Genomic DNA, 56,646 nt, shown 5'->3' with positions numbered 1-56,646 from the left:
AACATCTCGCCCTCGTTCAACTCGACCCGCCAGACGGGCGCCGACGGCGCCGACCTGGTCGACTCGGCCGCCCTGCGCGGCCTGGGCTCCGACCAGACCCTGGTGCTGGTGAACGGCAAGCGCCGTCACACCACGGCCCTGGTGAACCTGTTCGGCGCGCGCAACCGCGGCAACACCGGCACCGACATGAACGCGTTGCCGCTGCTGGCCATCAAGGACGTGCAGGTGCTGCGCGACGGCGCCGCCGCGCAATACGGCTCCGACGCCATCGCCGGCGTGATCAACGTCGAACTGAAGAAGAGCCTGGGCTGCGAATCGATCGCCGGCTTCGGCGAGTACTCGAAACACGACGGCAAGAACTGGCTGGCCTCGGCCTACTGCGGTGTCGCAATGGCGGACGGCGTGCTCGGCATCACCGGCGAATACCAGGACCGCGGCCGCTCGAACCGCGCCGAACCCGACAACCCGCGCACGATCGGCGATACCAAGGTCAAGAACCAGACCGTCTACGTGAACGGCGAATTCCCGGCCGGTCCGGGCAAGCTCTACCTGACGGCCGGCGCGCAGTCCCGCGACGCCTCCTCGGCCGCCTGGGCGCGCGGTGGCGTCGGCTCCGACGACATCCCCTCGCGTAACTCGGCCGCCATGTACCCGGAGGGCTTCGTCCCCTACATCAACGGCGACATCGACGACCGCTACGGCATCATCGGCTACCGCACCCGCCTCGGCGAGTGGGCCGGCGACTTCTCGCAGACCTACGGCTACAACCGCATGCGCTACACCATCGCGCACACGCTGAACGCCTCGATCGCGAACCTCGACCCGAAAGGCATCAGCCCCTCGCAATTCGACGCCGGCGGCTTCTCCTTCCGCCAGCTGACCACCAACGCCGACTTCAGCCGCTACTACCCCGAGGTCCTGGGCGGCCTGAATGCGGCCTTCGGCTTCGAATACCGCGCCGAGAACTACAAGATCTTCGCCGGCGAGCCGGGTTCGTACAACGACGTCGACGGCGTGGGCGTTGGCGGCAATGCCGGCAGCCAGGGCTTCCCGGGCTTCCAGCCGGGCGACGCCGCCGACCGCAACCGCCACAGCAGCGCGGCCTACCTCGACTTCGAAGCCGACCTGACCGAGCGCACCAAGCTGCAGGCCGCCCTGCGCCACGAACGCTACTCGGACTTCGGCTCGACCACCACCGGCAAGCTGGCCGGCTCCTTCAAGGCCAGCAACGAGGTCCTGCTGCGCGGCTCCGCCAGCACCGGCTTCCGCGCGCCGTCGCTGCAGCAGGTCTTCTTCTCCTCCACTTTCACCGACTTCATCAGCGGCGTACCGATGGACGTGGTGCTGGCGCCGAACGGCGGCAAGGTCGCCAACGCGGCCGGCATTCCGCAACTGAAGGAAGAGAAGTCGAAGAGCTACACCCTGGGCCTGACCTGGACCCCGAGCAAAGCCGTCTCGGTGACGGCCGACCTGTACCGCATCGACATCGACGGCCGTATCGTGCTGTCGGGCCGCTTCGACGCCGACAACTACCCGGCCCTCGGCAGCACCCTGGCGGCGCTGGGCGTGGGCCAGGCGCAGTTCTTCGTCAACTCGATCGACACCCGCACCCAGGGCCTGGACCTGACCGCTTCGCACCGCATGGACATCGGCGGCGGCAAGCTGGCCACCTACCTGGCCATGAACTTCGGCCGCACCGAAGTCACCGGCGTGCATGCCCCGGCCGCGCTGGCCGGCTTCGAAGACGTGCTGCTGTCCGAGCGCGAGCGCCTGTTCATCGAACAGGGCGGCCCGCGCCGCAAGGCCACGCTGGACTTCGACTACACCCTGGGCAAGCTGGAAACCGACTTCCGCATCGTGCATTACGGTCCGCAGACCCTGGGCACCTTCTCGGGTTCGCCGGTGCCGAACCAGCACTACGAAGCCAAGACCTCGGCCGACCTCTCCGTCACCTGGTCCTTCACGGATAAAACCAAGCTGACCGTGGGCGGCACGAACATCTTCAACGTGCATCCGACGGCGCAGAATCCGGACGAGACGGACAACGGCTTCAAGTACGAGAGCGTGCAGTTCGGCCTGAATGGCGCGGCGTATTTTGCGCGCGTGTCGCACAAGTTCTAAGCGATGACACCGTCGTCCCCGCGCAGGCGGGGACCCAAGTTCACACCCGCGCAGGCGGGATAGTGTTGACTGCGCTATCCCGCCTTCCCCTTTCAGGTGGCCTTCCCCCACCACGACGGACACTTTCGATAGGTATGATGTCCCTATCGGAGGTATTACATGGTACGTGAAAGACGGGTATTTTCAGAAGAGTTCAAGCGCGAAGCAGTCAAGCTGGTAGGCCAGCCTGGCGCAAGCAAGGCGGCGATAGCTCGCGACCTTGGGATCGGCGCCAATTTGCTGGGGCGGTGGTGCAGGGATGCCAACGTCGATGCAGACGGCGCAGTCGGACACGAGAAGGTATCGCCCCAGGAGTATGAGCGTATGCGACGCGAACTGGCGAAGGTCAAGACGGAGCGCGACATATTAAAAAAGGCGCTCGGCTACTTCGCAGCCGACCTCAAGTGAAGTACGGCTTCATCGCCAAATATCGAAACATCTGGCCAACGCGAACGATGTGCCGTCTACTCGGCGTCTCGAGCAGTGGTTTTTACGATTGGCTTGGTCGGCCCGTAAGTGCCCATGAACGTGAGAATGCCCAGCTTCTCAACGCAATCAAGCACAGCCACGAAGCCAGCGATGGCACATATGGTTCGCCGCGCGTAGTGCGAGACCTTATCGACGCTGGTTTTTCCTGCAGCGAGAACCGCGTGGCGCGACTTATGAAGGTAGCCGGCATCAAGGCCCGTCATAAGCGACGCCGAGCACCAGGACAGCTTGACTCCCCTGTCCACGCCATCGCGCCGAATCTACTGGGCCGGCAGTTTGAAGCGACAGGACCGAATCAGAAGTGGGCAGCGGACTTTACCTACGTTTGGACCGGCGAAGGCTGGCTATTCGTTGCTGTCGTCCTCGACCTGTACTCACGGCGTGTGGTGGGCTGGTCGATGCAGCCAACGATGACGGCGCAGCTGGTGATGGATGCCTTATTGATGGCCATTTTCCGTCGTGGCCGTCCTCGTGCCGTGCTGCATCATTCAGACCAGGGAGCGCAATACACGAGCGAAAACTTTCAGCGGCTACTCGAATCCCACGGCATCGTTTGCAGCATGAGCCGTCGCGGTAACTGCTGGGACAACGCTGCAATGGAAAGCTTCTTCTCTACGCTGAAGACCGAGCGCCTGAGCAAAAAGCACTACCGGACCAGGGATGACTTACGGGCGGATGTGTTCGACTACATCGAAAGGTTCTACAATCCACGCCGGCGTCATTCCACTATCGGCTATATCAGCCCGGTACAGTTTGAAAATTTAAAATACGCCTAACGGAAGTGTCCGTGACGATGGGGGAAGGCCAAGGCTCCGCTACGCAAACGCTATGCTTTCGTTCTTCGTCCCTGGAATCATCATTGCTGCAGTTGGATTCAGTGCAGTCTATCTGTTCACCAAACCCGGCGGCCGCCTGCGCGCCTGGATCACCGGGACGCCGAACCGGATCGCCGGTTTGGGTATCGCTATCCTGCTGCTTCTACTGGTTGGGATAGCGACGTATAACGAGGCTACGCGGGTCGATTACACTTCGGCCGGACAGCATCGGTAACGCACCTCCATGCAGCTAGGGAAACTCGTGCTTTGCGCTTGCCTGCTGGTTTTGCTGGGCGTTCGCCGATAACAAACCAGTTGGAATGATAGGCGGCGGAGTCAGTCAAACGGGTCGCTACAACTTGATTGGCATGTGGGTTGAGCCGGAAATGCGCGGCTCAGGCATTGCATCCAGTTTGGTCGAAGCAGTCAAATCCCGAGCTCTGCAGACAGGGCATGGCCGCATCTTTTGGACGTCTCTCCAGACAACAAAAGGGCCGCTGCCTTCTATCCCAAGCACGGCTTCGCTTTCATCGACGAGTTCGAACCATTGGCAAGCCATCCGCATATCACCGTTCAAACAATGGTGGGCGGCATAGGAAGCCCGAATTACGATACCGGAAGTGCCACCACGCGCCGCCCGCCCGAAAGCGCTAACGCTCACAAACAAGCCTGCCAATAATGGCCGCATTTCCAACGCCGGAGATGCGCCATGCACTCACCTCACCCCTCCCCGCTCGTCAACGACATCCATTCCGCGCTGAACGCGACACGGGTCGCGGCCATCCACCAGCCGCGCAGCCTGACCGAGATCCTCGCCATCATCGCAGATGCAGCGCAGCGCGGTTTGCCGGTGGCGATCTGCGGCGGACGGCATGCGATGGGCAGCCAGCAATTCGCCAGCGATGCCGTCCTGCTCGACATGCGCCACATGCGCCGCGTGTTGGCCTTCGATGCGGCCGCCGGCCTGGTCGAGGCCGAAGCCGGCATCGAGTGGCCGGAGCTGATCGATTACCTGGAAGCCGCACCGACGCCGGAGGGCGGCCAGCGCTGGAGCATCCGCCAGAAGCAGACCGGCGCGGACCGGCTGTCCCTGGGCGGCTGCCTGTCCGCGAACATCCACGGACGCGGCCTGCAGATGCGTCCCTTCATCGACGACGTCGAAGCTTTTACTTTGGTCGACGCGCATGGCCGCGTGCAGACCTGCAGCCGCACCAGCAATCCCGAGCTCTTCTCGCTGGCGATCGGCGGCTACGGCCTGTTCGGCGTCATCGCCAGCGTGACCTTGCGCCTGGCGCCGCGCCGGACCATGCGGCGCGACGTGATGCTGCTCGAACTGGACGAACTGATGCCCGCCTTCGAAGCACGCATCGCGGCCGGCTATGCCTTCGGCGACTTCCAGTTCGCCATCGACCCGGACAGCGCCGACTTCATGCAGCGCGGCGTGTTCTCGTGCTATGTGCCGGTCGGCGACACCATCGCACCGGACGCTGCGGCGAAGGAGCTGTCCGAACAGGACTGGCGCGACCTGCTGCTGCTTGCGCACACCGACAAGACCAGGGCCTTCGAATGCTACGCGCGCCACTACCTGGCGACGAACGGCCAGCACTACCGGAGCGACCGCCTGCAGCAGAGCACCTACCTGGACGGCTACCACGGCGAGATCGACCGCGCGCTGGGCCATTGCGGCTCGGAGGTGATCGGCGAACTGTATGTGCCGCGCGAGCGCCTGGCCGGCTTCATGCGCGCGGCCGCCGCCGACTTCAGGCAGCATGGCGTCGACCTGATCTACGGGACCGTCCGCCTGATCGAACGCGACACGGAAAGCTTCCTGCCGTGGGCGCGCGAGGACTACGCCTGCGTGATCTTCAACCTGCACACGCCGCACACGGCGGACGGCATCGAGGCGACGCATCGCGCCTTCCGCCGCCTGATCGACCTGGCGATTGCGCGCGAGGGCAGCTTTTATCTCACCTATGCGCGCGCCGCCAACGCGGCCCAGGTCAAGGCCTGCTATCCACGCTTCGCGGACTTCCTCGACGCCAAGCGCCGCTACGATCCGCACGAACGCTTCCAGAGCAACTGGTACCGGCACTATGCCGCGCTGTTCGCCAATGCGCCTGCGGAGCTGGCGGCATGAAGCCGGCGAAGCCGAGCAACACGGCATTGATCGTGGCCGGCGGCTTGCAGCTGGCGGGCGCGCACTTCTCCCTGCCCGCGCATGCGCTGCCTCGTGAGGCCCTGCGCTGCGGCGCACCGCTGCTGCGTAGCGCGCATCCGCGCCTGGCCGGCCTGCTGCGCAAGGCCTGGTTCCGGCGCCTGTGCCTTCTGCTCGAAGGCGCCACGCTGCCTGGCATCTGCCTGCACTTCGCACTGCGCAAGCAGATCCTGCGCCGGCATGCAGAGGCCGCGCTGGCCGCGGGCTGCACGCAGGTGATCGTGCTCGGCGCCGGCTTCGACACCTTGTGCATGGAGTTGAAGGCGGCCCGGCCGGACCTGTGCTGCATCGAGATCGATCACCCGGCCACGCAGGCTGCAAAGCGCGCAGCGGCCGGCGACGGTGGCATCGGCTTCATCGCCGCCGACCTGGCGCAGCAGGCGCTGGGGACGATGCTGAAGGCGCATCCGGACTTCCGGGCAGAGGCGCCTACCCTGTTCGTGGCGGAAGGACTGCTGATGTACATGCCGCTGGCCGCGGTGCGCGCGCTGTTCGCGCAAATAGCCGCGGCTGCGCCGCACAGCCAGGTGGCCTTTACCTGGTTCGAGCCGCTCGCGGATGGCCGGCCCGGCTTCCGCCAACGCAGCCGCCTGATCGACTGGTGGCTGCGCTGGCGCGGCGAGCCCTTCATGTCGGGGATGGCGCGCGCCGGGCTGGCGGGCTTCCTGGCCGGCGCCGGCTTCGTGCTGGAGAAGCTGAATGCGAGCGGCGATCTGGTGAACGGCTCGCAGCTTGCAACCAGGCCGATCGAAGGCGAGTACATTGCGCTGGCGTCAAAGGCACAGCCAAGGCCGACTTGATTCAAACCGGCCGTGTCGCCGACAGCGCGCGCGCCAGCGCCTGGCGATTCAGGCGCTTGTCGCTCGCGGCGACCACGACGCAGGCGACGCCGTGTCCGATCACGTTCGTCAGCAGGCGGCACTTCATTGTCCTGTCGATGGCAAACAGGATGGCCATCGTCTCCGGCGGCACGACATGCAGCAGCGCGACGGTGGCCGCCAGCGTCGCCACACCCGATCCCGCCACGCCGACGGCGCCCTTGCTGCTGATGAGCGCCACGCCAAGCATCCACGCCAGTTCGTGCCAGCCCAGCCGCACCTGCGCAGCCTGGGTAAGGAACACCAGGCCCATCGCGATGTAGAGATAGGTGCCGGCCAGGTTCAGTGAATACGAGAACGGCAGCACCACGTCCGTGACCGCGCGCGGGCAGCCCAGGCCTTCGAGTTTTTCGCTCAGGGGCACGAGGCCGGCCAGGGATGAACTCGTGAAAAAGACGAGATAGAGTTCGGCCCTGATGTAGGCGATGAAGCGCAGCAGGGACATGCCCGCAAACCAGGCCGCCCCGCCCAGGACGACAAGCACGAACAGGGCGCTTGCCAGGTTGATGGCGGCAATGAACTTCAGCAGCGGCAGCAGCGGCGCCAGGCCGTGGCGCCCCACCGCGGCCGCCATGGCGCCGAAGGCGGCCAGCGGCGCCAGCATCAGCAGGAGCTTGATGGCGCCGAACAGGCGGAGGCGGCAACGTTCGGCCAGCGCCAGCACGCGTGCGTCCGGAAAACGGCCGAGCAGCAGGCCAATGGGCAAGGCCGCCGCCAGCAGGAGCAGGTTGTTCGCCTTGAGTGAGGGCAGCCTGTCCAGCCAGCCCAGCATGGAGGCCGGGGCCGCCGGCGGCGGTGCCGTGGCCGGCAGGGGTCCGGCGGCGAGCACCGCCCCCACGCCAGGTTCGAGCGCCCAGCCGGCAGCGAGGCCGGACAGCATCGACAACAGGGACAGCAGCGCAAAGTACGCAAAGGCCAGCGCGCCGATGCGTCCCAGTTCGCGATGGCGGCCGAGCGTGGAGGCGCTGGACACCAGCATGCAAAAAATCAGCGGATAGGTGAGCCAGCCCAGCAGGTGGATGAAGGCCTGGGCCAGGGGCTGCATCTGCACCGCGAGCGCGGGCGCAAACAAGCCCAAACCCAGGCCCGCGGCGACCGGTATTGCCAGCGGCAGGAAGCCCTTCACCTATGCCTGCCCTTTGCGTGCAAGCTCGATGAAATGGCGCAGCGTGGGCCGTTGCCCTTCCTCGCGCCAGGCCAGCGTCAGGGGTGCGGAGAGCGCCGGCGGCGCATCCTTGATCGTGCAATACACGACGTTCTCGGCATGGAAGCCCTGCATGGACGCAGGCACCGCGGAAACGCCGGCGCCGGCGGCGACCAGGCTGATATTCGTGAGCATGCGCTCTACCTCGATCGCCACGTTCGGCACGAAGCCGGCCTGCACGCAGGCTTCGACCAGGTTCGCGTACATGCCGGGCGCCCCGCTGCGCCGCACCAGGATGAAGCGCTCGTCGCGCAAGGCCGACAAGGGCACCGCCGGCAGACCGCGGCCAGGCTTGCGGGGCAGCGCTGGATGGCCGACCGGCAGCACCAGCAGCAGTTCTTCTTCGAGCAGGGATTCGAAGGTCAAGCCCTCGGGCTGGCTGACGGGCCGCCGCAGGAAGGCCACGTCCAGCTGGTTCTGCACCAGCGCATCGGTCAGCTCGGCCGCATTCCCCTCGCGGAATTCCAGCTCGACCTGCGGCCACGCATCGCGATAGGCGCGCATCACTTGCGGAATGAAGCGGTGGGCGGCCGCACTACTGGTGAGTCCGACCGACAGGCGCCCCACCGTGCCGCTGCTGGCGCGCGCCGCGCGCACCACGGCCGCGTCCACATTGTCGAGGATGGCGCGCGCCTCCAGCAGGAAGGCCTCGCCGCCCGCGGTGAGCGTCGCGCCTTTCGGGTGGCGGCGGAACAGCTCGAAGCCCAGCTCCTGCTCGAGCGCCCGGATCTGCTGGCTCAAGGGCGGCTGCTGCATGCCCAGGCGTTCGGCCGCCCGCGTGAAATGGCCTTCTTCGGCGACGACGACGAAATAGCGCAGGTGTCTCAGTTCCATGCGGTCTCTATATTTTTTAAGTATTGAAACGACTGTTTCGAGATATTTTACATTGAAGAAGCTTCTCGGTAGCATCTTCGTACGCAAATAACAACGAGCTTCGAGACGACGATGCCCCTCCTTCAACGTGCCGCCGCCCTTGCATTGAGCCTGGCCGCCCTGCCCGCCGGCGCCCAAACCCTCGGCAACTGTCCCGCGGGGCTGGACGAGATCGCGCGCTGCTACCGCGGCAGCGACGCCAACGGCGCCAACTACCTGATCGCCGTTCCGCTGCAATGGAACAGGACGCTGGTGGTGCACGCGCATGGCGGACCGCGCCTGTCGCATGCGACCAACGACGACAATACGGAAGACCTGGAACGCTTCGCCGTCACGGTGCGACAGGGCTTTGCCTGGGCCGGCTCGGCCTACCGCCGCCCCGGCTACGGCGTGCTGCTGGCGGCCGAAGATACCGACAATCTGCGCAAGCTGTTCAACGCACGCTTCGGCCAGCCCGCGCATACCATCCTGCATGGCCAGTCCTGGGGCGGCAATGTCGCCGCCAAGGCCATCGAGCTGTATCAGCGCGCGCCGGACGGCAAGCGCAATTACGACGGCGTGGTCCTCACCAGCGGCATGCTCGCCGGCGGCACGCTCAACTACCTGCACCGCGCCGACCTGCGCGCCGTCTACCAGTACTACTGCAAGAACCATCCGCGTCCCGATGAAACCCAGTATCCGCTGTGGATGGGACTACCGCCTGGTTCAAAGATGAGCGCCAGGGAACTGGAACGACGCGCCGACGAATGCCTGGGCCTCAAAAGCCCGCCGGCGCAGCGCAGCCCGGAACAGCAGCGGCGGCTGGCCAACATCCTCGCCGTGATTCCGGTGCCGGAACGCGCCCTGCAATCCCACCTGAACTGGGCCACCTTCACCTTCCGCGACCTGGTCCGGCAGGTCGGCGGCAATCCCTTCGATAACCGCCACGTGCGCTACAAGAGTGCCGACGACGACGCCGCCCTGAACGGCAACGTGCAGCGCTTCGACGCCGATCCCGCCGCGGTGGCGCGCCTGGCGGAAGAATCCGACCTCACCGGCAAGGTCGAGGTGCCGGTCATGACCATGCACGCGATCGACGACCCTACCGCGCTGGTCGAATACGAAGCGGAATACCGCGCCAGGGTGGCCGCCGCCGGGCACGAAGACAAGCTGCTGCAGACCTTCACCCGCGAGCACACGCACGCCAAACTGGCGGACGCCGAATATGCCGGGCTGTTCGACAGCATGATGGCGTGGATCGCATCCGGCGCAAAGCCGCAGGCCGACGATGTCGCCAAGGCCTGCGCCGCCGAAGCTGCGCGCTTCGGCGGCGGCTGCCACTTCGATACCGATTACCAGCCCAAACCGCTGTTCACGCGCGTCGCCCCACGCGCACCTTAAAACTTATAACCACAACCCGGAGACATCCATGAAACACACTTTGCTGGCGGCCGCCCTGGCCGCCCTGTCCCTGCACGCCCATGCGCAGTCTGAAAAAGGCGCCGGCAGCAGCGCCGTCACCATCTACGGTTCGATCGATGGCGGCCTGCGCCACGAAACCAACGTCGACCCCGAGGGCAACAGCGACACGACCATGAGCTCGAACGGCACCTTCCGCTCGAATCGCCTGGGCTTCCGCGGCAGCGAGGAAATCGGCGGCGGCAACAAGGTCAACTACGTGCTGGAGATGGGCTTCAATTCCGGCACCGGCGCCCTGAACAACACCAACAACGTGATCTTCCAGCGCGAAGCGCACGTCGGCATGTCGGGCGCATGGGGCGCCCTCGACGCCGGCCGCAACTACACGGTGGCCTACCGCACCATTCTCGCCTTCGACCCGTTCAAGTTCCGCTACCCGAGCATCACTTACGTCCTGTCCTCCACCAACGGCGTCCGCAAGGACAACGACGTGCAATACACCGGCCGCTTCGGCGACTGGACCGCGCGCGCCGAATGGGCGCTTGGCGAAGTCGCCGGCGACGCCGACTACGGCACCACCAAGGCCGTGGGCGCCAACTATGCGCACGGCGGCCTGAAGGCAGGCGCCAGCTATTCGGTCGCCAAGCAGAACGCCGGCACCGGCAGCGCGCCGAACTACCGCGACTACACGCATGTGGCCTTCGGCGCCGCCTACGATTTCGGCGCCCTGGCGCTGGCGATCGGACATGTCAAGCAAACCCAGGAAACGGGCGGCGCCCGCGACACCACCTCGGCCTGGGACTGGTTCGGCGGCAGCTACCAGTTCACCCAGCGCTTCGACCTGACCGCCGCCTGGTACCGCAACAAGGCCTACAACACCAAGGCAAGTGCGGCGGCGGCGATCGGCGATGCGCGCAAGGACATGCTCATCACCGGCATCACCTACATGCTGTCGAAGCGGACCACCCTCTACGCCGAAGTCGACCGCACGAAACTGAAAGGCGGCTTCGCCACCGGCGGATCGGCCAAGCTGAACCAGACCCGCCAGCGCGGCATGGCGGCCGGCATCATGCACACCTTCTGAGACAACGACCATGTTCAAACTGAGACTTCTTCCCATTGCCGTCCTGTTCCTTGCCCATGCGGCGCAGGCGCAGCAGCAGAACGAGCGCGACGAGTTTTACTGGCTCGGCGAGATCAACAAGGCTTCGGCGGTCATCAATTCGCAGGAAGGCCTGCTGGACCAGTCGAAGGTCGCCAGCATCGCCGCCGGCCTGGCCCAGGTGATCGAGGCCGGCAAGCAGCCGGGCGCCAAACGTCCGTCGACCGTGATCACCTTCGAGCCGCTGATGATCAAGGCGGCGGGACCGGACGTGACACTGCTGCATGCCGGCCGCTCGAGCCAGGACATGCATGCCACCTACCGCGCCGCGATCATGCGCGACAACATGCTGAAGCTGGCGGAGCAGTTGAACCGGACCGCCGGCACGATCGTGCAACTGGCCGGACAACATGAGAAGACCATCGTCCCCAACTACACCAACGGCGTGGCGGCGCAGCCGAACAGCTACGGCCACTACCTGCTCGGCTATGCCGCCGGCCTCGATCGCGACGCCCAGCGCATTCGCGAAGCGTATGCGCGCATCGACCAGTCGCCGATGGGCACGACCGTACTGAATGGCAGCAGCTGGCCGCTGAACCGGGGCCGGATGGCCGATTACCTCGGCTTCGGGGCGATCGTCGACAACGCCTACGATGCGCACCAGATTGCGGCGGTCGATTATCCGGTGGAGGTGGGCTCGATCGTCACCGGCATCGCCCTGCATGCCGGCAGCTTCGTCGAGGACGTGATGGCGCAATACGGGCAGGCGCGGCCCTGGATCCTGCTGCGCGAAGGCGGCGGCAATACCTATGTGTCGAGCGCGATGCCGCAGAAGCGCAATCCCGGCCTGCTGAATTCGACCCGCCGCGAGGCATCGATGGCGATCACGCTGGCCATGGGCCCGGTCCTCGAAGCACACAACATCCCGCCCGGCATGAGCGATGCCAAGGAGGTGAAGCCGAACGCGGAAATGGTGGACAGCGCGATCAAGGTTTTATCCAACTGGGACAGGATCATGAAGTCGCTCGTCATCGACAAGGACCGCGCGCTGGAGGAGTTGAACAGCGACTGGACGGCGTCGCAGGAACTCGCCGATCAGCTGATGCGCAATTACAAGCTGCCCTTCCGCGAGGGCCATCATTTTGCATCGGAGGTCGTCGATTACGCCAGGGCGCATGACATCCGGCCGAGCGACTTTCCGTATGCCGAGGCGCGCCGCATCTACAAGGAAGCGACGAAGGATTACGCCGCCGGCGAACTGCCGATGAGCGAAAAGGAATTCCGTGCGGCGCTGGATCCCGTCGCCATCGTCAGCCACCGCGCCACCGCCGGCGGGCCGCAGCCCGCCGAGATGGAACGCATGCGGAAGGCGGCGCAGCAAAGGCTGGCGCAACAGGATGCCTGGATCAGGGAAAAGCGCAGCCGGATCGACGCGTCCCTGACCAGACTGGACCGCGATTTCGACAAGCTTGTACCGCAGGAGCGCAAGGGGGCCCCGCAAGGAAAATAGCAGCCGCCTCAGGCCGCGACGGTCTCCACCCGCCGCATCCCCATCGCCTCATACAGGGCAATCGCGGCCTGGTTCCCCGCCTCCACCTTCAAGTCCACCGCATGGGCGCCCTGGCGCTCGAAGGTGCGGCAAATGTGCGCCATCAGCGCCGTGCCCAGGCCCTGGCGGCGGTAGGCCGGCGCAACGGCCAGGTCCTTGACGAAGCCGGAGTTCCAGGCGATGCCGGCGGCCGCCAGCGCGCCGGCCGGGGTCTCGGCCAGGAACACCAGGCGCACGTCGAATTCCGGGTCGGAGGACAGGATCTGCCACCACTGGTCGCAGGGGCCAAGGCTGGCGCCGCGCGCGGCGTAGCTGTCCTGCAGCAGCGCGTGCAGGGCCGGCACGTCGGCGCGCGAGCGGAAGGTCCGCAGCACGTAGGGCTGGATGGCGGTGTCGGCAAGGGGATGCGCGAGTTCGCGGCGGTAGCGGTGGATGGTCATGGCTGTGCTGATCCGGTTCGGGAAAGCGGCGATTCTACGGCCGCATTTCCCCGCGCGGACGCCGCCGCCGGCCTTTCCCCCATCCGTGGTGTGACGCCGATGCGAATCGATGCCGGCGCTCAGGCCGGGAAGCGCACAGTCGCTGCCAAACCGCCCAGCCGCTCCGACGAACCCAGCGTCAGCGTGGCGCCATGGCGCTCGGCGATCGCCTTGATGATGGCCAGGCCCAGGCCGCTGCCGGCGGCGTCGCTGCCGGGTACGCGATAGAAGCGGTCGAACACGCGTTCGCGTTCCTCGGCCGGGATGCCGGGGCCGCTGTCCTCGACCGTGACGCTCAGGGCGCCCTGCTCCGCGGCCACCGACACGTCGACGGTGCCGCCGCCCGGCGTGTACTTGATCGCGTTGTCGACCAGGTTACGCAGCAGGATCATCAGCGCTTCCGGCTGGCCTTCGACCTCGCCGCCGTCGGCGCGCTGCAGGCCGAGGTCGATGTGCCTGTTCTGGGCCACGCCGATCAGGTCGGCCACCGCGCGCCTGGCCAGGTCGGCCAGCACCACCGGCTGGTGCGGCGCCGCGCTGGCTTCCTGGCGCGCCAGCACCAGCAGCTGCTCAACCAGGCGGGTCGCGCGTTCGATGCCGGCCGACAGGCGAGAGATCGCCAGCTTGCGGGCCTCGAGACTGTCGGCGCGCTGCTCGGAACGTTCCAGGCTCTGCACCTGCAGCTTGAGCGCGGCCAGCGGCGTGCGCAGCTCGTGGGCGGCGTCGGCCACAAAAGTCTGCTGGGTGTCGAAGGCCTGGCGCACGCGCCCGAACAGCAGGTTCAGTTCCTGCACCAGCGGCCGCACCTCGTCCGGCAGGCCGGCGTCCGACACCGGCGACAAGTCATCCGCCTGGCGCGAGGCCAGTTGCTTGCGCACGCGCGCGACCGGCTCCAGCGAACCGCTGATGACCCACCACACGACCAGCATCAGGATCGGCATCATCACGGCGATCGGCCCCAGCGTGCGCAGGGCCAGGTTGCTGGCCATGCTCTTGCGCACGGCCAGGTCCTGCGCCACCTGCACGGTCTGGGCGCTGGTCTGGATCGAGAAGATGCGGTAGGTGGTGCCGTTCGCGCGCACGTTGGAAAAGCCGAGCACGGCGCGCTGCGGCAGGCGCGCATGCGAGGCGCTGCGAAACACCTGCACGCCGTCCGGCGACCATACCTGCACCACCAGGTCGTCGCTGCCGCTCAGCGGCGCCTCGACGCTGCCGGCTTCCTCGCTGTTGGCCAGCGGGACGCGCGAGCGCAGCGACAGCGCCATCTGCTGCATGTGGTAGTCGAAGATCTGGTCGGCGTCGGCCAGCGCGGTGCGGTAGGCGATCGAGGCCTGGGCGACCGCGGCGATGGTGATGGCGGCCAGCACGTACCACAGCAGGCGCCCGCGCAGCGAGTGCGTGAGCCTTCTGCGCGCCTTCTTGGGACTCATACCTTCGGCACCATGTAGCCGACGCCGCGCACGTTTTGAATCAGGTCGCTGCCCAGCTTCTTGCGCAGCCCGTGGATGTAGACTTCCACCGCATTGCTGCTGACTTCATCGCGCCAGCTGTACAGCTTCTCTTCGAGCTGGGCCCGCGACAGCACCGCGCCCGGGCGGGCGACCAGCGCTTCCAGCACCGCCCATTCGCGCGCCGACAGCACGACCGGCTGGCCGTCGACCAGGGTCTCGCGGGTGGCGGGATTGACGGAGATGTTCTTGTATTCGAAGACGGGTTCGGCACGCCCGGCGGCACGCCGCAGCAGCGCACGGATGCGCGCCAGCATTTCGTCGAGGTCGTAGGGTTTGAGGACGTAGTCGTCGGCGCCGGCATCGAGCCCGGCGATGCGCTGGGCCACGGAGTCGCGCGCGGTGGCGACCAGTACCGGGGTGCGGTCCTTGCGGGCCCGCATGGTGCGAAGGACTTCGAGCCCGTCCTTGCGCGGCAGGCCCAGGTCGAGCAGCACCAGATCGTAGTTCTGGTTCTGCATCAGGGCCGTGTCGGCCATCTCGCCATCCTTGACCCAATCAACGGCGTAGTGCTCGGCCCTCAGCAGGTCGAGCACCACTTCGCCGATCATCGTATCGTCTTCCACCAGCAATAGCCGCATCAAATCCCCCGATTCTCAGAAAACCATGCGGATAGAAGAATCTTTCGAGCTTTCAGTGTACTAAGGGGAGCTTAAACTCCCCTTAAACAAACCCTTAAGCAATCCTTAGCCTATCCGGACAGGAATGAAGATTCTCTCATCCCCACGCTGGATCAACAAGGCAACCGACTTGCTGGACTTGCCGACCACGTCGCGCACCTGCTCCACGGACGTCACCGGCTTGCCGTTCACCGACAGCAGCACGTCGCCCGGCTGCACGCCGGCCACCTGGGCAGGGCCGCCCGCATCCTCGACCAGCAGGCCGGACATGATGCCGGACTGGCGACGCTCCAGCGGGTCCAGCGCGCGCAGGGCCAGGCCCAGCTTGGCGCCCTTGTCGGCGCTGGCCAGGTTGTCGCGATCGCCCGCCGCCGGCTTGTCGTTGGCGTTCGCCAGAGTCGCGTTCAACTGGACGGCATGGCCATCGCGCCAGACATCCAGCGTCATCTTGTCGCCCGGCTTGGCCACCGAGACGATGGCGCTCAGGTCGCCGCCGGAGATGATGGGCTGGCCGTTGACCTTGCGGATCACGTCGCCCGACTTGAGGCCGGCCTTGTCGGCCGAACTGCCACGCTCGACGTTCCTGACCAGCGCGCCGTCCGGCGAGTCCAGCTTGAACGAATCGGCGAAATCCTGGCCGACGTCCTGCAGGCCGATGCCCAGCTTGGCGTGCTGCACCTTGCCGGTGCTGACGATCTGGTCCTTGATGCGCACCGCGACGTCGATCGGGATCGCGAACGACAGGCCCTGGTAGCCGCCGGTCTGGCTGTAGATCTGCGAGTTGATGCCGACCACTTCGCCGCGGGTGTTGAACAGCGGACCACCCGAGTTGCCGGGGTTGACGGCGACGTCGGTCTGGATGAACTGCACGCCGTTGGTGTCGATGTTGCGGCCTTTCGCGCTTACCACGCCGGCCGTCACGCTGCTTTCCAGGCCATAGGGCGAGCCGATCGCCAGCACCCATTCGCCCACTTGCAGGTTGCGGGTGTTACCGATCGGGACCACCGGCAGGTTTTTCGCATCGATCTTCAGCACGGCGACGTCGGTCTTCGGGTCGCTGCCCAGAACCTTGGCGCGGTATTCGCGGCGGTCCTGCAGCTTGACGGTGACTTCGTCGGCGTCGCGCACCACGTGCGCGTTCGTCAGGATGACGCCGTCCGGGCTCACGATGAAGCCCGATCCAGCGCCGAAAACGAGTTCCCGGTTGCCCCCATTGCCGCCGCGCGGCTGCTGCGGCTGGAAGCGCCGGAAGAATTCAAAGAAGGGATCGTCCTCGTCGAACTGCGGCATCTGGCGCTGCGCCACCTTGTGGCTGCCGACGACGCGCACGTTCACCACGGCCGGGCCGTTGTGCGAGACGATCTTGGTGAAGTCGGGCAGGTTGGTGCCGACTGGATTGCCCGCCACCGGGGCCGGCGCTGCTGCCACCGGTGCGGGGGGCTGCGCCGCCAGCGCAGCGGCTTCGGCGGCGGCGGTGGCGTTATTGTGATTGACTGCGACCGCGCCAACCGCTCCGCCAATGACACCGGCCGCGCACAGCGCCAGGGTGAGACGTTTTGCGGTGATGGCGGTGACTGCACCTTCGTTAGCCATTACGTACTCCTAGATTGGGAAAGGGGTTTTGAAGACTGCTTTTTTGAAGTAGCTAGTTTCTCGCAAGAGCCTTAAATCACTCTTAAGGCCGAGCTTAGAACGCGCTTAAACGGCCTAAGCCCACGCGGACAACAGACGTAAAAAGAGGCGCACGCGGCGCCTCGTTTTTGTTGGTGGACACAAAGTGCCCACCCAGATACCGAATTATGCAGCTTGCTGTTGCGGCTGCTCCAGCACTTGCACATTATCGGTGTTGCCGTTCGCATCGGCGATCGCGATCTTGCGCGGCTTCAGGGCTTCGGGCACTTCGCGCACCAGTTCGATGGTGAGGATGCCGTTGTCGAAGCCTGCGCTGACGACCTTCACGTGGTTGGCCAGCTGGAAGCGCTGCTCGAAATCGCGCTGGGCGATACCGCGGTGCAGGTAATGGCGCTGGACATCGTCCTTTTGCTTGCGGCCGGTCACGTGCAGGGTGTCGCGTTCGGCGACGATCTCGATTTCGCTGCGGCTGAAGCCGGCGAGCGCCATCACGATCCGGTATTTGTCTTCGCTGACCAGTTCGACGTTGTACGGCGGGTAGCTCGGCGCTGCTTCGGCGCGCTGCTCGAGCATATTCACCAGGCGGTCGAAGCCGATGGCGGAACGATACAGGGGAGTCAGGTCAAAAGTACGCATGATGAAATATCCTTTTAAGGTTAAGCGATAAGTTGACGGACCTCATCGTGAGCGTCCGTTGGGACCAATCTAATGCCCGCCCCATTCGTTTTCAAGGCATACGAAATATCGTTTTACAATCGATTTTGCAAATTTTATTTGCATCGATGTGGTTGAGCATTTTCGATCCACGGTGGGTGCTACACTCGCCTTTTGTTGCATTTCTGACTCACCTTAGACCGCCTCTTTCGCCATGACCGCACATCACCCGCATCGTCGCTTCAAGACCCTGGCCACCCGTTCCGCCACTGCCGCCGCACTGGCCCTCACGCTGGCCCTGCCGGCCCGCGCCGACGTCCCCGCGCCTGTCGAACCGACCTATCCCGGCACCATCGTCCTGAACGTCGATGCGACCAACCTGTCGCAGCAGATCTTCCAGATGCGCATGAGCATCCCGGTCAAGCCAGGGCCGCTGACCCTGCTGTATCCGCAGTGGCTGCCGGCCAACCACGGCCCGAACGGCCCGATCACCCAGCTGGCCGGCCTCAAGTTCACGGCCAACGGCAAGCCGGTCGAATGGACCCGCGACCCGGTGCAGGTGTTCGCCTTCCACGTCAACGTGCCCGAAGGCGCAACCATGCTCGAAGCCGAGTACCAGTACCTGTCGCCGCTCGACAGCTCGCAGGGCCGCATCACCATGACCGACGAGATCCTCGGCGTGCAATGGGTGTCGACCACGCTCTACCCGGCCGGCTACGTGGCGCGCGGCATCACCGTGCAGCCGAACCTGAAGCTGCCGAAAGGCTGGCAGTACGCGACCGCGCTGGAGACGGAAAACCGCCAGGGCGACGAAGTCCACTTCAAGCCGCACGACCTCGAGACCCTGATGGACTCGCCGCTGTTCGCCGGCCACTACTACAAACAGTTCGACCTCGACCCGGGCGCCAGGGTGCCGGTGCGCCTGAACGTCTTCGCCGACACCCCGGAAAGCCTGGAAGCGAAGCCGGAGCAGATCGAAGCCCACCGCAAGCTGGTCCAGCAAGCGTATAAACTGTTTAACTCGCACCACTACAAGCACTACGACTTCCTGTTCGCGCTGTCCGACGAATTCGGCGGCATCGGCCGCGAGCACCACCAGTCGAGCGAGAACGGCGTCAAGCCGGGCTACTTTACCGAGTGGGCCAAGGGCGAATCCGGACGCGACCTGCTGCCGCACGAGTACACCCACTCCTGGGACGGCAAGTTCCGCCGCCCGGCCGGCCAGAACGTCCCCAACTTCAACACCCCGCTGCAGAACGAACTGCTGTGGGTCTACGAAGGCCAGACCCAGTACTGGGGCAGCGTGCTGGGCGCCCGTTCGACCCTGGTGTCGATGCAGGGCGCGCGCGATGCGCTGGCCGCCACCGCCGCGCGCTACGACAGCATCGCCGGCCGCAGCTGGCGTGCGATGCAGGACACGGTCAACGATCCGATCCTGAATGCGCGCCGCCCGCTCGGCTGGGCCAACTGGCAGCGCAGCGAAGACTATTATTCGGAAGGCCAGCTGATCTGGCTGGACGTCGATACGCTGATCCGCGAAAAATCGGGCGACAAGAAATCGCTGGACGATTTCGCGAAGGCTTTCTACAGCATCAACGACGGCAGCTTCCTGCCCGCCTTCTACACCTTCGAAGACGTGGTCGCGGCCCTGAACAAGGTCCTGCCCTACGACTGGGCCACCTTCCTGCGTACGCGCGTCGACGGCCACGGCCCGGGCGCGCCGCTGGACGGCCTGGCGCGCGCCGGCTGGAAGCTGGTCTACACCGACACCCCGACCGACTACATCAAGAGCTACGACGACCGCCTCAAGGGCGCCGACCTGAGCTACTCGGTGGGCTTTACGGTGACCTCGGACGGCAACGTGCGCAACCTGATCTGGGACGGCCCGGGCTTCCGTGCCGGCCTGGCCGCCAACACCAGCATCGTCGCCGTCAACAACCGTGTCTTCAAGCCGGAGGTGCTGAAGAAGGCGATCAAGGAAGCCAAGGATTCGAAGGAACCGATCCAGCTGCTGGTCAAGAAGGGCAATGTACTGCGCACGATCGCCCTCGACTACCACGGCGGCCTGCGCTATCCGCGCCTGGAACGCATCCCGGGCACCAAGGATCGCCTGGAGAGTATCTACTCCGCATTGAAGTGACGCCCGTCGCTGACCCATGTCATCAAACTGTCATATGGAAGCCGTAAGCTGATGCTGCCGACAAAACCATAACAAGACAGGGAGGCATCAATGAACTGGATCAGCAGGAGCATCAACGAAACGCGCGCCCGCCGCTTCATGCGGGCATCGCTCTACCGCACTGCGCTCGAAGGGCTGCCGGAAGGCCTCGAGCGCAGCTGGCGGGACAGCGCACCGCAGGAATACCCAGGCATCCGCACGGATGCCTTTTTTTTCGTCCGCGCGGCCGACGGCCTGCTGCGCTTCTTCGACGCCGTCTCGCACAGCGAAGCGCCCTGCGCCCTGCCCTCGGAAGCCGCGGATTCGGTCTGGCACGCCTGGCTGCGGCATGACCCCATCGGCCTGGAACGCTACTGCCGCCGGCACTTCGGGCGCACGATCCCGCACGTGGAGCGCGCGGGCCTGGGCTCGGGCGCGCTGGCGAATACGCTGATGGGAGGCCGCAGGCTGGAAGGGATCACCCCGCTGGGACCGCGCCTGCCGCAGCTGTTCGGGCTGGACGCGCGGCTGCGCATGCCGGGTGGGCACGGCTACTGGAACCGCGGCGACGAGATCGTCTACGCGCGCCTGAACCAGCGCGGCCTGTGCCTGCAGCGGGCGCAAGCCCATCCCGAACTGCTCACCGCCGCCCTGCTCGCGGCCGGCCTGGTCGATGCCGACATGGTGCTGGCCCACATGCGACTGCAGCAAACCACCGCCACCGGCAGCAGCTGCGGTTCGTTCGCGGACGGAGGGCTGGCCTTCGCTAGTGACAGCGGCTGCGCCGATGGCGGCGGCGACGGCGGCGGCGGTGGCGGCAGCAGCTGCGGCAGCTCCTGTGGCGGCGGCTGCGGCGGAGGCGACTAAGCGCGCATGATCGCTTCGAGCTCGGCGGCGATCTGCTGCGCCAGCAGATGGATGTGGTAGCCGTCGACGAAGCCGTGGTGGGCCTGCACCGAGAAGGGCAGCTGCAGGCCGCCGTCGGGACTCTCGCGGAATTTGCCCCAGGCCAGGGACGGGATGTCCGGCGTGGCCAGCGATGCCATCGGATGCTGGATCGAGGTGAAGTCCTGCCAGGGCATGCAGGTGACGAAGACCTGGTCCTTGGCGTCGCGCGGCGACATCCGCAGGTAATGCTCGTTCAGCGCCAGCATATTGCCCGCCTCTTCGCGCGCCGCCTGTCCCCGGGCGACGAACTCGCGCACGTCGTCCGACCAGTCGAACTGGGCGAAATTCAGGTCGAAGTGCTGGTTGACCACCGTGAAGGACGGGTGCAGGCGCTCGATGCGGATCACCTCCCCCTCATGCACGCGGTAGCGGAAGTTCTCGACCTGCAGGATGGAACGCAGCACGGCGCACAGCAGCACGTGGAAAGGCGCCAGGCCCTGCTCCTTGCACCAGGGCCGGAAGTCCGGCAGGTCCATGCGGAAGCACAGGTTGACGGCCGGGCTTTCCATGCGGTCGAAAAAGTCGAAGCGGTCGCGCCGGCGATCGAAATCCGGAAGTTCAGACATAGCGCGCACTCCACGCCGCGATCACGCTGGCCACATAAGCCGCGTCTTCCTTTCCGGTGACGAGATGGTCGATCCCGTCCAGCGACACGAAACTCTTCGGATGCTGGGCGATGCCGAAGATGCGGCCGGCGTTGTCGACGTCGACGGTGCCGTCCTGCGGCGCGTGCATCACCATCAGCGCGCGTCCCAGGCTGGCGATGCGTTCGTGAAGATGGTGCTGGGTCGCATCCTCGACGAAGTGCTGGCGGATGTCGAAATCGCGTCCGGCCAGTTTCACGCGCGCCTGGCCCAGCTGCTCGATGGTGTCGATGTGCTCGGACAGCAGCTTGTCGACCACGTAGTGCGGGTCGCTCGGCGAGGCGATCGTCACCACGGCGGTCGATTCGGGAATGCGGTGGGCGGCTGCCAGCACCGCGGTGCCGCCCAGGCTATGGCCGATCAGCAGCTTGGGCGCGGCGAATTTCTGGCGCAGGAAGTCGGCCGCGGCGAGCAGGTCTTCCACGTTCGACGAAAAATTCGTGTCGGCGAATTTGCCCTGGCTGTTGCCGAGACCCGCGAAGTCGAAGCGCAGCATGGCCACGCCGAGGTCAGCCAGGCCCTGCGAGATGCGGGTCGCGGCCAGCACGTCCTTGCTACAGGTGAAGCAGTGGGCAAACAGGCCATAGGCGCGCGGCGTGCCGTCGGGCGCATCGAGCTTGGCCGAGATCTTGCCGTGCGGTCCCTGGAAATCCATACGTTGGGTAATCATGGGCGCCACTTTGCACCGGATCGGCGGCGCATGCAAGTCGGCGCCGCGCGCTATACTCATGAGCCCATCCCTTGTAAGGAAGCGCACCATGCAAATCATCGGCCTGATCGGCGGCATGAGCTGGAAAAGCTCGGCCGAATACTACCGCCTGATCAACGAAGGCGTGCGCACCCGTCTCGGCGGCCTGCATTCGGCGCGCTGCCTGATGTGGTCCTTCGACTTCGCCGACATCGAAATTCTGCAGCGCCTTGATCGCTGGGATGAAGCGGCAAGCCTGATGGTCGACGCCGCGCAGCGCCTCGAACGCGGCGGCGCCGACTTCCTCGTCATCGCCACCAACACCATGCACATCGCCGCGCCCCAGGTCCAGGCGGCGACCAGCCTGCCCCTGCTGCACATCGCCGATCCGACCGCGGAACGCATCAAGGCGGCCGGCCTGCGCCGCGTCGGGCTGCTGGGCACCGCCTTCACGATGGAACAGGATTTCTACAGGGGCCGCCTGGCGCGCGAGCACGGGCTCGAGGTGCTGGTGCCGGAGGCGCAAGACCGCGCCACGGTCCACCGCATCATCTATTCGGAACTGGTGCAGGGGCAGATCCACGAGGCTTCGCGCCAGGCCTACCGCGAGGTCATTGCCGGCCTGGTGGCGCGCGGCGCCGAAGCCATCATCCTCGGCTGCACCGAGATCATGCTGCTCATCGGGCAGGAAGACAGCCCGGTGCCGCTGTACGACACGACCGGCCTGCACGCGGAAGCGGCGGTTGCGCGTTCGCTCGGCATCCCCGCTTGACGACCAACCTACCAGTTGGTAGGATTCACCCATGAACAAATCATCGACCACTGCCGACGACATCCTGGCCTGCGCCCGCTCGCTGATCGTCACTGGCGGCTATAACGGTTTCAGTTATGCCGACATCGCGGACGTGGTCGGCATTCGCAAGGCCAGCATCCACCACCACTTCCCCAGCAAGGCGGAGCTGGTGCGCATCCTGGTCGCCCGCTACCGCGAAGCCGCCGAGGAAGGCATCGCCAACCTGGTGCACAGCGTGCCCGGTCCCCTGGAACAGCTGCGCGCCTACATCGGCTACTGGAAAGCCTGCATCGGCGACGCCAGCGCGCCCTTCTGCGTGTGTGCGATGCTGGCCAGCGAACTGCCCATCCTGCCCGAGGAAGTCGCACTCGAAATCCGCGCCTATTTCCGTTTTTTGTCCGGCTGGCTGGCCTCGGCGCTGGAACGCGGCGTGCAGCAGAAGAGCATCGCGCTGGCGAATTCGCCGCAGGTGGAAGCCGAGATCTTCATGGCGGCGGTGCACGGGGCGATGCTGTCCGCGCGCGCCTACGGCGATACGGATATTTTCGGCAGGATCATGGATCCGCAACTGGAGCGCATGGCGGCTTAGCGGTGTCCGGCACTGTTCCTGCCTGCCTGTGCTTTTTTTGCCGCCCTTGCCTACCAACTAGTAGATAGTCAAACTCACTTACAAAGGAACCGACATGAATACCTCCTCCACCGCCGTCGACCACGCCGCCCAGGAAGCCTGGCTGAAGCGCTACTACTTCACCCGCGCAGCATTCTCCATCGCCTGGATACTCGCCGCCCTGGGCGCGGGGCGGCAATCGCCGGGCATCGCCGCCTTCCTGCTGGTCACCTACCCGCTCTGGGATGCGCTGGCCAACCTGGCCGACGGCACGCGCAGCGGCGGCCTGGCACGCAACCGCTCGCAGGCCTTCAACGTCGCCGTCAGCCTGGCGGTGGCGGGCGCGGTGGCGATCGCCCTGCCCGACATGCACCGGGTGCTGGCCGTGTTCGGCGCCTGGGCCATCCTGTCCGGCCTCCTGCAACTGGGCGCGGCGCTGGGCCGCTGGAAGAGCGTGGGCGCACAATGGGCGATGGTCCTGAGCGGCGCGCAATCGGCGCTGGCGGGCGCCTTCTTCATCTACCAGGCCGGCACGCCCATGATGCCCTCGATCGCCACCGTCATCGGCTATGCCGGCTTCGGCGCCTTCTACTTCCTGGTGTCGGCGCTGTGGCTGAGCGTGGCGTCCCGGCGCGCCAGGAATGCGTAGAATGCGGCTCATGAACGAGACCTCTTCCCTGATCGCTACCCCGCTCACCCGCGACTTCATCCACGGCGCGGTCGACATCGAACAGACCCCGGCCGGCCTGCTGCCGCACCGCCTGCCCGCCTGGGCGCGCGCGCAATGCCCGGACCCGCAGCTGCTGATGGCGGCATCGCAGCCCTCCGGCGTGCGCGTGGTGTTCCAGACCGCGGCCACCGCGCTGGAACTGGATGTGCTCGCGACCAAACGCGTCTACAGCGGCCTGGGTCCGCGGCCGGACGGCATCTACGACCTGTTCATCGGCGGCCAGCTGGCGCAGCAGGGCAGCGTGCAAGGCGGCCGGGTTTTACATATCGACATGGCGAGCGGCGCGACCACCGTCGCCGAAGGAGAAGTGCAGACCCTGCGTTTCAGCGGCCTGCCGCCCGAACAGAAAACCATCGAGATCTGGCTGCCGCACGACGAAGTGACCGAGCTCGTGTCCCTGCGCTCGGATGCGCCGCTGTCGCCGGTGCCGACCGCCGGAAGGCGGCGCTGGGTGCATCACGGCAGCTCGATCAGCCAGGGTTCGAATACCACGCACCCTTCCGGCACCTGGCCGGCGGTGGCCGCCCTGCGCACCGGCTTCGAGCTGCTGAACCTGGGCTACAGCGGCAATGCGCTGCTCGATCCCTTCGCTGCGCGCACCATCCGCGCGCTGCCGGCGGACCTCATCAGCATCAAGATCGGCATCAACCTGGTCAACAAGGACCTGATGCGCCTGCGCGCCTTCGGTCCAGCCGTGCACGGCTTTCTCGACACGATACGCGAAGGCCATCCGGACACGCCGCTCATGGTGATGTCGCCGGTCTTCTGCCCGATCCACGAAACCCTGCCCGGGCCCTCGGTCTACGACATGGATGCGCTGGCCGCGGGGCGCCTGTTGTTCAAGGCGGGCGGCAGCGCGGACGAGGTCCGGCAGGGCAAGCTGACCTTGAGCGTGATCCGCGAGCAGCTGCGTGCGATCGTCGAGCAGCGGCGTGCCCACGACCTGCATCTGCATTACGTCGATGGCCTCGAGCTGTACGGCCCGAACGACAATCTGCGGCTGCCGCTGCCGGACGAACTGCATCCGGATGCGGCCAGCCACCGGCTTATCGGCGAGCGCTTTGCCGGGCTGCTGCACGACCTGCAGCACGGTGCCGCTCCCGGCGCAGCATGAGGGTCTGCACGGCGTTGACGCCGGACGATGCGGCCCAATACAGGCCCAGGCCGGCCGACAGCTTCCAGACCATGAAGGCCATGATGGCGACCTGCATCGCCACCATCAGCATGGACGGATCCGCCGAGGCCGAAGGGTAGTACCAGGCGGCGAGGCCAGTGAGCAGCAGGATGAGCGCGGTCAGCGCGGCGTCGGGCGAGGCCAGGCTCTTCATCCACAGGAAGGCGCCCTTGCCGGCGCTGGCCTGGCTGATGGTCCGGTAGAGCAATCCGAACACCGGCAGCTGGACCAGCGCGCCGAGGAGCGTGGAACGGTCGAACAGCCGCACGCCGTTTTCCTTGTACAGCGCGGCGACGGCCGCAAACGCATCCTGCGGCTTGTCCTTCAGGCGCGCCCGGATCTCTTCCACCTGCGGCTGCAGGGCCTTGATCTTCTGCTGGTTGGCGAGCGCCTTGCGCGCCATGTGCAGGGTCAGCGGCAGCAGGGCAAAACGTACCGTCAAGGCCAGGCACAGGATCGCCCAGCCCATGCTGCCGTCGAACAGCGAAGCGAGAAAGGACATCAAAGTATCAGCGTTCATATCGTTCCAGAGTTGATGAGTCTGTCCGGAATTCTAATGACGAATTGATCAGAAATTATCAGCTTTTCACTGAGCCTTACTTCGGTTTTTCCTCAAGAGCGTTTAACAAAACTTTCAGGGCAAGGCGCATCGTCGAAGACAGTACGCTAGTACGGCGAGACGATGCAACGCAGCCATGGAGGTTTTGTTAGACGCTCTTAGCCAAACAAACCATGCAGGTACCAACGCGGCTCCTCCTCATCCGCGCCGATCCGCTCCCGATAAACCCAGTACAGCGCATGGTCCTGCCCCTCGGCGATGAAGTAATCGCGCGTCTCGGGTCCATTCCACCAGCCGGCCTCGATCCGCTCCGGGTTCGAAGCCATGCGCAGCGGCGAGCCGTAGAAGGGCCGGTGGTCGCGCATCAGCAGCGCGATCGGCTTGGCCAGCAGCCAGGTCGGACGCGGCAGGCTCATCACGTCGGGCGGCATCTGCGCATTGCGCGCCCGGTCGCTGATCTTCTGCTGCACCGGCACCCACATGTTCGCCTGCTCCGGCCGGTAATCGGCCATCGGCAGGGCCTGCAGCACGTTCTCGGCGCCCAGGCGCGCCACCAGCAGTTCCAGCATGCGCATGCGGTCTTCCTCGGTGCCGCCCGGTTCCGGAAACAGCGATTCGTTCGGCGGCGCCATCGGCTGCAGCTGCTTCGCTTCCAGGCCCAGGCCGATCACGGGCGCCTCCAGCACCAGCTTGGCCAGGCGCTCCTTCAGCAGGCGCACCAGGTGCTCGTCGCGCCAGGCCGGTTCGGCCAGCGCCACCTCGACGCTGGTCGGCGCGCGCGCTTCCCTGCCCCGCTCGTGTTCGAGCCTGAGCACGATGCGCTCGACCGCCAGCTGGCGCGCGCACAGCCACCCAGTGAGCTGCAGCAGCAGGCGGCGGGCGCCGGCCAATAAAAGTTCGGCATCGTCGATACGGTCGAACAGCTCGAGGCGCGCGGCAAAGGTCTCGGGTGCGGCGATCCATTCGTGCAGCTCCGGGCTCAGGCCGTAGGCGGCGTCCACCAGGTCGAGCAGCGCGCGTCCGCAGCGCCGCTGCAGGCCGGGCCGCGGCAGGCGCCGCAGCTCGCCGAAGCTGGCGCAGCCGATGCCTTCGAACCAGGCCGCGTAGGGGCGCGCCGGCGGCGCCAGCAGCACCTCCAGCAGGTCGAGGCGGCGCACCAGGGTCGGCATCTTGACGGTGCGCCGGTAGCGCATGGTCCGGCCGTCCGTACTGCCGCTGCCGGCGCGCGCCAGCAGCCAGGCGCCGCGCGCGGTCGGGGCGCAGCCCAGCGAGGCGGAAAAGCCCAGCGCGCGCACGTTCTCGCGCACGCGCCGGCACAGCGCGCGCACGCCGCCGAACAGGCGCAGGCTGGCGCCGACGTCCATCAGCAGCGTGCCCTCCTCGGCCTCGGTCACCTGCGGCGTGTACTGCAGCATCGCCATCGCCACTGCGTACAGGGCCTCGGCCTCGCGCGGCGGCGAGCGCTCGTGGACCTGGGCCTCGGGCATCAGCATCAGCACGCCGCCGCGGCGCATGCCGGGCTGCACGCCGGCGGCGCGCGCCACCGGGGAAGCCGCCAGCACCCGCTCCTGCTCGAGCACGACGCTGCCGGCGTCAGTGCACCAGCTGGGACTGAAGACTTCCAGCGGGAGCCGGGGCAGTGACAGGCCGATCCACAGGCGCATGGCGGGGAATGTGCGTTTGAATGAGGTTGGAGGAAAGCGGCAGGAACAGCGGCGCATCGCGCTGCGGCCCCCGGCGCTTGACGAAGTCGATCTCGATGCCGCCGGCCTGGGGCCGCAGCGCCAGGCGCAGCGGCGCCGGCGAGGCATCCTGCCCCGCCGCCAGCGGACGCATCATGAAGAACAGGGTCTCGCCGCCCTGCGCGGCCAGGTGCAGGCGGCGCAGGCTGTCGCTGCGCACCTGGTTCTGCCAGAACAGGATGGCGCCGCAACTGCCGCTGCGCAGCACCTGCTCGGCCGCCCACAACGCATCCGCCGTGCGGCCAGCGCGCAGCCAGATCAGCTGCGAAGGCGGCACGCCCAGTGCGGCCAGGGCCAGCGCCTGCGGCGGATGGGGCGGCTGCAGCAGCACGATGCGGCGCGCCGCCACCTCCGCCAGCGCGGGACGCAGCAGGCGCATCTCGCCGATGCCGGGCTGCTGCAGCAGCAGGTCGACCAAGGCGCCGGTCGGCCAGCCGCCGCCCGGCAACTGCGCCGACAGGGCCGCATGGCCGGTGTCGACGCAGCGTGTTGAAGAACGCGCCAGTTGGGAGGCGCGCCAGAGCGACGGATGCAACGATTCCGGCGCTGCTGGAATGGAATCTGAGCAGTTGATCATGAGCTTTTGATGCGAGATGACGCAAAGAAATACTGTATGTTTATACAGTACTCTTCTCATCAGCTTTTGACAAGGTTTATCTTTTGTAATGGATCAAGGATGACTTGTTGGCGCTCGCTTAAACCCCCATCCGTGGGGCTGCACGGCGCCGGACTGGAGGCCTAGACTTGCGAAATCCCCTTCGTGCAACCTGGACCCATCCACCATGACTTCCCTGATCAATCTGCTGATTGCCTCCTACCTCGCCATGAACCCCGCGCCCGCGCAGGCCGCCACCGCCAGCCTGGCAGCGCCGCCAATCGCCAAAAGCGCCGACAGCCAGCAAAAGGCGGCTTTCAAGGAGATGCTGGACGAGACCCAGAAGATTAACGAGCTTTGCACGCGCGACCACTTCGGCAAGACCTGCATTGCCGCTCAGGAACAGTTCCAGCGCAAGTTCCTGAAGCAGGTGCCGAAGTACGAGCCCGCCGTCCTGGGCGTCGGCGCCACCCTGCAGGCGAAGCAGGCCAGGTAGCCGATATAGGCAGGCCGGCCGCCCTGCCGGGTTATGATGACGACATCAGTTCCGTCATCACAGGCCCATGTTCAAGACCTTAAGCAGGCAATACCAGAAATCCCCCATCCTCGAGCACCCATCCATTTCCGGGCGCCGCCTGTTCGGCATCGCCCTGTTCGCCGCTTTCCTGCTGCTGTTCTGTCTGCGGCCGCCCAACAAGACCGGCGATTTTGCCGAATATGGCGTGATGACCATCGCCCTGGCATCGCATGGCACGCCGGCGATTCGCTTATCGGATATTCAGGAAGCAAAGCGCCTGAATCCGGAGCCCTCGTTTTCCGCCTTCTACCAGGAACTGGAAGAAGGCATCCGCAAGAACGCCGACAATCCCGCGCCCGCCATCTACCGCGGCCACGATGGCGCTTATTACTCGCTCCATTTCTTCGCCTATTCGGCGCTGGCCGCCATTCCGTATGCAGTCTTCGACAAGCTCGGTATTCCGCCTTTCAAGTGCTACCAGTTCGTCAACCTGGCCTTCATTTTCATCCTCGGCCTGGCCGCTTTCGACTTTTTCAGGTCGCGCAATGGCGCCGCCATCACGATCGCGCTGTTCTTCTGCTGCGGCGGCCTGCTTTATTGGGACTGGTGCAGCCCGGAAGCAATGACGGCGGCAGCCCTTCTGGCGGGGTCGATGCTGTATGCCACGCAAGCGCTGATTGCAGCCGGCGTGCTGGTCGGACTCGCGGCCATGCAGAATCCTTCGCTGGTGCTGTTTGCAGGTTTTGCGCCCGTCTTCAAATTCTTCTACAAGCGCAGCCTGCCATCGGCGCGCGAGACCGTTTCGCTCGCCATCCTCGTCCTGCTGTTTGCCCTGCCGGTTCTCTTCAGCCTGGCCGAATTCGGCGTGCCCAGCCTGATCGCGACGGTGGCCACCGATCCGCGCCTGATCGGCGGGATCCGCCTGTTCTCTTTCTTCTTCGACCTGAACCAGGGCATGCTCATCGGCGTGCCGGCGCTGTTCGCATCGCTGGCCTTGATCGTCCTGTTCGCGAAAACAGCGTCGATGCGCATCCTGGCCTGCTGCTGCGCCCTCTTTTCGATTGCGCTGGCGCTGCCCGCGCTATCGGCCGCCAACTGGAATTCCGGCGCCTCGGGCATGATGCGCTATGCGTTCTGGGCGGCCATGCCCATCCTGTTCGGCTGCCTGCTCTACGCCAGGGAAAACGCAGTGCCGAAAGCCCTGATCCTGGCCGTGCTGCTGGCCCAGGCCGGCGCCACCTGGATGGAGCGGCAATACAGTTATGTGCAATTCAGCCGCGTCGCCAAATTCTTCCTCGCCAGGTTCCCGGCAGCCTACAACCCGGTATTCGAAATCTTTTCGGAGCGCCTGCGCAACCGCGAAGGTTCGCTGCCCAAGGACAGCGTCCTGTATTACACCGTCAATGGCAAAGTTACGAAAATCGGCTTCAACCTGGAAAACAAGGGAATCGGCCCGAAAATCTGCGGTAAAAGCAAAGAGCTGTCCCCCGATACGCGCTTCGCCACCGTCGACGATGGCTGGGCTTACCTGAATGACGCCCCGGTCTGCAATCCGATGCTGACCGAAGATGCCGTCTACGGCGCCAAAGACTTCGCGGATGCCGCAACCCTCAGATTCACCCAGGGCTGGGGCAGCGTGGAATTCGGCGGCGCCAACTGGGACGGCATCTGGACCGTGGCGCCGGTCGCGCAATTCGAGATCACGCCGCCTTCGAACCTGCCGTATAAAACACTGCGCATCCACGGCCAGTATGTTGCCCCCGGCATGGAAACGGAGGTGTCCTTGAACGGCGTCCAGCTGGGACGTTATGCGCTGGACCGCGGCCTTCCCATTTCCGTGAAAGGCGCTCTGCGAAACCATGAAGGACGATCCATCGTCGAGTTGCGCAATGTGCCAGTAAAAAATCCTGTCCCGGCAAGCGGCGATCAAAGGCAGCTGGGATTCTTCGTCACCAAAATCGTATTGAGCGGAGCCCAGCCATGACCACCACCATGCAAACCATCGGACTGGTCCTGTTCGTCCTGGCCCTGCTGCACACCTTCTCGACCCATTTGTTCGAAGTGCTGGCGCACAAGCACCCGCGCCATGCCGGCCTGTTCCACCTGCTGGGCGAGGTCGAGGTCGTGTTCGGCTTCTGGGCCTTCGTGCTGATGGTCTTCATGGCCGTGGTCGACGGCGGCGCGGCGGCGGTCGATTATGCCGAGTCGCGCCACTACGCCGAGCCGCTATTCGTGTTCGTGGTGATGGTGGTGGCCGCCTCGCGCCCCGTACTGGAAGCGGCGCGCGCCCTGCTACGCATGCTGGCCCGCTTGGCCCCGGTGCGCTCCGAAGTAGCCCAGGCCTGGCTGGCCCTGGCCCTGGTGCCGCTGGCCGGCTCCCTGATCACCGAGCCGGCCGCGATGACCCTAGCCGCGCTGATGCTGGCGCCCACCGTGTTCCGCCAGGGCATGCCCGAATGGCTGAAGTACGGCGCGCTGGGCGTGCTGTTCGTGAACGTCTCGATCGGCGGCACCCTGACCTCCTATGCCGCGCCGCCGGTGCTGATGGTGGCCGGCACCTGGGGCTGGGACAGCCTCTACATGCTGAGCCATTTCGGCTGGCGCGCGCTGCTCGCGGTGCTCGTCAACGCCACCGTCGTCACCTTCCTGCTGCGCTCCCACCTGCGCCAGCTCGATGCCTCCGTCGACGGCGAAACGGCGCCGGTGCCGCCGCTGGTGGCGCTGATCCACCTGGCCTTCCTGGCGGCCGTCGTGCTGCTGGCCCACCACCCGGTGCTGTTCATCGGCCTGTTCCTGCTGTTCCTCGGCTTTACCCAGGCCTACGACCGCTACCAGTCGCCGCTGATCCTGAAGGAAGGCCTGCTGGTCGGCTTCTTCCTGGCCGGCCTGGTGGTGCTGGGCGGCATGCAGCAATGGTGGCTGCAGCCGATCGTCTCCAGCCTCGGCCCGACCGCACTGTTCTTCGGCGCCCTCGGCCTGACGGCGGTCACCGACAACGCCGCCCTGACCTACCTCGGCTCCCTGATCACCGGCCTGTCCGAGCACGAGAAATACATGCTGGTGGCGGGCGCGGTGGGCGGCGGCGGCCTGACGGTGATCGCCAACGCCCCGAATCCGGCCGGCGCGGCCCTGCTGCGCCACGGTTTCGCCGACGAATCGATCGGGGCCGTCTGGCTCTTGCTGGGTGCGCTCGGTCCCACCTGTGTGGCAGCATTGATGTTCCTGTTGTAAGGTAGACACCGAACCAATAGGAGAGGCGATGGACAACGATCTGCTGGTCAGCAAGACGGGCACCATCGAGCGCTGCATCAAGCGTGCCCGCGACGAGTACGAGAAGGACCCGACCACCTTCGTGGGCGACATCACGCGCCAGGACGCGGCCACGCTGAACGTGATCCGCGCCTGGGAAGCGGCGGTGGAGATGGGCGATTACGTGCTGGCCCACGCCGGCCTGGGCCCGGCCCACGACGAGCGCGAGGTGATCTCGCTGCTGGAAGAAAACGGCTGGCTGGACCCTGCCCTGGGCGAGGACCTGAAGCGCACCGGCGAATTCTGCCGCGCCGACTGGGACTACCAGGCCTCGCCGCTGCCGGCCCTGGTCACCATCATCAAGCGCGGCCTCGACGATTTCGACGCCTATGCGCGGGCCTTGCTGGCGCGCGCCGCCGAAACACCGGCTGCGCCTTCCGACGATACGCCATCCCCGGGCGATCCCGCCATCTGATTGCTGCATCGCGCCATCGATGTTTGCCTAACTGGTATCATGCCCGCTTTCATGGACCGGACAACACAAGAACATGAGCCAACCGACCAACCTGCCCTCCTTCTGGAGCCGGCTTTCCCTCGCCTTCGGCGCCTTCTTCAAGACCCTGGGCGACGCCGAATTCGCCGCGCGCGTGCGCGATGACCAGATCGGCCCGATCGCCGCGCCCGTAGCGGCGCCCGCACCCGCGCCGGCGCCTGCACCGACACCTGCGCCCACCGCGGCCCCGCTGCGCGTGGCAACGCCCGACGCCGCCCTGCAGCTGCTGTCCCTGCTGCAGCGCGAAGCCCGCCTGATCGACTTCGCCAACGAGAACATCACCGTCTACAGCGACGCCGACATCGGCGCCGCCGCCCGCGTCGTGCACGAAGGCTGCGCCCGCGTGCTGCGCGAGCACTTCACCATCGAACCGGTGCGCGCCGAACTCGAAGGCGCGCGCCTCACCCTGCCGGAAGGCTTCGACGCCGCCAGCGTGCGCCTGACCGGCAACGTGGTCGGCAAGGCGCCGTTCACCGGCACCCTGAGCCACCGCGGCTGGCGCGCATCGAAGGTGAGCCTGCCGCAGCTGGCCGACAAGCACGACGCCAGCATCATCGCGCCGGCGGAGGTGGAGCTGTGAGCGCAAATATGGAAACGATGGAAACCGCGCGCTACGCGATCGGCATCGACCTCGGCACCACCCACAGCGCCCTCTCCTACGTCGACCTGCAGGCCAGCGACGGCGAGAAGGCCGACCAGGGCGTGCTGCCGATTCCGCAGCTGAGCGGCCCCGGCACCGTCGAGGCGCTGCCGCTGCTGCCCTCCTTCATGTACCTGCCACACCCGGACGAACTGGCGCAGGGCGAGCTGGCCCTGCCCTGGACCGATGGGCAAGCAGCGCCCGTGGTTGGCGAAATGGCGCGTAGCCGCGGCGCCGGCACCCCGATCCGCCTCGTCTCCTCGGCCAAGAGCTGGCTCTCGCACCCGGGCGTGGACCGCCGCGCCGCGATCCTGCCGTCGGACGCCCCGGAAGAAGTCGAGCGCGTCTCGCCGCTGGCCGCATCGACCCGCTACCTCGAGCACATCCGCAATGCCTGGAACGCCGCGCATCCGGAAGCGCCCTTCGACCAGCAGGCCGTCACCGTGACCATTCCGGCTTCCTTCGATCCGGTGGCGCGCGAGCTGACCGCCGAGGCGGCGCGCGACGCCGGCTACAACGCACCGACCCTGCTCGAAGAACCGCAGGCGGCCCTGTACAGCTGGATCCAGGGCAGCGAAGGCCGCTGGCGCAAGCAGGTCAAAGCCGGCGACATCGTGCTGGTGGTCGACGTCGGCGGCGGCACCAGCGACTTCTCGCTGATTGCCATCCTCGAACGCGAGGGCAACCTGGAACCGCACCGCGTGGCGGTCGGCGACCATATCCTGCTGGGCGGCGACAACATGGACCTCGCGCTGGCGCACCTGGTGGCGAGAAAACTGCAGGCCAACGGCACCCAGCTCGACGCCTGGCAGATGCGCGCCCTGACCTACGCCTGCCGCGGCGCCAAGGAGCACCTGCTGGCCGACGCGAATGCCACCACCTGGCCGATCGTGGTGCCGAGCCGCGGCTCGAAGCTGATCGGCGGTTCGATCCGCACCGAACTCACGCGCGACGAAGTCACCGCCTTCATCACCGACGGCTTCTTCCCGCGCGTGGAAGCGAGCGCGCGCCCGGCCGTGCGTACGCGCGCCGGCCTGACGCAACTGGGCCTGCCCTACGCGCAGGATGCCGCGGTCACCCGCCACCTGGCCGCCTTCCTGGCGCGCCAGGCCGGCGCCACCGCGGAGCTGGAAGGCTTCAGCGGCAAGGTCAATCCTGAGCACAGCTTCCTGCATCCGACCGCGGTGCTGTTCAACGGCGGCGTGTTCAAGTCCGACATCCTGGCCCAGCGCGTGATGGACACCATCAACGACTGGCTGTACATGGAAGGCGCGGAACCGGCGCGCATGCTGGAAGGCGCCGATCTCGACCTGGCGGTGGCGCGCGGCGCGGCCTATTACGGCTATGCGCGGCGCGGCGGCGGCGTGCGCATCCGCGGCGGCACGGCCCGTTCCTACTACGTCGGCGTGGAATCGTCGATGCCGGCCATCCCCGGCATGGACCCCCCGATTACCGCCCTGTGCGTGGCGCCCTTCGGCATGGAAGAAGGCAGCGAGCTGGAACTGCCGGGCCAGGAATTCGGCCTGGTGGTCGGCGAACCGGTGCACTTCCGCTTCTTCGGTTCGACCGTGCGCCGCCAGGACCGCATCGGCGAAGTGCTGGAGTTCTGGGGCCCGGACGAACTGCAGGAACTGAACGAAATCCAGGCCGAGCTGCCTGCCGAAGGCCGCACCCCGGGCGACGTGGCCCAGGTCAAGCTGCACGCGCTGGCCACCGAGGCTGGCACGCTGGAGCTGATCGCGGTCTCGCGCGAAGGCCAGCGCTGGAAGGTCGAGTTCGACGTCCGCGCCACCGAGCAGCATTAAAGCGCTCGTGGGCACATCGGCAGCAGCGCCGGCTTGGCTGGTCGGCATCGACCTCGGCACTACCAACACGGTGCTCGCCTACGCGGCGCCGGGCATGCAGCAGGTCGAGACTTTCGCCATCGAACAGCTGGTGGCGCCCGGCGAAGTGGCGCCGGCGCCGCTGCTGCCCTCCGCCCGCTACCATCCGGCGGCGGGCGAACTGCCTGCCGGCGCGCTGCAGCTGCCCTGGTCAGCCGCGCCTGTGCCCGGCGATGTGTCCGGCGATCTGGCCGGCGTATCCGATGCCGTGGTCGGCCGGCTTGCCCGCCTGCTGGGCGCCCACACTCCTGGTCGGTTAGTTGCATCTGCCAAGAGCTGGCTGTCCCATCACGGGGTCGACCGCACTGCTCCCATCCTGCCCTGGGGCGCGCCCGAGGAGGTGCCCAAGGTCTCGCCGCTGGCCGCCAGCGCCAGCTACCTCGCCTATCTGCGCGCGGCCTGGAACGCGCGCCATCCCGATCATTTACTGGAAAAGCAGGACCTGGTCCTGACCGTTCCCGCCTCCTTCGATGAAGGCGCGCGCGCTTTGACCCTGGAAGCGGCGCGCCTGGCCGGCCTGCCCTCCTTGCGCCTGCTGGAAGAGCCGCAGGCCGCGCTTTACGACTGGCTGCAGCGCCACCGCGATACCCTGGTCGAGGAACTCGCGGCCTCGCGCCTGGTGCTGGTCGCCGACGTCGGCGGCGGCACCACCGACTTCAGCCTGGTCAAGGTGGAACTCGAAGACGGCGTCCCCAAGCTGAGCCGCATCGGCGTCGGCAACCACCTGATCCTGGGCGGCGACAATATGGACCTGGCGCTGGCCCACCTGGTCGAATCGCGCCTCGCCTCGCAAGACGGTCAGCAAAGCCAGCAACGCCTGTCGGCCGCCCGCCTGGCCCAGCTCACGGAGCGCTGCCGCGCGGCCAAGGAACAGCTGCTGGCGCCGGATGCGCCGGAACGGGTCAACGTGACCCTGCTGGGCAGCGGCTCGCGTTTGATCGGCGCCAGCCGCAGCGTCCCACTTACGCGCGAAGACATCACGCGCATCGTGCTGGACGGCTTCTTCCCGCTCAACGAAGCACAGGACGGCGCCAGGCGCGCACGCGCCGGCATCGTCGAATTCGGCCTGCCCTACGCCAGCGATCCGGCCATCACGCGCCACCTGGTCGACTTCCTGCGCCAGCATGCGCAAGCCGCGCGCGAAGCGCTCGGTATCGACGACGACGACAGCCTGCCCGTCCCGGACACGCTGCTGCTGAACGGCGGCGTCTTCCGCGGCGCACCGCTGGCGCAGCGCCTGGCCGACACCTTGTCGGCGTGGCGCGGCGCATCCATTCGCGTGCTGCACAACCTCGACCCTGACGTCGCCGTGGCGCGCGGCGCGGTCGCCTACTCGCTCGCGCGCCAGGGCCTGGCCCCGGCCATCGAGAGCGGCTCGGCGCGCAGCTACTTCCTGCTGCTGGACGACGCCCTGCAGGCCGGCCGCCTGAACGCCGTCTGCCTGCTGCCGCGCGGCGAAAAGCCCGGGGTCGAAGTGCGCCTGACGGAACGCAGCTTCGGCCTGAGATTGGGACGGCCGGTGCGCTTCCACCTGGTCTCGACGACCGCCGATCCGCAGGGCGCGCCGCCGCGGCCGGGCGAGCTGCTCGCGCTGGACCCGGCGGAGGTCGTGCGCCTGCCGGCCATCGCCACCGTGCTGCGCGCGCAAACGGCGGGGACGAAGAACGAGATGCCGGTGCAGCTGGCGGCCTCGCTGTCCGAGGTCGGCACGCTGGAAGTGCATTGCGTGGCCGAGGATGGCAGCGGCCAGCGCTGGAAGCTCGAGTTTCAACTGCGCGGCGCGGAAGACCAGACGGAAGATGAAGACGCAGGCGATAGCGCCGTGCCGGCCCGCCTCATTGAGGCCCTGCAGCGCATCGACCGCATCTTCGGCAGCCGCAACCAGCAGGTCGAAAGCCGCGAAGTGCGCCAGCTGCGCGGCACGCTCGAACACCTGCTCGGCTCGCGCGAACGCTGGGAGACGCCGCTGCTGCGCCGCCTGTTCGACGCGCTGATGGAGCGCGCCAAGGGCCGGCGCAGATCAAGCGAACACGAACGCGTGTGGCTCAACCTGGCCGGCTGGTGCCTGCGCCCCGGCTTCGGCCATCCGCTCGACGAGTGGCGCATCGAGCAGCTGTGGGCCCTGTTCGACACCGGCGTCCAGTACCACAAGGACAGCCAGGTGCGCGCCGAATGGTGGACCCTGTGGCGGCGCGTGGCCGGCGGCCTCGCCCTTGAGGCGCAACTGCGCCTGCTCGACGACTTCGCCTTCAACCTGCAAGCCGAACCCGCGGACCGCGCCAAGCGTCCCATCACCCTGGTCGACGGCAGCGAGGACGACATGCTGCGCCTGGGCGCCTCGCTCGAACGCATCCCCTCCGCTTACAAGGTGGAGATCGGAGACTGGATGCTGCAGCAGATCATGGCGATTCCGCCCTCGCCCAAACCCGATCCGAAGACCGCCGCCACCTACGCCCGCTACCTGTGGGCCCTGGCGAGGGTCGGCGCGCGCCAGTCGCTGCAATCCAGCGCCCACGAAGTCGCGACCATCGCAGCGGCCGAGCGCTGGCTGGAGATCCTGATGCAGCTGGACTGGAAGCGCATCGAGCCGGCCGGCTTTGCCGCCGCCCACATCGCGCGCAAGACCGGCGACCGCTCGCGCGACATCGGCGAAGCCTTGCGCCAGCAGGTGCTGCACAAGCTGGGCGCCAGCGGCGCGCCTGCCAGCTGGGCGGCGATAGTGCGCGAGGTGGTCGAGCTGGACCAGGCCAGCGCCACGCGCATGTTCGGGGATGCGCTACCGCCGGGACTGAAGCTCTTGCGCTGAAAGCAATAACTTCTTGTCAACAGCAGTTTATAGTGCTAACTTGTGGCAAATCCGATCGCCACACACGCCCACTAAAAATTGCCAGGACCCTGTGAAACGCGCATTTCCCCATCCATCGATTCACATAAACGTCCTCACCGCAGCCGTCGCCGCCGCCTTGTCCATGACCATGGCCGCCGTCCCCGCGCATGCCCAGCAATCCGCGATCGGCAAGGATGCGAAGGACAACAAGACCCAGCAGGTCGAGGTGCGCGGCTCGCTCGAGGCCTACGATCCGCGCCGCGACGACACCGCCAGCAAGATCGTGGTCAACCGCGACGAGATCGTCAAGTACGGCGATACCAATCTGCTCGATGTGCTCAAGCGCGTGCCTGGCGTGACGGTGAGCGGCAACGGTGGGCGCGGCAGCGAAGTGCGCATGCGCGGCCTGGGCGCCGGCTACACGCAGATCCTGCTCAATGGCGATAGAACCCCGCCCGGCTTCACCCTCGATTCGCTGGCCCCGGACCTGATCGAGCGCATCGAGGTGCTGCGCGCCGCCACCGCCGAATACTCGACCCAGTCGATTGCCGGCACCATCAACATCGTGCTGAAGAAGACGGTCAAGGCCGGGCAGCGCGAGCTGAAACTCGGCTACTCCCATGCCCGCGACTTCATGGGGCCGAACGCCAACCTGCAACTGGCCGACAAGGCGGGCCGGCTGGCCTGGTCGGTCACGGCCAATGTCAGGCACGAGCATTATTCGCGCACGGTGCACAACGTCGAAGGGCATGCCGATGCATCCGGCATCGAAGACGGCCTGCGCCTGGCACGCCTGCCCGAGAGCGGGCGCATCACGATGCTCAACCTGAGCCCGCGCCTGATCTGGACCCTTGCGAACGGCGACTCGCTGGTCTTCCAGACCCTCGCCAACTTCAACCATTTCGAGAACGGCGTCCACACGCTGGTCGACACGGAACTGGGCCCGCCGCCGCCCTATCCGGACCTGGTCCAGACCACGAGCAGCATCCAGAGGCTGCTGCGCCAGGAAGTCAACTGGACGCACAAATACGACTCCGGCGCAAAGCTCGACGCCAAGCTGGTCGCCACCGCCGGCAACAACCCTCTCTCGACGTATCGCACTGCCGCGGCTACGGGTGCGAATGCGCTGCGTGAACTGGTCCAGTCGCATAACAGCGTGCACGGCCTGAGCACGACGGGCAAGTTCACCAGCGCCAGCCGGGAAGGCCATGCGCTCGCCTTCGGCTGGGACGGCGGCGAGCTGACCTCACCCGATTCGCGCCGCGTCCGCGACTACCAGCAGCCCGACGTGGTGCCGCCGGGCGGCGACGAGTCCTACACCGCCAATGTGACGCGCCTGGCCGTGTATGGCCAGGATGAGTGGAACGTGACGCCGCAGTGGTCGGTCTACCTGGGCGCGCGCTGGGAAGGCATCCGGACCCGGGTCGAGGGCAATACCTTCGCGACCGTGCACAAGCGCTCGAGCGTGCTGAGTCCCTTGTTCCAGACCCTGTACAAGCTTCCCGATACGAAGGGCGACCAGCTGCGCTTCGCGCTCACCCGCACCTACCGCGCGCTTCCTGTGCAAAGGCTGGTCCCGCACCGCTTCACCTCGGCCAACAACAGCCAGACCGATCCCGATTCGATCGGCAACCCGAACGTGAAGCCGGAGCTGGCGCTCGGCGTCGACGCCGCCTGGGAGCATTACTGGGCCGAGGGCGCGCTGGTATCGATCAGCGCCTCGGCCCGCAACATCGACAACAACCTGCGCAACCAGACCGTGTTGGAAGGCAGCCGCTGGGTGTCGCGTCTCATGAACACCGGCCGTGCGCGCACGCGCGGGCTCGAGCTCGAGGCCAAGTTCCCGCTGAAGGCCGTGATCGACACCACCACCTCCCTCGACTTGCGCGCCAGCCTGTCGCGCAACTGGTCGAACGTCGACGGGATCCCCGGACCGCACAACCGCCTGATGGACCAGACCCCGCTGTCGGCCACGCTGGGCGCCGACTACAAGCTCGGTGCATTCAGCCTAGGGGGCAGCTTCGTTTTCAAGAACGGCGGCGAGGTGCGCGTGTCGGCCAACCAGGTCAGCTACGAGAGCGTGCGCCGCGATCTCGACCTGTACGCGCTGTGGAAGCTGAACCCCAGGAACCAGCTGCGCCTGGCGGCGTCCAATCTGCTCTGCCAGGACTACATCAGCGAGAACAGCTATACCGTGGCCGGCAGCGGCACCCAGCGCAGCCGCACTGTTTATCCGGGTTCGCCGGTGCTGCGTGCGACGCTGGAGATGAAGTTCTGAGGTCTTTATGGCAGGATTACGTCGATCTCGACCAGCGCCCTGCCTTTCGCCGCATAGCCGAGCTTGGCTGCGGCCACGTACGATAGATCAATGATCCTGTCAGAAAGGAACGGGCCTCGGTCGTTCACGCGAACGATGAGCGTCCGACCGTTCTCGACGTTGGTAACCCTGACATACGACGGGATGGGAAGGACCGGATGCGCAGCCGTGAGCTTCATCACGTCGTAGAGTTCACCGCTTGCCGTCGGCAATCCGTGGTAACGGGTTCCGTACCAGCTTGCCACGCCACGCGCATGGTAGGGCATTAACTTGTTCATCGGCCGGTAGCTATTTCCCATAGCAACATATGGCTTGAGCGTACCGGAGACAAACCGCTCTACCCTGGGTACAGGCTCCTTGACTGCATCAATCTGTGCCTGCGTTACGCCTTTTGGTGGACCATCGTTGAGGTAGTACCGCCCACCAGCTTTCGTTGGCTGAACTTTTGGTGTAGAGCAGGCTACAAGAGACAGCGCCAACACAGCTATCAGCCCTGGTGTTGAACAGATAGGTAAAATGCTTCTCATCGTTGCTTTCCGTTGGCAAACACTGCAAGGCTCAGGCCGAGCTTGTGGATCATACATGCGGAACGGCAAAACAGAAAAGGCGTTCGGCAACGACCAGCTCATCACACCGGTCTTCAGGGACCTCATCCAGAACCCGGACCGCATTCTGCCGCGGCAACAGGAGTGTTGGTAGAAAGCCCTCGATTCGTGTGATCCTGCGGGCTTAAACAGCCGAGCCTTCCCGTTCCCGCGTATAGACCCCGACCGCTTTACCGTATATCTCGGTGTCCGCTTCATAAGCCAGGCCAAGGCGCCTGGCAACGCGCAGCGACGATGCATTGGCTGAAGCGATGAGAGCCCGCACTTTCGGTTCGCGCCGGATCTCGAGCGCATGGTTCACGGCTGCCGCCGCCGCTTCGTTCGCGAATCCCCGGCCCCCAAAGGCACGCCAGGTATTCCAGCCAAGCTCCATCACCGTCGATTCCTCGCGAAAGAACGCGCCAACAGTTCCGACGACTTGACCGGTCTCCTTTTCCTCGACAGTCCACCATCCGGCGCCATGCAGGAGCCACAGTCCTGCCTGTGAACAGAAGATGCGCCATGCGGCATGGCGGTCGGACGGGCCGAGGTGGGCCGAGCTGACAGGGTCGGCCAAATGCGCTGCGAATAGCTCGAAGTCCTCCCGCCGATATTCACGAAGCAGGAGTCGTTCCGTGTGAAGGTAGGGGACAGAGGTGATGAACTCGCTATTCATGCGCTGAATTCCATGTTCGGGTGCCAGCACCAAGTGTACGGGTATTATTGCTCACATAACAAGTACGATGTGTTGTCAATCCTTCCATGCGCCCGCTCAGCGCATGCCGACCTGCCGCGCCCTGAACAGCGGGCCGCATTGCTCCCTGGCTTTCCCACGTCACTCCAAATGACCAATTGCAGAAGAAATATCTAACATTAACAATTAGTTAGCTATTCGTTACGTGATGTGTCGCGTATTTGCATACACAAGTCACAAATGCTGCGATAAGTGCTTGCGCTACAGCAACACTCTCTGCAATGATCTGCCCTGTAGGATATTTCCTACGAGCAAACACTATTTGCACGCCCCCATATTGACTCACTTACGGAGCGACGCGTCATGCGCCAACGCCCCCTGCACGCCTTTTATCCCTTGTTCGTGGCAGCCGCCGCAAGCTGCGCCATCGTGCCGCTGGCCGGCTGGCACTGGCATGGCTGGCTGATCGCCGCGGCCCTTCTCGCGGCCGGCGCGGCTGCCGCGCTGTTCGCGCCGAAAGACTCGGCGCCCGCGGCAAGCGCGGATGGCTACCTGGCCAGCCGCCAGCAGTTCGGTGAACAGGTCGCCGGCGTCTGGACCTCGCACATCGACGCCTCGCGCTCGCAGATGGAGACGGCGGTGGTGGCGCTGGTCGAACGCTTCTCCAGCATCGTCATCAAGCTCGAACAGGCGCTGGCGGCGTCCGGCGCGGCGCGCCAGCATGAAGGCGGCGACCTGGTCGACGTGTTCGCCGCCAGCGAGAAGGAATTGCGCTCGCTGCTGGACATGCTGGCCAGCGCCGCCGCCAGCAAGCAGCAGATGGTCGGCAAGATCGAAGGCCTGCAGCAGATCACCGCGCAGTTGCAGGAAATGGCGGCGGACGTCGCCAGCATCGCCTGGCAGACCAATTTGCTGGCCCTGAACGCGGCCATCGAGGCGGCGCGCGCCGGCGAGGCGGGACGCGGCTTCGCCGTGGTCGCCAACGAAGTGCGCACCCTGTCCAACCGTTCCGCCGACGCCGGCAAGCACATCGCCCAGCAGGTCGGCCAGATCAGCGCCGCGATCGACGCCACCTGCAAGGCCGCCGGCGAATCGATGCGCGCCGAGACCTGCGCGGTGCAGGCATCGGAAGCGAAGATCGGCGGCGTGCTGTCCTCGCTGCGCGGCGTGACCGACGCGCTGGTGCAGTCCTCCGACCTGCTGCAGCGCGAGAGCGCCGGCATCCAGGCCGAAGTCGGCGATGCCCTGGTCCAGCTGCAGTTCCAGGACCGCGTCAGCCAGATCCTGTCGCACGTCCAGCAGAACATCGCGCGCCTGCCGTCCTACCTGGACGAGCACGCGCGCCAGTCGAGCGAGGCGATGCAGCCCATCGACGCGCGCGCGCTGCTGGCCGAACTCGAAAGCACCTACGCGATGGCCGAAGAACATTCGCTCCACCGCAGCAACCCGCAGCCTGCGCCGCAGCAGGCCGAAGAAATCACCTTTTTCTAGGAATAACAATGGCAAAAACCATCATGGTGGTGGACGACTCGATCTCGATCCGCCAGGTCGTCGGCATCGCGCTCAGGCAGGCGGGGTATGAAGTCATCGAGGCCTGCGACGGCAACGATGCCCTGGTCCGCCTTGGCGCCCTGGGCGGCCAGAAGGTCAACCTGATCATCAGCGACGTCAACATGCCGAACATGGACGGCATCGCCTTCGTGCGCGAACTGAAGACCCGCCCGGCCTACAAGTTCACGCCGGTGCTGATGCTCACCACCGAATCGCAGGAAGAGAAGAAGGAACAGGGCAAGGCCGCCGGCGCGCGCGCCTGGATGGTCAAGCCCTTCAAGCCGGAAGCCCTGCTGGCGGCGGTCCAGAAGCTGACGATGGGCTGATCATGCGGGTCGAAGGCGAGATGACGATTTACCGCGCCGCGGAGCTCAAGCCCGCGCTGCTGGACGCCGTGCGCGCGCTTGAGGCGCCGGCGCTCGACCTGTCCGCCGTGACCGAATTCGACAGCGCCGGCCTGCAGCTGCTGCTGATGGCGCGCCAGGAAGCAGCCCGCCTCGGCAAGCGCCTGGCGGTGCCTGCCGCCAGCGCCGCCGTGCACGACGTGTTCGCCCTGCTCGGCATGGACCTCGACGGAGCCGCGGCATGAATATCGACCAGGTGATGCATACCTTCATTGCCGAGAGCCGCGAGCTGCTCGAGCAGATGGAGAACGCGCTGCTGGCGGTCGCCCATGACGGCTCCGATGCCGTCAACGCGATCTTCCGCGCGGCCCACACCATCAAGGGTTCGGCCGGCATGTTCGGCCTCGACCCGGTGGTCGAGTTCACCCACGTGGCCGAGAGCGTGCTGGACAAGGTGCGCGACGGCCACGTTCCCGTCACCGATGAACTGGTGGCGCTGCTGCTGGCATGCTGCGACCATATCGGCGCGCTGGTCGACGCCGTCGAACGCGGCATGCTGGACCGGGATGCATCGCTGATCGAAACCGGCGGACCGCTGGTCGCCGCGCTGCAGGGCTACCTGGATGGCGGCGGCGCGCCCGCCGTCACGGCCGCGCTGCAAGCAGCACCGGCGCAGCTTGCCGAAGGCATGCAGGAATGGGACATCAACCTGCGCTTCGGCGCCGACGTCCTGCGCAACGGCATGGACCCGCTGTCCTTCATCCGCTACCTGTCCCAGCTGGGCAGCATCACGCGCCTCGAACTGCAAGCCGACCGCCTGCCGGCCGCCGACGAATTCGATCCCGAATCCTGCTACCTCGGCTTCGCGATCGGCTTCGCCAGCAGCGAACCGCAAGCCACCATCGATGGCGTGTTCGACTTCGTGCGCGACGACTGCGAGATCCGCATCGCGCCGGTGGCCGTGAAGGAAATGGCGCCCGCACCTGCGCCAGTCGAAGCGCCGGCCGCCGAAGCGCCGGCGCCCGTCCGCGAGCGCCAGGCCAGGGAAGGCAAGCCGCAGCAGGAAAAGCGCAGCGTGCGCGTCGACGCCGACAAGCTCGACCGCCTGATCGACCTGGTGGGTGAACTGATCATCGCCGGCGCCCGCACCAGCCTGGTGGCGCGCCGCGTGCAGAACCCGGAACTGCTGGAATGCACCTCGACCCTGTCCGGCCTGGTCGAAGAGGTGCGCGATAGCGCGCTGCAGCTGCGCATGGTGAAGATCGGCGCCACCTTCAACCGCTTCCAGCGCGTGGTGCACGACGTCTCGCGCGAGCTGGACAAGGACATCCGCCTGCAGGTGAACGGCGAGGACGCGGAACTGGACAAGACCGTGGTCGAGAAGATCGGCGACCCGCTGACCCACCTGGTGCGCAATGCGATGGACCACGGCATCGAGCCGGCCGACGTGCGCGTCGCGCGCGGCAAGCCGGCACATGGCACCGTGTCGCTGAACGCCTACCACGACTCCGGCAGCATCGTGATCGAAGTGGCCGACGACGGCGGCGGCCTGAAACGGGAGCGCATCCTGGCCAAGGGCATCGAACGCGGCCTGGCCGAGCCTGGCCGGACCTACACCGACCGCGAAATCTTCAACATGATCTTCCAACCCGGCTTCTCGACCGCCGAGCAGGTGACCAACCTGTCCGGCCGCGGGGTCGGCATGGATGTCGTCAAGCGCAACATCGTCGCCCTGCGCGGCAGCGTGGAGATTTCCAGCAGTGAAGGCGTGGGCACCACGGTCACCGTGCGCCTGCCGCTGACGCTGGCGATCATCAACGGCTTCCAGGTCGGCGTCGGCAAGTCGACCTTCGTGATCCCGATGGAGATGGTCGAGGAATGCATCGAATTCCGCGAGCAGCCCGGCTGCGACTGGGTCGACCTGCGCGGCCATCCCCTGCCCTACCTGCGCCTGCGCGAGCGCTTCGGGCTGGAAGGCGTGCCGGGGCGGCGCCAGAGCATCGTCGTGGTGCGCTACGGCAGCCGCCGCGCCGGCCTGGTCGTCGACAACCTGCTCGGCGAATTCCAGACCGTGATCAAGCCGCTCGGCAAAGTGTTCGCCGGCGCGCGTTTTTTATCCGGTTCCTCGATCCTCGGCACCGGCGAGGTGGCGCTGATCCTCGACATGGCCGCCATGTTTACTTCCTTATCTGATCTGGAGAGCCATCGTGCTTAAGAATCTGAAAATCGGTATCCGCCTGGGCCTTGGCTTCGGTCTGGTACTGTTGTTATTGCTGGCCATCTCCATGCTGGGCGTCAGCCGCATGGAGGCCATGAACAAGGCTACCGTGACCATCACAACGGATGCATATCCGAAGGTCGTGCTGATCAAGGACCTGATCCGCGACGTGACCGATGCGCCACGCCAGATGCGTGGCATGCTGCTCACCAACGACGAGAGCGAAGTGGATCGCTACCGCAAGGTGATCGATAAGCTGCGCGGCGACATGGCCGACCGTCTTGCCGACCTGAACAAGGTAGTAGCCAGCGAGACTGGCAAGAAGCTGCTCAAGCAGATCGCCGATAAGCAGGCTACGCTCGATCCGATCTACAACCAGTTCTACGGCTTGGTGCGCAGCGACCATCAGCGCGCGGCAGACATGATCACCAAGGAAGTCATTCCCCACAACCGCGAGCTGACCGACGCCGCCAACCAGCTGGCAAAGCACCAGGGCGAGAAGATGCAGTCGCTGGCCGAGGAAGCAGCTCACACCTATGCCGAAACGCGCCAGCTGGTGATCGGCATCACCGCCGGCGCCGCGCTGCTGGCGCTGCTGATTGCTACGATGATCACCCTGTCCGTGACCCGCCCGCTGCGCCAGGCCGTGGCGGCGGCCGACTGCCTGGCCGCCGGCGACCTGACCGTGGAGATCCAGGCCAACTCGCGCGACGAAGCCGGCCAGCTGCTGGCCGCGATGAAGAACATGATCGCGAAACTGACCCAGGTGGTCGGTGAAGTCAACGGCAGCGCCCACTCGCTGGCCTCGGCTTCGGAAGAAGTCAGCGCCACCGCGCAGTCGCTGTCGCAGGCGGCGTCCGAACAGGCTGCCGGCGTCGAAGAGACCAGCGCCTCGCTGGAACAGATGACGGCCTCGATTTCGCAAAACACCGAGAACGCCCGCGTCACCGACGGCATGGCCGGCCAGGCGGCGCGCGAAGCGGCCGAAGGCGGCGAAGCGGTCAAGGCCACCGTCACCGCGATGAAGCAGATCGCCAGGCAGATCGGCATCATCGACGACATCGCCTACCAGACCAACCTGCTGGCACTGAATGCCGCGATCGAAGCGGCGCGCGCCGGCGAGCACGGCAAAGGCTTCGCCGTCGTGGCGGCCGAGGTGCGCAAGCTGGCCGAGCGCAGCCAGGTGGCGGCGCAGGAGATCGGCGAAGTCGCGACCAGCAGCGTCGAACTGGCCGAGCGTGCCGGTTCGCTGCTGGACCGCATGGTGCCGAACATCCGCAAGACTTCGGACCTGGTCCAGGAAATCACGGCGGCGTCGGAAGAGCAGTCGGCCGGCGTCGGCCAGATCAACGCGGCGGTAAGCCAAATGAGCCAGACCACCCAGCAGAACGCATCCAGCTCGGAAGAACTGGCGGCAACCGCCGAAGAGATGAGCAGCCAGGCCGAGCAACTGCAGGCGGCCATGGCCTTCTTCCGCCTGAACGGCATGGGCGGCATGGCCGGCGCGCAGCCGCGCAAGCCATCCGGCCGCGCACCCGCACAACGCATGACGTCGGCGCCGAAACGCCAGGGCATCGCCATGCAGAACCCGGCTTTCGCCGCCGAAGCGGGCATCGACGAAACCGACTTCACCCGATTCTGAGAAAACCATGTTCCGTAACCTGAAAGTGAGTACCCGCCTCGCCTTGGGCTTCGGCGTCGTCAGCCTGTTGCTGGCCGCCGTCGTCCTGCTGGGCATCCGCAGCCTGGCCAACGTCAAGGACAACGTCGACGACATGGTCGGCGACAAATATCCAAAGGTCGTCTTGGCCTATGATCTGATCGGCGACCTGCATGACATCGCGATCGCCATGCGTAACATCGTCGTGTCCGGCAGCGCCGATACCACCCGCCGCGAACTGGCACGCATCGAAGAGGCGCGTAAGGAAGTCATCGGCGGCATGGACCAGCTGAAGCAGCGCATCCGCTCCGAGCAGGGCAAGCAGCTGTTCGCGGCCATCGTCGAGGAACGCCAGAAGTACCTGGGCGGCCAGGACCAGTTCGTCCGCCTCGCCAGCGAAGGCAAGACGAACGAAGCGCGCGAGCTGCTGGTGAACCAGGTCGAAGCCCAGCAGGTGGGCTACACCAGGGCGATCGAAAAGCTGATCGCCTACCAGCACTCATTGATGGAAGGCGTGGGCAAGACCACCGGCGCCGAATACAACGAGATCCGCAACGAGCTGGTGGTGCTGGGCGCAGCCGCCGTCCTGATGGGGATCGCGATGGCCTTCTGGATCACCCTGAGCCTGACCCGCACCCTGGGCGGCGAGCCGGCCTATGCGGCCGAGCTGCTCAAGCGCATCGCGGACGGCGACCTGTCCGGCGAAGTCCATACCCGCAAGGGCGACAGCGGCAGCATGCTGTTCGCCGTCGGCCAGATGGTCGGCAAGCTGCGCCAGGTGATCGCCGGCCAGCGCGCCGTGGTGGAAGCCGCCAACCGCGGCAACTTCGACGCCCGCGTCGATACCGCCGGCATGCAGGGCTTCCAGAAAGAGATGGGCGATGGCCTGAACCAGCTGGTGGAGACCACCGGCGCCAGCATCGCCGACGTGGTGCGCGTGATGTCCGCGCTGGCCGAGGGTGACCTCACCACCCGCATCGACAAGGACTACCAGGGCGCCTTCGCGCAGCTGAAGGACTATTCGAACGACACCATGGACAAGCTGTCCCAGGTGGTCGGTGAAGTCAACGGCAGCGCGCAGTCGCTGGCCTCGGCTTCGGAAGAAGTCAGCGCCACCGCGCAGTCGCTGTCGCAGGCGGCGTCCGAGCAGGCCGCCGGCGTCGAAGAGACCAGCGCCTCGCTGGAGCAGATGACCGCCTCGATTTCGCAGAACACCGAGAACGCCCGCGTCACCGACGGCATGGCCGGCCAGGCGGCGCGCGAAGCGGCCGAAGGCGGCGAAGCGGTCAAGGCCACCGTCACCGCGATGAAGCAGATCGCCAGGCAGATCGGCATCATCGACGACATCGCCTACCAGACCAACCTGCTGGCACTGAACGCCGCGATCGAAGCGGCGCGCGCCGGCGAGCACGGTAAAGGCTTTGCCGTCGTGGCAGCCGAAGTGCGCAAGCTGGCCGAGCGCAGCCAGGTGGCGGCGCAGGAGATCGGCGAAGTCGCGACCAGCAGCGTCGAACTGGCCGAGCGCGCCGGTTCGCTGCTGGACCGCATGGTGCCGAACATCCGCAAGACTTCGGACCTGGTCCAGGAAATCACGGCGGCGTCGGAAGAGCAGTCGGCCGGCGTCGGCCAGATCAACGCGGCGGTAAGCCAGATGAGCCAGACCACCCAGCAGAACGCATCCAGCTCGGAAGAACTGGCGGCAACCGCCGAAGAGATGAGCAGCCAGGCCGAGCAACTGCAGCAGGCGATGGCCTTCTTCCGCCTGGATGCGAAGGCCGCCGCGAATGTCCTGCGCAAGCCGGCCGTCGCCGTCCGCCAGACCGCCACGCGCCCGGCACGCCGCGGCGCCGCGCTGCGCCTGGCCGACAGCTTCGCCACCCAGGGCGAGCCTGACGAAAACAACTTCACCCATTTCTGAGCGGGGCGACCATGGAACAGGCTATCAAGCAGTACCTGACCTTCATGCTGGGCGGCGAATCCTTCGGCATCGGCATCATGGCCGTGAAGGAGATCATCGAGTTCGGCGGCATCACCGAAGTGCCGATGATGCCGGACTCGATCCGCGGCGTGATCAACCTTCGCGGCGCGGTGGTGCCGGTGATGGACCTCGCGGCGCGCTTCGGCCGCCCGCAATCGGTCCCGGGCAAGCGCACCTGCATCGTGATCGTCGAACTGGAGCTCGAGGGCGAGCGCCAGGTCACCGGCATCGTGGTCGACGCCGTCAGCGCGGTGCTGGACATCCCGGCATCCGAGATCGAACCGGCGCCCTCCTTCGGCACGCGTATCCGCGGCGACTTCATCGCCGGCATGGGCAAAGTGAACGGCAAGTTCGTGATCCTGCTGAACGTGGAACAGGTGCTGGCGCTGGAAGGCTTGCCGGACCTGGCTGCCGCTGCAGACTCACAGCCCTCCCTGATCGCAGCCTGAGGACAAAGTGCAGCACTGCGCCATCAACGAGAACGAGTTCGCCAGCTTCCGGCGCTTCATCTTCGACATGGCCGGCATCACGATGTCGGAGTCGAAGAAGGCGCTGGTCAGCGGCCGCCTGGCCAAGCGCCTGCAGCACCACGGGCTGCAGACCTACGACGCGTATTTCAAGCTGCTGCAAAGCGGCCAGCACGCGAACGAGGTGCAACTGGCGGTCGACCTCCTGACCACCAACGAGACCTATTTCTTCCGCGAGTCGCGCCACTTCGACCTGCTGCGCGAAGCGGCCGACAACGCGCGTTCCAAGCTGCGCGCAGGCAGCCCGTTCCGCGTGTGGAGCGCGGCCTGCTCGTCCGGCGAGGAGCCCTACAGCATCGCCATGGTGCTGGCCGACGTGCTGGGCAACGCGCCCTGGGAAGTCGTGGCTTCCGACATCAGCACCCGCGTGCTGGAGCGGGCCAGGATCGGCCACTATCCGATGGAGCGGGCCAAGCACGTGACGCAGGATTACCTGAAGCGGTTCTGCCTCAAGGGCATCCGCGAGCAGGCCGGCACGCTGCTGGTGGACAAGGCGCTGCGCCAGCGCGTGCAGTTCCGCCAGGTGAACCTGAATACCGACCTGCCCTCCGACCTCGGCAGCTATGACGTGGTCTTCCTGCGTAACGTGATGATCTACTTTAACGGCGACACCAAGCGCGAGGTGGTCGCCCGCGTGACTTCGCGCATCAAGTCCGGCGGCACCTTCTTCATCGGCCACTCGGAAAGCCTGCACGAGATCAACGACACGCTGAGCACCGTGATGCCCTCGGTCTATCGAAAGTAAAGCGCGTAAATGAAGACGATCAATGTGATGGTGGTGGACGACTCCGCGGTCGTCCGCAAGGTGGTGGGCGCGATCCTGGAAAGCGCGCCCGACATCCACCTGCTGCATGCCGTGTCCGACCCGTTGCTGGCGATCGAGCGCATGAAGCAGCAGTGGCCCGACGTGATCGTGCTGGACGTCGAGATGCCCCGCATGGATGGCATCACCTTCCTGAAGCGGATCATGGCGGAGCGTCCGACCCCGGTCGTGATCTGCTCCACGCTCACCGAAAAGGGCGCCGAGACGACCATGGCGGCGATGGCCGCGGGCGCGGTGTCCATCATCACCAAGCCCAAGCTGGGCTTGAAGGATTTTCTCAACGAGAGCGCGGTCGAACTGGTGGCCGCGGTGCGCGCCGCCAGCCAGGTCAACGTGCGGCGCCTGGCTGCGCGCGTGCCGTCCGCCTCGACGTCGCCGGTCCCCGTTACCGCCAAGCTGAGCGCGGATGCGGTCCTGCCGCCCGCCGCCGAGACACGCGCGACCTTGAAGACCACCGAGCGTGTGGTCGCCATCGGCACTTCCACCGGCGGCACCCTGGCGCTCGAGGAAGTGCTGACGGCGCTGCCGCGGGTCACGCCCGGCATCGTCATCGTCCAGCACATGCCGGAAAAATTCACCGCCGCCTTTGCCGAGCGCCTGAATAAAATCTGCCAGCTCGAGGTCAAGGAAGCGCGCCACGGCGACCGCGTGCACCCCGGCCGCGCCCTGATCGCTCCCGGCGGCCGCCACATGCTGCTGCGCCGCGACGGCGCCAACTACCACGTGGACGTGATCGACGGCCCGCTGGTCAACCGCCACCGTCCCTCGGTGGACGTGCTGTTCCGCTCCGTCGCCAAGCAGGCCGGCGCCAACGCCCTCGGCATCATCATGACCGGCATGGGCGACGACGGCGCGGCCGGCCTGCTGGAAATGCGCAAGGCCGGCGCCCGCACCGTGGCCCAGGACGAGGAAAGCTGCGTGGTCTACGGCATGCCGAAGGAAGCCGTGAAGCGCGGCGGGGTCGAGAAGAGCGTGCCCTTGCAGGCGATTCATCGCGAGATCCTGCAGCAACTGGGCCTGCGCTAGACTTAACGCAGTCGAACGGATCCTTTCAATCGTGCGGCCATGTCCGCGGTGTAGCATGCTCCGCAGGCGACGAACGAGAAAGGACCTGCCATGAACCAGCGCTATCGACCGATCACGCGCCTGGGCCTGGGCGGCACCGGGCTGGGCGACATGTACCACACCACCACCGACGCGGCAGGCCATGCCACCGTCGATGCCGCCTGGGAAGCCGGCATCCGCTACTTCGACACCGCGCCCCACTACGGCGCCGGCCTGTCCGAGCACCGCTTCGGCCAGGCCCTGCGCCGTCGTCCGCGCGAGGAATACACGCTGTCGACCAAGACCGGGCGCCTGCTGGCGCCGCACATGCCGGGCGAGATCGAAGCACCTTTCGTCGGCGCCCTGCCCTTCAGGCGCGTGATCGACTACACCGCCGACGGCGTGCGCCGCTCGGTCGAGGACAGCCTGCAGCGCCTGGCGCTCGGCCACATCGACATCGCCTACGTGCACGACCTCTCGCCCGACATGTTCGGCAGCGAGTTCGAACATCATTACCGCATCGCGGCCGGCAAGGGCGGCGCCTTCGAAGGCATGGTGAAGCTGCGTGAGGAAGGTTCAATCAAGGCCTGGGGCCTGGGCGTGAACACGGTCGAGCCCTGCCTGCGCGCGCTGCGCGATTCCGATCCCGACATCTTCCTGCTGGCGGGGCGCTACACGCTGATGGAAACCACGCCGCTGGCGGAGCTGTTCCCGCTGTGCGCACAGCGCGGCGCCCACGTGGTGCTGGGCGGTCCTTTCAATTCCGGCTTCCTGGCCGGCGGCGAGCACTACGACTACCAGCCGGCCAGGCCGGAGCAGAACGCGCACCGCGAGCGCCTGCGCCAGGTGGCGGCGCGCCACGGCGTGGACCTGCCGGCGGCGGCGCTGCAGTTCGGCGCCGCGCATCCGGTGGTAGCGGCGACCATCCCCGGCGCCAGCAGCCCCGAGCATTTGCGGCGCAATGCGACCCTGATGCACATGGAGATACCGAGCGCGTTCTGGGAAGAGTTACGGAGCGAGGGCCTGGTGCCGGCGGAGGCGCCGCTGCCGCCGCGGAAGGCTGTCGAGCGTTAGCCGGGCTGACTTCGCAATACAGCGAGGTTGTGAAGCAGCCGCTCATGCAGTACCTGTTTCCACTCATGGTCGAGCAAGTCCGCCGCGCCATCGAAGGCGGCGGCAATGCGTTCGAGCAGGGCGTCGAGGTAGGTGACTGCGTCTGCGCCTTTATCGAATCCGAAACGATGTGCGTCAGCCAACACGGCTTCCCTGGAAATGTCGAACCTTCCCATCGATAGCTGCATGTGAAGATGTCCTGGTGTTTCGACCGGATTCGGCACCACATCGAAGGCCGGCGCGAGCCGCCAGCGGCGCTCTTCGCTGCGATAGACGATGGCATGATTGCGCACGTGATCATCGTCGTTGCCGCATACCGCGTTGAACACCATGCGGCCGAACAGTTCGATGCGGTCTTCGGTCGGCGCCCCAGTCAGGCGAAGTTCTTCGGCCAGGCGTGGATAACTCCAGCGGTCGGTTTGCGGCAAGCCTGGATACTCGGCCTGCAGCAGGGACGCAGCGCTTACGCACATATGACGCCGATGGCCGGTCCGGTCGAATCGCAAGACACGCACCGCGTTCCGACCGCCTGCGGCAGGGTGGAAGACTGTTGCGGCAAAATTCAGGCCGCTTGCGGCGCCCCACTGCTGTCCCACATGCTCGAGTAAAGGAATATTGGCGACATCTGTTGCAAGCTCAGGCTTGACCAGCCAGAACTGCCCGCCATCGCCCTGGACGGTGGCTTTCGGCCGCGCCCCTCCTACGCTGACCGTCTGCACGAGCCGGGCACGGATCCTTGCGCGTACAGGAGGGCGGCGTTCCGCAAGCGCTGCCAATTCTTCGACGACCTCATTCAGTTGCGGCAGACTCGGCGTGTTCATCTGTGCCTCCGGCGGCTTGGCGCCGGGACCTACCGCAAGCGCGCCCCAGCGGTCCAGATTGCTGGATTTGAGCAGATATTGCAGCGGCAACGCATCGACAGGTAGATTGTGCTCACGGCGCAGCAAGGCCTGTCCCCATGCATCCGGGCAGGCATCACGCAATACGTCATGCAGGCCCTGATAGCGGGGCGCGATGGCATCCATGCCGGGCAAGAAGGGCAAATTGATCGGGTCGATCGCCCAGACAAATCCCGCGTCTACGTAGGAAGGCGCATACAGGAAATAGCCTGTGCCAGCTGCGTCCATCCTGTAGCGGCCAACCGTGATCCACTCCCCCGTGTCTGGCCGCTGGAGATAGACGTACAGCGGTCTAGAAATACTCGCCATCCTCACCTCCCTGTTCCTGGCGACTCAATCTGACACGCCGGCCGTCGTTGCCCTGCCATAGCTCGACAGGCAATACCGGCGCCGCTTTGTCGACAATGCCGAGCACGAGAAGAGCGGTCAGATAGGCCCCGGCGCCTGCGCCAGGGTCGCCCTTTTCAAGACGAAGCAAAGTTGTCCGGGAAATTCCCATGCGAGTAGATAAATCGGCGATCGTGATACGCTGGCGCAGACGCTGTGTGCGAATGCTCTTTCCCCAGATAGCGAGGCGTTCCTGCACGAGAGTAGGCCAAGTCTCAGTCACGGATAGCTTTTTTGGCATGATTGTTCAGCTCATAGATAGGTCATTATGGCAGATAAAATCATATCTATGGCTATGATATATGGATTAATATGACCATAGATCAGACTTTATGCAACTTAAAATATCATCTATAAGCCTACAATCGTGGCCACAGACTTGAGCTTTATCGATTACATTCTAGAAACCGCCCGTCTGGGCGCGCGCCTGACCTATCGAAAAATGTTCGGCGAATACGCCCTCTACCTGGACGAAAAGGTGGTCGCCTTCGCCTGCGACAACAGCCTCTTCATCAAGCCCTCCGCGGCCGTGAGCAGGCTGGCGCCGGACCTGCCCCAGGGTCCGCCCTACCCGGGCGCCAAGGATTACCCGACCGCCGACGAACTGCTCGACGATCCGGATGCACTGCGCCGCCTGATCGAGGAAACCGCGGCGCTGATGCCGCTGCCGAAGCCGAAAAAGAAAGCGGCGAAGACGGCGGCTGCCGGCAGCTGAGCGCGCACCGGAGCCGCCTCCGGCAAGCCTGCCGGATTTGCGGCATCATCCTTGTTCTCGATATCACACCAACAAGGAGAAGCCGATGACCAGCAGCTCGAACCCCTTCTCGACCTACGTCCCGCCGCGGGTCTGGTCGCCCGCCACGCCGTCGGGCGGCGCCTTCGCCAACATCAACCGTCCGATCGCCGGCGCCACCCATGAGCAGGAACTGCCGGTCGGCAAGCATCCGCTGCAACTGTACTCGCTGGGCACGCCCAACGGCCAGAAGGTCACGATCATGCTCGAGGAGCTGCTGGCCGCCGGCCACACGGGCGCGGAATACGACGCCTGGCTCATCAAGATCAACGAGGGCGCGCAGTTCGGCAGCGGTTTCGTCGGCATCAACCCGAATTCGAAGATCCCGGCCCTGGTCGACCGCAGCGGCGAAAAACCGATGCGCGTGTTCGAATCCGGCGCCATCCTGGTCTACCTGGCCGAGAAATTCGGCGCCTTCCTGCCGCAGGACCTGCCGGCGCGGACCGAGACCTTCAACTGGCTGATGTGGCAGATGGGCTCGGCGCCCTTCGTGGGCGGCGGCTTCGGCCACTTCTACGCCTATGCGCCGGAAAAGCTGGAGTACCCGATCAACCGCTACGCGATGGAAACCAAGCGCCAGCTCGACGTGCTGGACCGCCTGCTGGCCGAGCGCCGCTTCGTCGCCGGCGACGAGTACACCATCGCCGACATGGCGATCTGGCCCTGGTATGGCTTGATGGTAATGGGCGAGCTGTACGAGGCGGGCGAGTTCCTGTCTGTGCACAACTACCAGCAGGTGCGGCGCTGGGCCGACGAGGTGGCGCAGCGCCCGGCGGTGATGCGCGGCCGCAAGGTCAACCGCGTGCGCGGCAAGCCCGAGGAACAGGTGGCCGAGCGCCACGACGCTTCCGACCTCGACTGATTCATTGCCGCCTGTCTAGCTGGCGCGCCCCGGCCGGGGCCGCAGCTAGACTCGGTAAATCGCGCCCGAAGCAGGCCTAGCGGCGCAGCTGCAGCATTGCCGCGCGCAAGCGCGTGTACAGCGTAAAAGCGAGCGAACGGGTCGGAATGCGTTGGGCGTGTGGGCCGGCGTAGTTGCAGCGCTGAGTGACGGGCATGTTGATTGTCTCCAATTTCTTATCAGAATAGTCATGCTGCATGAGCCCTTCTGTGCGGCAACTCGCATAAGGAGAGCACCCGCCACGATTGATGTGTCTCAAACCAGCACAGGCCCTGACTTTTACCCTGATCGGGTTTCGCCCGATAACCATCAACCAGGAGAACCGTCACCATGAGCTATTCGGAACGCGACAAATACGGCATGTACAAGGACACCGCCGGCCACGCCGGTCCCGGCCCTTCCCTGATGGGCGCCGACACCCTGCTCGGCGACGGCGTCGTCAATGCCGGCAACGAGGACCTGGGCGACATCAAGGAGATCATGCTCGACATGAACACCGGCCAGGTGGCCTATGCGGTGCTGGCCTTCGGCGGCTTCCTCGGCATGGGCGAAAAGCTGTTCGCCGTGCCCTGGCAGGCCCTGCACCTGGACACCGTCAACAAGCGCTTCGTGCTGGACGTCGAGAAGGAACGCCTGAAAAACGCGCCCGGCTTCAACAAGGACGCCTGGCCCAACATGGCCGACGAGCAGTGGGCGCACTCGGTCCACAGCTTCTACGGCACTGACCCGAACCGCAGCGGTGCGCCCAGCATGGGCCCCGACGTGGCGATGCGCGGCATGCCGGGCGGCGCCGGTTCGATGTCGGGGATGGGCGCGGGCATGGGCGGACTGGGCGCCGGCCATGCGGGCGGTACGGGCACCACGGGCGCGGGGGTGGCCTCGGGAGTGGGCGGCGGCGCGGGCGCGGGGGATCTGGGCTCGGGCAGCGCC

The 56,646-nt window shown here is 66.1% G+C and carries 51 protein-coding genes and 1 pseudogene (1 of these 52 only partly in view); 36 read left to right on the top strand and 16 right to left on the bottom strand.

The window, feature by feature from the left end; genetic code table 11:
• From LQV39_RS11930 to LQV39_RS11910, 6 genes and pseudogenes are all read left to right on the top strand, one after another.
• Positions 1–2,121 carry the 3' portion of a TonB-dependent siderophore receptor gene (locus tag LQV39_RS11930; protein WP_290368581.1) on the top strand. It extends 258 nt beyond the left edge of the window, so the window shows 2,121 of its 2,379 coding nt (coding positions 259–2,379); its start codon lies beyond the left edge, outside the window; the stop codon is at positions 2,119–2,121.
• A gap of 159 nt (positions 2,122–2,280) precedes the next feature.
• Positions 2,281–3,425, top strand: a protein-coding gene (locus LQV39_RS11925) for an IS3 family transposase (protein WP_230025712.1) whose coding sequence is annotated in 2 segments (ribosomal slippage) — positions 2,281–2,539 and positions 2,539–3,425 — 1,146 coding nt in all. Because the reading frame shifts where the segments join, the coding sequence is not laid out codon by codon here.
• Between the two features lie 52 nt (positions 3,426–3,477).
• The gene (locus LQV39_RS11920) at positions 3,478–3,699 is read left to right on the top strand and encodes a hypothetical protein (protein WP_230025710.1); all 222 of its coding nucleotides are present in this window, start codon (positions 3,478–3,480) and stop codon (positions 3,697–3,699) included.
• A 55-nt stretch (positions 3,700–3,754) separates the two neighbouring features.
• Positions 3,755–4,060: pseudogene (locus LQV39_RS26485) on the top strand (GNAT family N-acetyltransferase); the annotation flags it as partial.
• Between the two features lie 113 nt (positions 4,061–4,173).
• On the top strand, positions 4,174–5,601 hold the full coding sequence (locus LQV39_RS11915) for an FAD-binding oxidoreductase (protein WP_230025708.1): 1,428 nt from the start codon (positions 4,174–4,176) through the stop codon (positions 5,599–5,601).
• Positions 5,598–6,479 (top strand): SAM-dependent methyltransferase, encoded by an 882-nt coding sequence (locus LQV39_RS11910; RefSeq protein ID WP_230025706.1) that lies wholly within the window; start codon positions 5,598–5,600, stop codon positions 6,477–6,479. Before LQV39_RS11915 ends, LQV39_RS11910 begins: the two co-directional genes overlap by 4 nt.
• Before the next feature lies 1 nt (position 6,480).
• On the opposite strand, the gene LQV39_RS11905 is transcribed toward LQV39_RS11910, so the two are convergent.
• Entirely contained in the window at positions 6,481–7,683 is a 1,203-nt protein-coding gene (locus tag LQV39_RS11905) for a cation:dicarboxylate symporter family transporter (protein WP_230025704.1), read from the bottom strand.
• A complete protein-coding gene (locus tag LQV39_RS11900; RefSeq protein ID WP_230025702.1) occupies positions 7,684–8,595 on the bottom strand; it encodes a LysR family transcriptional regulator in 912 nt (303 codons plus the stop codon).
• A 111-nt stretch (positions 8,596–8,706) separates the two neighbouring features.
• Here LQV39_RS11900 and LQV39_RS11895 point away from each other — a divergent pair, with 111 nt between their 5' ends.
• The 3 genes from LQV39_RS11895 to LQV39_RS11885 are packed head-to-tail and all read left to right on the top strand — an operon-like array spanning position 8,707 to position 12,644.
• Complete coding sequence (locus tag LQV39_RS11895) at positions 8,707–10,014, top strand: hypothetical protein (protein WP_230025700.1); 1,308 nt, start codon at positions 8,707–8,709, stop codon at positions 10,012–10,014.
• A gap of 28 nt (positions 10,015–10,042) precedes the next feature.
• Positions 10,043–11,116 (top strand): porin, encoded by a 1,074-nt coding sequence (locus LQV39_RS11890; protein WP_230025698.1) that lies wholly within the window; start codon positions 10,043–10,045, stop codon positions 11,114–11,116.
• Between the two features lie 10 nt (positions 11,117–11,126).
• Entirely contained in the window at positions 11,127–12,644 is a 1,518-nt protein-coding gene (locus LQV39_RS11885) for an argininosuccinate lyase (RefSeq protein ID WP_230025696.1), read from the top strand.
• 8 nt (positions 12,645–12,652) lie between these two features.
• Here LQV39_RS11885 and LQV39_RS11880 read toward each other — a convergent pair whose 3' ends face one another.
• The 5 genes from LQV39_RS11880 to LQV39_RS11860 form a co-directional block, all read right to left on the bottom strand.
• Positions 12,653–13,123, bottom strand: coding sequence for a GNAT family N-acetyltransferase (locus tag LQV39_RS11880; protein ID WP_230025694.1), 471 nt, complete (start codon positions 13,121–13,123; stop codon positions 12,653–12,655).
• Between the two features lie 119 nt (positions 13,124–13,242).
• Complete coding sequence (locus LQV39_RS11875; RefSeq protein WP_230025692.1) at positions 13,243–14,592, bottom strand: ATP-binding protein; 1,350 nt, start codon at positions 14,590–14,592, stop codon at positions 13,243–13,245.
• The gene (locus tag LQV39_RS11870) at positions 14,589–15,251 is read right to left on the bottom strand and encodes a response regulator transcription factor (protein WP_230025690.1); all 663 of its coding nucleotides are present in this window, start codon (positions 15,249–15,251) and stop codon (positions 14,589–14,591) included. The genes LQV39_RS11875 and LQV39_RS11870 overlap by 4 nt, the downstream gene beginning before the upstream one ends.
• A gap of 105 nt (positions 15,252–15,356) precedes the next feature.
• Entirely contained in the window at positions 15,357–16,883 is a 1,527-nt protein-coding gene (locus tag LQV39_RS11865; RefSeq protein WP_230025688.1) for a Do family serine endopeptidase, read from the bottom strand.
• A gap of 204 nt (positions 16,884–17,087) precedes the next feature.
• Positions 17,088–17,558, bottom strand: coding sequence for an Hsp20 family protein (locus LQV39_RS11860; protein ID WP_230025686.1), 471 nt, complete (start codon positions 17,556–17,558; stop codon positions 17,088–17,090).
• A 232-nt stretch (positions 17,559–17,790) separates the two neighbouring features.
• Between LQV39_RS11860 and LQV39_RS11855 the strand changes: the two genes are divergently transcribed.
• The gene (locus LQV39_RS11855; RefSeq protein WP_230025684.1) at positions 17,791–19,716 is read left to right on the top strand and encodes a M61 family metallopeptidase; all 1,926 of its coding nucleotides are present in this window, start codon (positions 17,791–17,793) and stop codon (positions 19,714–19,716) included.
• A gap of 90 nt (positions 19,717–19,806) precedes the next feature.
• Complete coding sequence (locus LQV39_RS11850) at positions 19,807–20,601, top strand: hypothetical protein (RefSeq protein ID WP_230025683.1); 795 nt, start codon at positions 19,807–19,809, stop codon at positions 20,599–20,601.
• Here the strand turns inward: LQV39_RS11850 and LQV39_RS11845 are convergent.
• Both LQV39_RS11845 and LQV39_RS11840 read right to left on the bottom strand, forming a co-directional pair.
• Positions 20,598–21,248, bottom strand: a complete 651-nt coding sequence (locus LQV39_RS11845; RefSeq protein ID WP_230025681.1) for a CatA-like O-acetyltransferase — start codon at positions 21,246–21,248, stop codon at positions 20,598–20,600. The two genes, LQV39_RS11850 and LQV39_RS11845, sit on opposite strands and share 4 nt — an antisense overlap.
• On the bottom strand, positions 21,241–21,996 hold the full coding sequence (locus LQV39_RS11840) for a S9 family peptidase (protein ID WP_230025678.1): 756 nt from the start codon (positions 21,994–21,996) through the stop codon (positions 21,241–21,243). The genes LQV39_RS11845 and LQV39_RS11840 overlap by 8 nt, the downstream gene beginning before the upstream one ends.
• Before the next feature lie 88 nt (positions 21,997–22,084).
• Between LQV39_RS11840 and LQV39_RS11835 the strand changes: the two genes are divergently transcribed.
• From LQV39_RS11835 to LQV39_RS11820, 4 genes are all read left to right on the top strand, one after another.
• A complete protein-coding gene (locus tag LQV39_RS11835; protein WP_230025676.1) occupies positions 22,085–22,786 on the top strand; it encodes an aspartate/glutamate racemase family protein in 702 nt (233 codons plus the stop codon).
• A 31-nt stretch (positions 22,787–22,817) separates the two neighbouring features.
• The gene (locus LQV39_RS11830; RefSeq protein WP_230025673.1) at positions 22,818–23,396 is read left to right on the top strand and encodes a TetR/AcrR family transcriptional regulator; all 579 of its coding nucleotides are present in this window, start codon (positions 22,818–22,820) and stop codon (positions 23,394–23,396) included.
• A 94-nt stretch (positions 23,397–23,490) separates the two neighbouring features.
• The gene (locus LQV39_RS11825; protein ID WP_230025672.1) at positions 23,491–24,063 is read left to right on the top strand and encodes a DUF308 domain-containing protein; all 573 of its coding nucleotides are present in this window, start codon (positions 23,491–23,493) and stop codon (positions 24,061–24,063) included.
• A 10-nt stretch (positions 24,064–24,073) separates the two neighbouring features.
• Positions 24,074–25,258 carry a GDSL-type esterase/lipase family protein gene (locus tag LQV39_RS11820; protein ID WP_230025669.1) on the top strand — a complete coding sequence of 395 codons (1,185 nt, stop codon included), beginning with the start codon at positions 24,074–24,076 and terminating at the stop codon, positions 25,256–25,258.
• On the opposite strand, the gene LQV39_RS11815 is transcribed toward LQV39_RS11820, so the two are convergent.
• The 3 genes from LQV39_RS11815 to imuA all read right to left on the bottom strand — a co-directional run bounded on the left by LQV39_RS11815 (position 25,191) and on the right by imuA (position 28,196).
• Positions 25,191–25,838, bottom strand: coding sequence for a membrane protein insertase YidC (locus tag LQV39_RS11815; RefSeq protein WP_230025667.1), 648 nt, complete (start codon positions 25,836–25,838; stop codon positions 25,191–25,193). The two genes, LQV39_RS11820 and LQV39_RS11815, sit on opposite strands and share 68 nt — an antisense overlap.
• A 197-nt stretch (positions 25,839–26,035) precedes the next feature.
• Positions 26,036–27,541, bottom strand: coding sequence for a DNA polymerase Y family protein (locus LQV39_RS11810; RefSeq protein ID WP_230025666.1), 1,506 nt, complete (start codon positions 27,539–27,541; stop codon positions 26,036–26,038).
• Positions 27,471–28,196 (bottom strand): translesion DNA synthesis-associated protein ImuA, encoded by a 726-nt coding sequence (gene imuA, locus LQV39_RS11805; protein WP_230025664.1) that lies wholly within the window; start codon positions 28,194–28,196, stop codon positions 27,471–27,473. The genes LQV39_RS11810 and imuA overlap by 71 nt, the downstream gene beginning before the upstream one ends.
• A gap of 205 nt (positions 28,197–28,401) precedes the next feature.
• On the opposite strand from imuA, the gene LQV39_RS11800 reads away from it, so the two are divergent.
• The 8 genes from LQV39_RS11800 to LQV39_RS11765 all read left to right on the top strand — a co-directional run bounded on the left by LQV39_RS11800 (position 28,402) and on the right by LQV39_RS11765 (position 40,161).
• Positions 28,402–28,710 carry a hypothetical protein gene (locus LQV39_RS11800; protein WP_230025662.1) on the top strand — a complete coding sequence of 103 codons (309 nt, stop codon included), beginning with the start codon at positions 28,402–28,404 and terminating at the stop codon, positions 28,708–28,710.
• Positions 28,711–28,777: 67 nt separating this feature from the next.
• Positions 28,778–30,715: a hypothetical protein gene (locus tag LQV39_RS11795; protein WP_230025660.1), complete on the top strand. Its 1,938-nt coding sequence runs from the start codon at positions 28,778–28,780 to the stop codon at positions 30,713–30,715.
• Entirely contained in the window at positions 30,712–31,962 is a 1,251-nt protein-coding gene (locus LQV39_RS11790) for a putative Na+/H+ antiporter (RefSeq protein ID WP_230025658.1), read from the top strand. The genes LQV39_RS11795 and LQV39_RS11790 overlap by 4 nt, the downstream gene beginning before the upstream one ends.
• A gap of 28 nt (positions 31,963–31,990) precedes the next feature.
• A complete protein-coding gene (locus LQV39_RS11785; RefSeq protein WP_230025656.1) occupies positions 31,991–32,455 on the top strand; it encodes a DUF86 domain-containing protein in 465 nt (154 codons plus the stop codon).
• Between the two features lie 73 nt (positions 32,456–32,528).
• Positions 32,529–33,113: a DUF2760 domain-containing protein gene (locus LQV39_RS11780; protein WP_230025654.1), complete on the top strand. Its 585-nt coding sequence runs from the start codon at positions 32,529–32,531 to the stop codon at positions 33,111–33,113.
• 17 nt (positions 33,114–33,130) lie between these two features.
• Positions 33,131–34,978: an Hsp70 family protein gene (locus LQV39_RS11775; protein WP_230026170.1), complete on the top strand. Its 1,848-nt coding sequence runs from the start codon at positions 33,131–33,133 to the stop codon at positions 34,976–34,978.
• Between the two features lie 7 nt (positions 34,979–34,985).
• Positions 34,986–37,862, top strand: coding sequence for an Hsp70 family protein (locus LQV39_RS11770; protein ID WP_230025652.1), 2,877 nt, complete (start codon positions 34,986–34,988; stop codon positions 37,860–37,862).
• Positions 37,863–38,025: 163 nt separating this feature from the next.
• A complete protein-coding gene (locus LQV39_RS11765; protein WP_230025650.1) occupies positions 38,026–40,161 on the top strand; it encodes a TonB-dependent siderophore receptor in 2,136 nt (711 codons plus the stop codon).
• A 5-nt stretch (positions 40,162–40,166) separates the two neighbouring features.
• Here LQV39_RS11765 and LQV39_RS26390 read toward each other — a convergent pair whose 3' ends face one another.
• Positions 40,167–40,829, bottom strand: a complete 663-nt coding sequence (locus tag LQV39_RS26390; protein ID WP_290368580.1) for a septal ring lytic transglycosylase RlpA family protein — start codon at positions 40,827–40,829, stop codon at positions 40,167–40,169.
• Between the two features lie 100 nt (positions 40,830–40,929).
• Positions 40,930–41,460, bottom strand: coding sequence for a GNAT family N-acetyltransferase (locus LQV39_RS11755; protein WP_230025648.1), 531 nt, complete (start codon positions 41,458–41,460; stop codon positions 40,930–40,932).
• 381 nt (positions 41,461–41,841) lie between these two features.
• Between LQV39_RS11755 and LQV39_RS11750 the strand changes: the two genes are divergently transcribed.
• From LQV39_RS11750 to LQV39_RS11705, 10 genes are all read left to right on the top strand, one after another.
• Positions 41,842–42,969: a methyl-accepting chemotaxis protein gene (locus LQV39_RS11750; protein WP_230025646.1), complete on the top strand. Its 1,128-nt coding sequence runs from the start codon at positions 41,842–41,844 to the stop codon at positions 42,967–42,969.
• 8 nt (positions 42,970–42,977) lie between these two features.
• Positions 42,978–43,355: a response regulator gene (locus tag LQV39_RS11745; RefSeq protein WP_230025644.1), complete on the top strand. Its 378-nt coding sequence runs from the start codon at positions 42,978–42,980 to the stop codon at positions 43,353–43,355.
• Positions 43,356–43,357: 2 nt separating this feature from the next.
• Positions 43,358–43,618, top strand: a complete 261-nt coding sequence (locus LQV39_RS11740; RefSeq protein WP_290368579.1) for an STAS domain-containing protein — start codon at positions 43,358–43,360, stop codon at positions 43,616–43,618.
• A complete protein-coding gene (locus LQV39_RS11735; protein WP_230025640.1) occupies positions 43,615–45,588 on the top strand; it encodes a chemotaxis protein CheA in 1,974 nt (657 codons plus the stop codon). The genes LQV39_RS11740 and LQV39_RS11735 overlap by 4 nt, the downstream gene beginning before the upstream one ends.
• Positions 45,581–47,233 (top strand): methyl-accepting chemotaxis protein, encoded by a 1,653-nt coding sequence (locus LQV39_RS11730; protein WP_230025638.1) that lies wholly within the window; start codon positions 45,581–45,583, stop codon positions 47,231–47,233. Before LQV39_RS11735 ends, LQV39_RS11730 begins: the two co-directional genes overlap by 8 nt.
• 7 nt (positions 47,234–47,240) lie before the next feature.
• Positions 47,241–49,169 (top strand): methyl-accepting chemotaxis protein, encoded by a 1,929-nt coding sequence (locus tag LQV39_RS11725; RefSeq protein ID WP_230025636.1) that lies wholly within the window; start codon positions 47,241–47,243, stop codon positions 49,167–49,169.
• Positions 49,170–49,180: 11 nt separating this feature from the next.
• A complete protein-coding gene (locus LQV39_RS11720; RefSeq protein WP_230025634.1) occupies positions 49,181–49,678 on the top strand; it encodes a chemotaxis protein CheW in 498 nt (165 codons plus the stop codon).
• Between the two features lie 7 nt (positions 49,679–49,685).
• Positions 49,686–50,501 carry a protein-glutamate O-methyltransferase CheR gene (locus tag LQV39_RS11715; RefSeq protein ID WP_230025632.1) on the top strand — a complete coding sequence of 272 codons (816 nt, stop codon included), beginning with the start codon at positions 49,686–49,688 and terminating at the stop codon, positions 50,499–50,501.
• 9 nt (positions 50,502–50,510) lie between these two features.
• Positions 50,511–51,605, top strand: coding sequence for a chemotaxis response regulator protein-glutamate methylesterase (locus tag LQV39_RS11710; protein ID WP_230025631.1), 1,095 nt, complete (start codon positions 50,511–50,513; stop codon positions 51,603–51,605).
• A 90-nt stretch (positions 51,606–51,695) separates the two neighbouring features.
• Positions 51,696–52,697, top strand: coding sequence for an aldo/keto reductase (locus LQV39_RS11705; protein WP_230025628.1), 1,002 nt, complete (start codon positions 51,696–51,698; stop codon positions 52,695–52,697).
• Here the strand turns inward: LQV39_RS11705 and LQV39_RS11700 are convergent.
• Positions 52,694–53,944: a type II toxin-antitoxin system HipA family toxin gene (locus tag LQV39_RS11700; protein WP_230025626.1), complete on the bottom strand. Its 1,251-nt coding sequence runs from the start codon at positions 53,942–53,944 to the stop codon at positions 52,694–52,696. The two genes, LQV39_RS11705 and LQV39_RS11700, sit on opposite strands and share 4 nt — an antisense overlap.
• The gene (locus LQV39_RS11695; RefSeq protein ID WP_230025624.1) at positions 53,928–54,221 is read right to left on the bottom strand and encodes a helix-turn-helix domain-containing protein; all 294 of its coding nucleotides are present in this window, start codon (positions 54,219–54,221) and stop codon (positions 53,928–53,930) included. The genes LQV39_RS11700 and LQV39_RS11695 overlap by 17 nt, the downstream gene beginning before the upstream one ends.
• A 180-nt stretch (positions 54,222–54,401) precedes the next feature.
• Here LQV39_RS11695 and LQV39_RS11690 point away from each other — a divergent pair, with 180 nt between their 5' ends.
• From LQV39_RS11690 to LQV39_RS11680, 3 genes are all read left to right on the top strand, one after another.
• Positions 54,402–54,737: a TfoX/Sxy family protein gene (locus LQV39_RS11690; RefSeq protein WP_230025623.1), complete on the top strand. Its 336-nt coding sequence runs from the start codon at positions 54,402–54,404 to the stop codon at positions 54,735–54,737.
• Between the two features lie 85 nt (positions 54,738–54,822).
• Complete coding sequence (yghU, locus tag LQV39_RS11685) at positions 54,823–55,677, top strand: glutathione-dependent disulfide-bond oxidoreductase (protein WP_230025622.1); 855 nt, start codon at positions 54,823–54,825, stop codon at positions 55,675–55,677.
• Between the two features lie 369 nt (positions 55,678–56,046).
• Positions 56,047–56,646 (top strand): PRC-barrel domain-containing protein (locus tag LQV39_RS11680; RefSeq protein ID WP_230025621.1); only part of this gene is annotated, 600 nt, incomplete at its 3' end.

The sequence above is a fragment of the Massilia sp. Bi118 genome (genome assembly GCF_918697865.1).
Taxonomy (GTDB): Bacteria; Pseudomonadota; Gammaproteobacteria; order Burkholderiales; family Burkholderiaceae_D; genus Telluria.
The sequence above is the reverse complement of the archived record's forward strand: the minus strand, read 5'-3'. Positions and strand labels throughout refer to the sequence as shown.

Excerpts from the sequence above, each read along its gene's own strand:
- LQV39_RS11920 (WP_230025710.1), top strand. The coding sequence starts at position 3,478 with ATGCTTTCGTTCTTCGTCCCTGGAATCATCATTGCTGCAGTTGGATTC.
- LQV39_RS11915 (WP_230025708.1), top strand. The coding sequence starts at position 4,174 with ATGCACTCACCTCACCCCTCCCCGCTCGTCAACGACATCCATTCCGCG.
- LQV39_RS11910 (WP_230025706.1), top strand. The coding sequence starts at position 5,598 with ATGAAGCCGGCGAAGCCGAGCAACACGGCATTGATCGTGGCCGGCGGC.
- LQV39_RS11900 (WP_230025702.1), bottom strand. The coding sequence starts at position 8,595 with ATGGAACTGAGACACCTGCGCTATTTCGTCGTCGTCGCCGAAGAAGGC.
- LQV39_RS11895 (WP_230025700.1), top strand. The coding sequence starts at position 8,707 with ATGCCCCTCCTTCAACGTGCCGCCGCCCTTGCATTGAGCCTGGCCGCC.
- LQV39_RS11890 (WP_230025698.1), top strand. The coding sequence starts at position 10,043 with ATGAAACACACTTTGCTGGCGGCCGCCCTGGCCGCCCTGTCCCTGCAC.
- LQV39_RS11885 (WP_230025696.1), top strand. The coding sequence starts at position 11,127 with ATGTTCAAACTGAGACTTCTTCCCATTGCCGTCCTGTTCCTTGCCCAT.
- LQV39_RS11880 (WP_230025694.1), bottom strand. The coding sequence starts at position 13,123 with ATGACCATCCACCGCTACCGCCGCGAACTCGCGCATCCCCTTGCCGAC.
- LQV39_RS11875 (WP_230025692.1), bottom strand. The coding sequence starts at position 14,592 with ATGAGTCCCAAGAAGGCGCGCAGAAGGCTCACGCACTCGCTGCGCGGG.
- LQV39_RS11870 (WP_230025690.1), bottom strand. The coding sequence starts at position 15,251 with ATGCGGCTATTGCTGGTGGAAGACGATACGATGATCGGCGAAGTGGTG.
- LQV39_RS11865 (WP_230025688.1), bottom strand. The coding sequence starts at position 16,883 with ATGGCTAACGAAGGTGCAGTCACCGCCATCACCGCAAAACGTCTCACC.
- LQV39_RS11860 (WP_230025686.1), bottom strand. The coding sequence starts at position 17,558 with ATGCGTACTTTTGACCTGACTCCCCTGTATCGTTCCGCCATCGGCTTC.
- LQV39_RS11855 (WP_230025684.1), top strand. The coding sequence starts at position 17,791 with ATGACCGCACATCACCCGCATCGTCGCTTCAAGACCCTGGCCACCCGT.
- LQV39_RS11850 (WP_230025683.1), top strand. The coding sequence starts at position 19,807 with ATGAACTGGATCAGCAGGAGCATCAACGAAACGCGCGCCCGCCGCTTC.
- LQV39_RS11845 (WP_230025681.1), bottom strand. The coding sequence starts at position 21,248 with ATGTCTGAACTTCCGGATTTCGATCGCCGGCGCGACCGCTTCGACTTT.
- LQV39_RS11840 (WP_230025678.1), bottom strand. The coding sequence starts at position 21,996 with ATGATTACCCAACGTATGGATTTCCAGGGACCGCACGGCAAGATCTCG.
- LQV39_RS11835 (WP_230025676.1), top strand. The coding sequence starts at position 22,085 with ATGCAAATCATCGGCCTGATCGGCGGCATGAGCTGGAAAAGCTCGGCC.
- LQV39_RS11830 (WP_230025673.1), top strand. The coding sequence starts at position 22,818 with ATGAACAAATCATCGACCACTGCCGACGACATCCTGGCCTGCGCCCGC.
- LQV39_RS11825 (WP_230025672.1), top strand. The coding sequence starts at position 23,491 with ATGAATACCTCCTCCACCGCCGTCGACCACGCCGCCCAGGAAGCCTGG.
- LQV39_RS11820 (WP_230025669.1), top strand. The coding sequence starts at position 24,074 with ATGAACGAGACCTCTTCCCTGATCGCTACCCCGCTCACCCGCGACTTC.
- LQV39_RS11815 (WP_230025667.1), bottom strand. The coding sequence starts at position 25,838 with ATGAACGCTGATACTTTGATGTCCTTTCTCGCTTCGCTGTTCGACGGC.
- LQV39_RS11810 (WP_230025666.1), bottom strand. The coding sequence starts at position 27,541 with ATGCGCCTGTGGATCGGCCTGTCACTGCCCCGGCTCCCGCTGGAAGTC.
- imuA (WP_230025664.1), bottom strand. The coding sequence starts at position 28,196 with ATGATCAACTGCTCAGATTCCATTCCAGCAGCGCCGGAATCGTTGCAT.
- LQV39_RS11800 (WP_230025662.1), top strand. The coding sequence starts at position 28,402 with ATGACTTCCCTGATCAATCTGCTGATTGCCTCCTACCTCGCCATGAAC.
- LQV39_RS11795 (WP_230025660.1), top strand. The coding sequence starts at position 28,778 with ATGTTCAAGACCTTAAGCAGGCAATACCAGAAATCCCCCATCCTCGAG.
- LQV39_RS11790 (WP_230025658.1), top strand. The coding sequence starts at position 30,712 with ATGACCACCACCATGCAAACCATCGGACTGGTCCTGTTCGTCCTGGCC.
- LQV39_RS11785 (WP_230025656.1), top strand. The coding sequence starts at position 31,991 with ATGGACAACGATCTGCTGGTCAGCAAGACGGGCACCATCGAGCGCTGC.
- LQV39_RS11780 (WP_230025654.1), top strand. The coding sequence starts at position 32,529 with ATGAGCCAACCGACCAACCTGCCCTCCTTCTGGAGCCGGCTTTCCCTC.
- LQV39_RS11775 (WP_230026170.1), top strand. The coding sequence starts at position 33,131 with ATGGAAACCGCGCGCTACGCGATCGGCATCGACCTCGGCACCACCCAC.
- LQV39_RS11765 (WP_230025650.1), top strand. The coding sequence starts at position 38,026 with ATGACCATGGCCGCCGTCCCCGCGCATGCCCAGCAATCCGCGATCGGC.
- LQV39_RS26390 (WP_290368580.1), bottom strand. The coding sequence starts at position 40,829 with ATGAGCTGGTCGTTGCCGAACGCCTTTTCTGTTTTGCCGTTCCGCATG.
- LQV39_RS11755 (WP_230025648.1), bottom strand. The coding sequence starts at position 41,460 with ATGAATAGCGAGTTCATCACCTCTGTCCCCTACCTTCACACGGAACGA.
- LQV39_RS11750 (WP_230025646.1), top strand. The coding sequence starts at position 41,842 with ATGCGCCAACGCCCCCTGCACGCCTTTTATCCCTTGTTCGTGGCAGCC.
- LQV39_RS11745 (WP_230025644.1), top strand. The coding sequence starts at position 42,978 with ATGGCAAAAACCATCATGGTGGTGGACGACTCGATCTCGATCCGCCAG.
- LQV39_RS11740 (WP_290368579.1), top strand. The coding sequence starts at position 43,358 with ATGCGGGTCGAAGGCGAGATGACGATTTACCGCGCCGCGGAGCTCAAG.
- LQV39_RS11735 (WP_230025640.1), top strand. The coding sequence starts at position 43,615 with ATGAATATCGACCAGGTGATGCATACCTTCATTGCCGAGAGCCGCGAG.
- LQV39_RS11725 (WP_230025636.1), top strand. The coding sequence starts at position 47,241 with ATGTTCCGTAACCTGAAAGTGAGTACCCGCCTCGCCTTGGGCTTCGGC.
- LQV39_RS11720 (WP_230025634.1), top strand. The coding sequence starts at position 49,181 with ATGGAACAGGCTATCAAGCAGTACCTGACCTTCATGCTGGGCGGCGAA.
- LQV39_RS11710 (WP_230025631.1), top strand. The coding sequence starts at position 50,511 with ATGAAGACGATCAATGTGATGGTGGTGGACGACTCCGCGGTCGTCCGC.
- LQV39_RS11705 (WP_230025628.1), top strand. The coding sequence starts at position 51,696 with ATGAACCAGCGCTATCGACCGATCACGCGCCTGGGCCTGGGCGGCACC.
- LQV39_RS11700 (WP_230025626.1), bottom strand. The coding sequence starts at position 53,944 with ATGGCGAGTATTTCTAGACCGCTGTACGTCTATCTCCAGCGGCCAGAC.
- yghU (WP_230025622.1), top strand. The coding sequence starts at position 54,823 with ATGACCAGCAGCTCGAACCCCTTCTCGACCTACGTCCCGCCGCGGGTC.